We start from the raw sequence: 50,208 nt of genomic DNA, 5'->3' as shown, positions 1-50,208 counted from the left end.
TTCAGTTCAATGCCTGTTACTGTTTTCTATTCTTGCGAATAGGTCGCTCACTCAACGTACTGACGAATGATTCTCCTGCCGGTGCTTGACACACCAGCAGCAAAACCTTCCTTTCATTACTGTGTGAGACTTGATACTTTCGCTGTCCGGCGAACCCCGAAGGATCCACCGCGCGTCGCGCATCAAGCGCCCACACTTATCGACTGTTAATTTTTAAAGATCAAGTCCGCGCCCACCACCCGAAACCGCGCCCACTTCCAACCACCCGGCACCGCTTCGTTGCACGTCGCTGCATCCGCAGCAGAGAAACGAGATTATGAAGACTCTTTTTCGTTTCGTCAACGCTATTTTTCGCTTTCGCTTAAAACCTTGTTGACGCCACGGCCGCTGGTTTCTGCAGCGGCGCTCGTTCGCAAACGAGGAGGCGAATAGTAGGTGAACATCGCCCGTGTGACAAGGGGATGACGCAAATCTTTTTTGACGGCCTATTTCCGGACCGGAGTCGCCACCGCTTCGAGCGGTACCGCGTTAGCCATGGCCGCGTAGCCGGCATCACTCGGGTGAATGTGGTCGCCGCTGTCATAGGCCTTCTGCAGGCGATCAGGCTGCATCCGATCCCGTAGCGCGGCGTCGAAATCGATCACGCCGTCGAAAGCGTGGCTCGTCCGGATCCACTGGTTCACCGCCAGGCGGATCGCTTCCCGCTGCGGCGGCAACGCCGCTGGCGTCAGCGTTGCACCGAATATCCGGATGCCGCGCCGATGCGCCGCCGCAATGACTCGCTGGTAACCGGCAGTCAGGTCGGACGCTGTCACCTGCGTATGTGGAAAATCGCAATCGAGCCCCGCGCGCGGAGGCATCGCAGCGAAATTGATGTCGTTGATGCCGACCAGCAGAATTACGGTTTTCACGCCTGGCCGCTCGAGCACATCGCGGTCAAACCGTTTGACGAGCGCGTCGCCGTAACACGGCGAATCGCTCAAGAGACGGTTTCCGCTGATTCCAAGGTTGACGACAGCCGTCGAATGATCGCCCGCGCGGGCGAACCGGCGCGCCAGTTCATCCGGCCAGCGGCGATTTCCGTTGAGACTGGAGCGCATGCCGTCGGTGATGGAATCTCCGATCGCGGCGATCGCGCCGGAGGTGGGCGAGTCGACGGACAGCCCGGTCAGCCACGCAAACTGGGTGAACCGCTGACGAAAGGCGTCGCCGCTCAAATCGCCAGCATGGTTGCCGGGGACAGAAACGTAATTGACCTGGTTCGACACCCGATGCCACGCAACAAGTCGTTGCGACGGCCCCATAAACGCGCTCACGACATAGGGCAAGCCGCTGGCGACGCTGATCGCGACCGGATCGCTTTCCGCCGCGCCACCCGGCGGTACCGTTACAGCGGTTTTGCCGCCGAACGTCACCCGCGCTTCGCTGGTACTTTGCGCGGCCGCGCCACCCGCCGAGCGTGCGATGCGGAGATCTTCGATCACAAGCGGTGTGGTGCCGTACTCATTGCTGATGTGCAATCGCACAGCATTTCCGGCCAACGTCGGGTAAATGATCTGGCGCACGGTGCGCCCGGCCATATCGGGCGCGCGATACAGCGCCGGGAGGTCGGCCCGTTGGGGAATGGGCTGGAGCGCGGTTGCCCATGCTGTGGTCCAGCTGCTGGCTGTTTCGCCGGCGAGCGCGTTGATGGGAATCGAAAACTGGGAGAGCAGAACAGCGCCGCAAGCGGCGGCGAGCGTACGAAGGCGCATTCGGGTGATCGTTCAGATGGAACAAGGCGTCCATTGTGCATGATCGCGACGTGTTGACGACTTCGGATTCCGCGGTTTGCTGCTTACGGTTTGCGGTTTGCCGGCCACCAGGAAAGATGAGGTGCCTTGATCCTGGTGCATCGCACGCTATTTCCTTGCTACGACCGGCCAGCGAAGCTCCGCTCTCCACCGGACTACCGCACGGCGGCACCCTCGACTGACCGAAAAACCCGGACAAATCATCGCGGCGCCCCACACAGCCCATCCCGCTCACGCTTCCTGCGTCGACATCATGCTCAGTGCCAGTGCTTCGGCCACTTCGATGCCGTCGATGGCGGCCGAATAGATGCCGCCCGCATAACCCGCGCCCTCGCCCGCTGGATACAGGCCTTCGATATTGACGCTCTGATAGTCCTCTTTGCGTCGCACGCGAATCGGCGACGACGTACGCGTCTCGACGCCCGTCAGCACCGCATCGTGCATGGCAAAACCGGCAATCTTTTTGTCGAGCTGCGGCAGCGCCTCGCGAATGGCCTCGATGACGTAATCAGGCAGCGCCGTGCTGAGATCGGTCGGATGCACGCCCGGCTTGTACGACGGCACGACGGAGCCAAGCGACGTCGATGGCCGCCCAGCGATGAAATCGCCGACGAGCTGCCCCGGTGCGCAATAGTTGCTGCCGCCGAGCTCGAATGCGCGCTCTTCCCACTTGCGCTGAAAGGCGATGCCAGCGAGCGGGCCGCCCGGATAATCGTCCGGCGTAATGCCGACGACAATCCCCGCGTTCGCATTGCGTTCCGCGCGCGAATACTGGCTCATCCCGTTCGTGACGACGCGCCCCGGTTCGGAAGTCGCCGCGACCACCGTGCCGCCAGGGCACATGCAGAAGCTGTAAACCGCACGCCCGTTGGCTGCGTGATGGACGACCTTGTAGTCGGCCGCGCCAAGTTCCTTGTGTCCGGCGAATTTGCCGAACCGGCTCCGGTCGATCACGCCTTGCGGATGTTCGATACGGAAACCGAGCGAAAACGGCTTCGCCTCGATATAGACGCCGCGCTCGTGCAGCATCTGGAAGGTATCGCGCGCGCTGTGCCCGACAGCCAGCACGACGTGGTCGCAGCGCAGCGTCTCGCCATTCGACAGCACCAGCGCACGCACCTTGCCCTGATCGATCTCGATGTCGTCGACGCGCGTCTCGAACCGCACCTCGCCGCCGAGTTCATGAATTGACGCGCGCATCTTCTCCACCATGCTGACGAGGCGGAACGTACCGATATGCGGCCGGCTCAGATAAAGGATGTCTTCCGGCGCGCCCGCCTTGACGAACTCGTCGAGCACCTTGCGACCGTAATGCTTCGGATCCTTGATCTGGCTGTACAGTTTGCCGTCGGAAAACGTACCGGCGCCGCCTTCACCGAACTGGACGTTGGATTCCGGATTCAGCACGCTCTTGCGCCACAGCCCGAAGGTATCCTTCGTCCGCTCGCGAACGGCCTTGCCGCGCTCGAGAATGATCGGCCGGAAGCCCATCTGCGCGAGAATCAGCCCGGCGAAAAGCCCGCACGGCCCCATTCCGATGACGACCGGACGCAGCGCCGTGCCACCCGCAGGCGCTTTCGCGACAAAGCGATACGTCATGTCCGGCGTGATGCCGCAGTGCGGCTGGCCGGCGAGGCGCTTCACGGCCGCCGCTTCGTCCTTCACCTCGACGTCGACGATGTACGTCAGCTTGATGTCGGCGCGCTTGCGGGCGTCGTGGGCACGGCGAAAAACCGTGTAACGGACAAGCCCGTCTTTCTTGACGCCAAGATCGGCGAGACGCGCGAGTACGGCGGCGTCGAGCTCGCTTTCGGCGTGATCGAGCGGGAGTTTGATTTCGCTAAGACGTAGCATGGGAACCGGGAATGCAGGAAGCCGCGAAAGCGCGGCCGATCCGCGATTTTACAGGTTATGCTGCTGGACACGGCGAGAACCGGGAGCAACCGGGCCTCCGGGCATCGTGATCGCGAACGCTTTCAATGCTTCCCGCCATGTCCCTACAGGGCCACGAATCCCTTGCGCTCAAGCGCCTGCCGGTGCCATTTATTGCCGTTCACGCCACAGTACGCGGCAAATGCAATCGACAGAGCCAGGCTGGCAAGATCGACGGTCACGTCTGCGAGCCCGATCACGGAGAGCAGCACGTCGACGATCAGCATCAGCAGCGCGACCCGCCACAACCGCCGCATGACCGCCCAGAACGGTCCGAACAGGCACGCTGGCCAGTTGAACCCGGTGCCCACCGCGATCGTCTCGTGCGTCACCGGATGCTGCAGGTAGATTTGCTCCGCCATCTGTCCTTTTTTGTTCCAGGATTAAAAGACGCGGCAATGCGAGCGCCGACGGCCCCGAACCTGCCACACCGCCAATCTCAAAAAAATCATTAACCGACCGGTCGGTTGGTTTATACTGCCGGACATGCCCAACACTGGACGAGAGCGTTAAGACCATGTACACGCAATCCCTCGATATTCCTGGCAACGTCGCGCCGATCGACGCCGCCGCCAGTTCGCCCGAGCAAGCCCGTTTCGACGCCGTCATGGAAGCCGACGGCAAGATCGAAGCACAGGACTGGATGCCCGACGCGTACCGCAAGACGCTCGTGCGACAGATCTCGCAGCACGCGCACTCGGAGGTCGTCGGCATGCTGCCCGAAGGCAACTGGATCACGCGCGCGCCGAGCCTCAAGCGCAAGGCGATCCTGCTCGCCAAGGTGCAGGACGAAGCCGGCCACGGCCTCTATCTATATAGCGCAGCCGAAACGATGGGCGTGTCGCGCGATCAGCTCGTCGACGCACTGCATAGCGGCAAGGCGAAATATTCGAGCATTTTCAACTATCCGACGCCCACATGGGCGGATGTCGGCGTGATTGGCTGGCTGGTCGACGGCGCGGCGATCATGAACCAGATTCCGCTGTGCCGCTGCACGTACGGCCCGTATGCCCGCGCGATGATCCGGATCTGCAAGGAAGAGTCGTTCCATCAGCGGCAGGGTTTCGATGCGTTGCTCTCGATGATGAAGGGCACCGAAGCGCAGCGCGAACTCGTCCAGCAGGCGGTGAACCGCTGGTGGTGGCCGGTGCTGATGATGTTCGGCCCGAGCGACAAGGATTCCATCCACAGCGGTCAGTCGTTCAAATGGGGCATCAAGCGCATTTCGAACGACGATCTGCGTCAGAAATTCGTGGACGCCACGGTCGATCAGGCGAAACTGCTCGGCGTCACGCTGCCGGACGCGGACCTGAAGTGGAACGAGGAACGCAGTCACTACGACTACGGTTCGATCGACTGGGAAGAGTTCTGGCGCGTCGTGAACGGCGATGGTCCGTGCAACAAGGAGCGCCTCGCCACGCGCGTGAAAGCGCACAACGACGGCGCCTGGGTGCGCGAAGCCGCCCTCGCCCACGCCGAAAAGCAGCATCAACGCGGACAGCAGCACGCAGCCTGAGCGGCGGCCGCGCTCGCCGTGGTCACAGCGGTATCGAAAGGACAAGGATTCAGGAGATCGACAATGGACAAGTCAGTAAACAGGGAATGGCCCATCTGGGAAGTGTTCGTGCGCAGCAAGCAGGGCCTCGATCACAAGCATTGCGGCAGCCTGCACGCGTCGGACGCAACGATGGCGCTGCGCATGGCGCGCGACGTGTACACGCGCCGCCAGGAAGGCGTGAGCATCTGGGTGGTGCCGTCGTCGGCGATTACGGCGTCCGCCCCGGAAGACAAGGCGGAGCTGTTCGATCCGGCGGGCGACAAGATCTATCGCCATCCGACGTTCTTCACGCTCCCCGACGAAGTCAACCACATGTAAGCGCCGTCATGTCCACTACGCCCCAACACCTCCAGTACGTGCTGCGCCTCGCGGATACCGCGCTGATCCTGGGTCAGCGCAACGCCGAATGGACCGGCCACGGTCCGATTCTCGAAGAAGATATCGCGCTCTCGAACATGAGCCTCGACCTGATCGGCCAGGCGCGCCTCCTGTACCAGCACGCCGCCGAACTGGAAAAAACGCTCACCGGCAACACCCGCACCGAAGACGATTACGCGTACTTCCGCGCCGAGCGCGAATTCGCGAACTACACGCTCGCCGAACTGCCGCATTACGGCCCGCTCGCCGGCACGGCGCACGCCGACAAGGACTACGCGGTCACGATCGTGCGCAATTTCCTGTTCGCGTCGCTGATGACGCATCTGTGGACGGCGCTCACCGCATCAGCGGACGCGCAGCTTGCCGCGATCGCCGCGAAGTCGATCAAGGAAACGCGCTATCACATGCATCACTCGCGCGAGTGGCTGATCCGCCTGGGCGACGGCACCGATGAATCGCATCGTCGCGCGCAGGATGCACTCGATTATCTGCTGCCGTACACGCGTGAGTTCTTCAGCGCGGACGACGTCGAAACCGCGATCGCCGCCGCGGGCATTGGTCCGAAGACGGCCGGTCTCGAAGCCGCGTGGTTCGAGGACGTCCGCGAAGCGCTCGATGAAGCCACGCTCACGTTGCCCGAGCCGGTGAAGCACATCACGAGCGGCAAGCACGGCGAGCATTCCGAGCATATGGGCTACGTGCTCGCGGAAATGCAGAGCATCGCGCGCCAGCATCCCGGCGCGACCTGGTAATCCCACGCAACCTCGCCGACGAAGCCAACCGGAGCAAGACGATGACCGCGACACTCGCCGCCCGCCCCGACACCACGCTCGATGAAGCGTGGGCCGTGCTCGAAGCCGTCCCCGATCCGGAGATTCCGGTCGTATCGATCCGGGAACTGGGCATTCTGCGCGACGTGCGCCGCACGGCCGACGGCGTGCTCGAAGTCGTCATCACGCCGACCTACTCGGGTTGCCCGGCGATGTCGCAGATCGCCGCGGACGTCGGTCTGGCGCTCGACGCCGCCGGTTTCACGCCGCACCGGATCGCGACCGTGCTGGCGCCGGCGTGGACCACCGACTGGATCACCACCGAAGCGCGCGAAAAACTGCGCGCTTACGGCATCGCGCCGCCGACCGGCAATTGCGCGAGCGATGCAGCCGCGCCGGGCGAAAAAGTCGTCCGCTTCGTGCCCCGTCCGATGGCGGCGCCGGCCTGCCCGCGCTGCGGCTCGGCGCATACCGAACGCCTCGCGCAATTCGGTTCGACCGCCTGCAAGGCGCTCTACCGCTGCATCGATTGCCGCGAACCCTTCGACTATTTCAAACCGTACTGATATGGCTATTCCGCAATTTCATTCGCTGCGCATCCGTGAAGTGCGGCCTGAAACCGCCGACGCGGTCTCGGTCGCCTTCGAGGTCCCCGTCGAGCTGCGCGAGCAGTTCCGCTTCACGCAGGGCCAGTTCGTCACGCTGAAAACCCATATCGACGGCGAGGAAACGCGTCGCTCGTATTCGATCTGCGTTGGCGTGACCGACTACGATCGCGACGGCGAACTGCGCATCGGCATCAAGCGCGTGCGCGGCGGCCGTTTCTCGAACTTCGCGTTCGACACGCTGCAGCCCGGCCATTCGATCGACGTGATGACGCCCGACGGCCGCTTCTTCACGCATCTGAACGCGGATCAGGGGCAGCAATACGTCGCGTTTTCTGGCGGCTCCGGCATCACGCCGGTGCTCGCGATCATCAAGACGACGCTCGAAATCGAGCCGCGCAGCACGTTCACGCTGGTGTACGGCAACCGCAGCGTCGACCAGATCATGTTCGCCGAAGAGCTCGAAGACCTGAAGAACCGCTTCATGAACCGGTTCATCCTGTACCACGTGCTGTCCGACGACCTGCAGGACGTCGAGTTGTTCAACGGCGTGCTCGACCAGCAAAAGTGCGCGGAATTTCTGGAGACACTGCTGCCGGCCAGTTCGATCGACGAAGCGTTCATCTGCGGCCCCGGCCCGATGATGGACGCCGCCGAAGCCGCACTGAAAGCGGCCGGCGTGCCGGCGGGCAACGTGCATGTCGAGCGCTTTGGCTCGCCGCTGCCGCAAGCCGGCGTGCCGCCCGTCGAAATCACGGAGAACACGCCCGCAGCCGATCTCGAAATCGTGCTGGATGGCAAGCGGCGCAAGCTGCGCCTGCCGTATGAGGGCGTGAGCGTGCTCGATGTCGGCCTGCGCGCCGGACTCGCGCTGCCGTACGCGTGCAAGGGCGGGGTTTGCTGCACGTGTCGCGCGAAGGTGCTCGAAGGCGAAGTGAAGATGGAGAAGAACTACACGCTGGAACAGCACGAAATCGACGACGGTTTTGTGCTGACGTGCCAGTGCCACCCCGTCAGCGACCGCGTGGTCGTGAGCTACGACGAGCGGTAAACGACGCGGCGACCGTTATCATCGGCCGCCATGGGCGAACATTGACGCCCGGAACTTTCAGTACTCCCGCGATCCGCTTACACTAGGGGCCGCCCGCAATCGGGACACCGTCCGGATTCGCGGGCGGCCCTTTTTGCCGTCCAGACGCCGATACCTCAAGCTGCCCGCCTCCTGCCGATGAGCACGACCCACTTTACGAACGGCGACGTCGCCGCCGATTCCCTGCGCGACGCCCTGCGCCGGGCCGGCCGGAACGAACGCGTCCTCGCACTGAAAGACGACCTCGCGGTCGGTCCGCTGCGCGGCGTCGACGATGCGCCGGATGTGCGCATGGACTTCTGGCAGCGCGTGTACGGCGACGTCGAGCGCGACTTTCTGGGTGAATTCGACGAACAGGCGGCCATGCTCGCCACCGTGGTCAGCGAGCACTCACATATTGTGGTGTGGCACGCGCAAAGCGCGTCCGATCAGTTGATGTTGCGCCGCGTCTGCTATCACCTGCGCGACGCGCCGCAGCGCCTTAACGAAGTGCGCCTGTCGATTCACGACCTCACCGATCCCGGCGCGTGGGCGCACAGCCGCAAGGATCAGGCGACCTCGGTCGGCATGTTCGCGCCCGACGTGCTCGAAGCGCAGCTTGCCTGCGCGGCGCCGATTTCCGTGCTGCGCATCAGCCGGCTCGCGCTCGAATGGCAGAATGTGAAGCAGGCGAACGGCGAAACGCGACGCTGGCGCGACAACGTGTTCGTGAGCGGCACCTTCGGCGAGCTCGACGCCGTGATCCTCGCGCACACCCACGACGACTGGCAGCCGGCCGCGCGCATCGCCGCGCAACTGATGACGGCCGACGTGGGCTTTCTGGTCAGCGACCGGATCGCGCTGTGGCGCTTCCAGGAACTGGCCGCCGCCGGGCGCATCCAGCTGCGCGGCGACGCCAGCGCCTGGCCGGGCCTCGAACTTTGTCTCACACGGACACCACGTCCTGCTACCCTGTCCACCGCTTCAAGCCGATAGATAACAAACACAAGACCATGGCCCGCACACGAGCCCCAGACCACGACACGCAACGCGACCAGATTCTCGAACTGGCCGCTGGAAAGTTCGCGCAAACGAGTTATCCGAGCACTTCGATGGCCGAGCTTGCCGCGGCATGCGGCACGTCGAAGGCGCGCCTCTACCATTACTACGCGAGCAAGGAAGCCATCCTGTTCGATCTGCTCGACCGCTACACCAAGCGGCTGATGCTGATCATCGCGGAAGTCGAAGGCGCGAGCCAGCGGCGCGGCCTGAGCGAGCGCGAGACATTTGCAGAACTGATCCGGGCGTTTCTCGCCGAATACGAGACGTCGCACAGCCGGCACGTCGCGCTGTTGAACGACGTCAAATATCTGGTCGACGCCCAGCGCGAGATCATCCTGAACCGCCAGCGCGACGTCGTCGCGGCGTTCGCACGACAGTTGTCGCGCGCCTACCCGGAGCGCGCCACGCGCGAAAACCAGACGGCGCTCACGATGATGGTGTTCGGCATGATCAACTGGACGTTTACGTGGCTCAAGCCGGACGGCCGGATGGGTTATCCGGAATTCGCGGAGCAGGTGGTCGCCGTAGTCGACCGCGGCCTGCGGGCAAGCGAATAAATGGCGCGATGCACCATTAAACTTTATGAATTCGCTAAAAGGGGCGATTCATAAGTTGAGTTTGATGGTGCGAATATATTTATATAAAACAATCAGTTATCTATAAATTCCCCTCTATGTAGAGCGACTCTTCGAATTCATATACGGGTTTTCCCTAGTGATGAATTGGCGTTTCCGGTAGAATTCGTTTTGCGGTGCATCATGCCGCCACACGAAAAGGAGAACCGCCATGACCCAGACCACTACACGCGCCAACGAGCCGATCGTGACATCCGATCATCCGCTGTCGGTCGCTGCACGCGCACCGGCTCTGGTTCGGGAACTCACCGTGATGGATCGCGAAAAGCTGCTCGCGCACTTCCTCGCGCTCGACGCAGACGATCGTCTGCTGCGCTTCGGCCAGATCGTGCCCGATCACGTCATCGAAAATTACGTCCGTACAATCGACTTCAAGCGCGACACGGTGTTCGGCGTGTTCGATACCACGCTGCAACTCACCGGCGTCGGTCACCTCGCCTATCTGCCCGCAGAAGGCGACAAGCGAACGGCCGAATTCGGCGTGTCCGTGCTTGAAAGCGCGCGTGGCGAAGGCATTGGCACGAAGCTATTCGAGCGTGCTGCGATTCGCAGCCGCAACACGCACGTCACCATGCTGTACATGCACTGTCTGTCGCGCAATTCGACCATGATGCACATCGCCAGGAAGTCCGGCATGAAGATCGAATACGCGTACGGCGAAGCCGATGCGTATCTCTCGCTCAAGCCAGCCGACCAGTCGAGCATCATCACGGAAATGCTGCAGGAACAGGCCGCCGTCTTCGATTACGCGCTCAAGCGCCAGGCGCGCAACGCGTCGAAGATTTTCGAATCGTTCATGCCGGCTGCCGAAGCCGCATAATCCCGCAGATCAATACAGAAAGGGCGTCCAGCGTGGACGCCCTTTCTGTATGTGGCTCCCCCACTACGCTTCCGGGCACGCACGCGCTCAACGTACCGGCAGCGCTGTCGTCTCCTTGATCTTCTCGAGCGAGAAACTCGTCTTCACGTCGATCACCGATGGATGGTGCAGCAACTGGTCCTGCACGAAACGGGAGAAATGCGCCATGTCCTCAACCTGCACGCGCAGCAGATAGTCCATCTCGCCGGTCATCGCGTGACATGCCACCACTTCCGGCCACGTTTGCACCGCCGCGCGGAACAGGTCGGCGTGCGTGGCGCCAGGCCGCGTCGCCGCCGTGCCCTCGCCACGCGCGCCCACGATCGGGCTGCTGCGCTTTTCCAGCCGTACGTTGACGTACGCCAGCAAATCGAGCCCTAACTTCTGCGCGTCGAGCAGCGCCACATACCCGCGAATCACGCCGCATTCTTCCAGCCGACGAATCCGCCGCAAACACGGACTCGGCGACAGATTCACGCACTCCGCGATCTCCTGGTTCGACAACCGCCCGTTCTCCTGCAGGATCGTGAGAATTCGCCGGTCGATCGCATCCATCTCAAATTCAGCCATTTTCTGCCGCGCTCTCCGCCTGACAAGGCAGTAAATAGCGTCAGCGTAGCCAGACATGATTAACTTCGCAAGTTTTCGCCGGCTTCCGGCCGATACACTGGCTCCCATTCATGGAAAGACGCGCTTCGCCGCGATTCAGGAGACAGAAATGCAGGTTCCAACCTGGGAAAACCCCGTCGGCACCGACGGTTTCGAGTTCATCGAATACACCGCGCCGGATCCGAAAGCGCTCGGCAAGCTGTTCGAGCAGATGGGCTTCACCGCCGTCGCGCGGCATCGTCACAAGGACGTAACGCTGTACCGTCAGGGCGATATCAACTTCATCGTCAACGCCGAGCCGGATTCGTTCGCCCAGCGCTTCGCGCGTCTGCACGGCCCGTCGATCTGCGCGATCGCGTTTCGCGTGCAGGACGCGGCGAAGGCGTATCGCCATGCACTCGAGCTCGGCGCCTGGGGCTTCGACAACAAGACCGGCCCGATGGAGCTGAACATTCCGGCGATCAAGGGCATCGGCGATTCGCTGATCTATTTCGTCGACCGCTGGCGTGGCAAGAATGGCGCCGAGCCGCACAGCATCGGCGATATCAGCATTTACGACGTCGATTTCGTGCCGATCGAAGGCGCGAACCCGAACCCGGCCGGCCACGGCCTGACGTACATCGACCACCTCACGCACAACGTCCATCGTGGCCGCATGCAGGAATGGGCGGAATTCTACGAGCGGCTCTTCAATTTCCGCCAGGTGCGTTACTTCGATATCGAAGGCAAGGTGACGGGCGTCAAATCGAAAGCGATGACGTCGCCGTGCGGCAAGATCCGCATCCCGATCAACGAAGAGGGTTCGGAGACGGCCGGCCAGATCCAGGAATACCTCGACGCCTATCACGGCGAAGGCATTCAGCACATCGCGCTCGGTAGCGCGGATATCTACACGACGGTCGACGGCCTGCGCGCCTCGAATATCGCGCTGCTCGACACGATCGACACGTATTACGAACTGGTCGACCGCCGCGTGCCCTGTCATGGCGAACCGCTCGATGAATTGCGCAAGCGCAAGATCCTGATCGACGGCGCGCCGGACGACCTGCTGCTGCAGATCTTCACCGAAAACCAGATCGGACCGATCTTCTTCGAGATCATCCAGCGCAAGGGCAATCAGGGCTTTGGCGAAGGCAACTTCAAGGCACTGTTCGAATCGATCGAGCTCGACCAGATTCGTCGCGGTGTGGTGCGGGACAAGACGTAGCCACACGCCCTTTCTGCGTCGAGATGCAGAAAGGGCGAGGACCCCGTGATGGATCCTCGCCCTTCCTTGTTGATGCGGCCGCCGTATGGAGGCCACCGCGCGAGTTCAATGTCAGCCGGCCAGCGGGCCGGCAGCGATCGGACCGGTCAGGAACGCCGGTCGGCTTGTGTCGCCTGCGTGACCCGCGGCTGATCCGCGTCACGCGATGCGAGTGCGACATGGATGGTGCGGCCGGCCGCGGTCGCGAGGGTGCTCGCGCTGTTCGAGCGAACCGGTGCGCTCATGGCAAAGAATGCTGCCGAGACCATCATGAAGGTCTGAATGTTACGTGTAATCATGCGTACTCCTTTTTCTGACTGCCTGTCCGTCCTGAGGCTCAACCGTATGCAGAGCGCTGCCAGACTATGAACAGGTGGGCTATTAGACACGCATCGGCCGCCCGGTTCCAGTCAATCGGGCGGCTTTTACAGCCTGTTACAGCACGAGATCAAACGTTACGATCGCGCTCACACAATCGTCACATCTGAATCGCAGGCACGTCCTCATATAGCCATCTGGCCGGGCTGCGGCGGGTTTGTACCAGTGCTACCATCACAAAAAAGCCGTCAATATGGCGACCCTGGCTGAAGCATTCACAAGATGCGAAAAGCGCAGAAGTTTTGGTGATCCCAAACAGGTTGGAGGAGTACACATAATGAATGCCCCGCTAGACGCCGGACAACGAGCCTCGCTCGAAGCCGCGCTATCTTCCGTCACGCTGGACGACAAATACACGCTCGAACGCGGCCGCGCGTACATGAGCGGCATCCAGGCGCTGGTGCGCCTGCCGATGCTGCAGCAGGAACGCGACAAGGCCGCCGGGCTCAACACGGCCGGCTTCATCTCCGGCTATCGCGGCTCTCCTCTTGGCGGACTCGACCTGTCGTTGTGGAAGGCGAAGCAGCATCTCGCCGGACACCGGATCGTGTTCCAGCCGGGCGTCAACGAAGACCTCGCCGCCACCGCCGTGTGGGGCTCGCAGCAGGTCAACCTGTACCCGAGCGCGAAATACGACGGCGTGTTTTCGATGTGGTACGGCAAGGGCCCCGGCGTCGACCGTACCGGCGACGTCTTCAAGCACGCGAACTCGGCCGGATCGTCGAAACACGGCGGCGTTCTCGTTCTCGCCGGCGACGATCACGCGGCGAAATCCTCCACGCTGGCTCACCAGTCCGAACACATCTTCAAGGCGTGCGGCATTCCGGTGCTGTTTCCGTCGAACGTTCAGGAATACCTCGACTTCGGTCTGCACGGCTGGGCCATGAGCCGCTACTCCGGCCTGTGGGTCGCGCTCAAGTGCGTGACCGACGTGGTCGAATCGTCGGCTTCCGTCGACATCGATCCGCACCGCACGCAAATCGTGCTTCCGACCGATTTCACGATGCCCGATGGCGGCCTGAACATCCGCTGGCCCGATCCGCCGCTCGTCCAGGAAGCGCGCCTGCTCGACTACAAGTGGTACGCCGCGCTGGCTTATGTGCGCGCCAACAAACTGGATCGCATCGAGATCGATTCGCCGCAGGCACGCTTCGGCATCATGACCGGCGGCAAGGCGTATCTCGACGTGCGTCAGGCGCTCACCGACCTCGGTCTCGATGACGAAACCTGCGCGCGCATCGGTATTCGTCTGTACAAGGTCGGCTGCGTGTGGCCGCTCGAGGCCCAGGGCGCGCATGCGTTCGCGCGCGGGCTCGAGGAAATTCTCGTGGTGGAGGAAAAGCGGCAGATCCTCGAATACGCGATCAAGGAAGAGCTGTACAACTGGCCGGATGCGCAGCGTCCGCGCGTGTACGGCAAGTTCGACGAAAAGGACGGCGCCGGCGGCGAATGGTCGGTGCCGATGGGCAACTGGCTGCTGCCCGCGCATTACGAGCTGTCGCCCGCCATCATCGCGAAAGCGATCGCCACGCGGCTCGACAAGTTCGACCTGCCGCCGGACGTGCGCGCGCGAATCGCCACGCGCATCGCCGTGATCGAGGCGAAGGAACGCGCGCTGGCGAAGCCGCGCGTCGAGGCGGAACGCAAGCCGTGGTTCTGCTCGGGTTGCCCGCACAACACGTCGACGAACGTGCCGGAAGGCTCGCGCGCGATGGCCGGCATCGGCTGCCACTACATGACGGTGTGGATGGACCGCAGCACCAGCACGTTCAGCCAGATGGGCGGCGAAGGGGTCGCGTGGGTCGGCCAGGCGCCGTTCACGAACGACAAGCACGTGTTCGCCAATCTCGGCGACGGCACGTACTTCCACTCCGGGTTGCTCGCCATTCGCGCGGCGATCGCGTCGAAGACGAACATCACCTACAAGATTCTCTACAACGACGCAGTCGCGATGACCGGCGGCCAGCCGGTCGACGGCGTGCTGACCGTGCCGCAGATCACGCACCAGCTTGCCGCCGAAGGCGCGACGAAGATCGTCATCGTCACCGACGAGCCAGAGAAATACGACAACGCAAAACAGCAGCTCGCGCCCGGCATCGCGATTCATCATCGCGACCAGCTCGACGCCGTGCAACGCGAACTGCGTGAAGTGAGCGGCACGTCGATCCTGATCTACGACCAGACGTGCGCGACGGAAAAGCGTCGCCGCCGCAAACGCGGCACGTATCCCGACCCGGCGAAGCGCGTCGTGATCAACGAAGCCGTGTGCGAAGGCTGCGGCGACTGCTCGGTGAAGTCGAACTGTCTGTCGGTCGAGCCGCTGGAAACGGAGTACGGCACGAAGCGCCAGATCAACCAGTCGACGTGCAACAAGGACTTTTCGTGCCTGAACGGCTTCTGCCCGAGCTTCGTCTCGGTCGAAGGCGGGCAGTTGCGCAAGCCGAAAGCGGCCTCCGGCGTCGGCAGCGATGCCATGCCTCCGGTGCCGGAGCCGGACGTACCCGCCATCGAAAAGCCGTATGGCGTGCTGGTGACGGGCGTCGGCGGCACGGGGGTCGTCACGATCGGCGCGCTGCTCGGCATGGCCGCGCATCTGGAGAACAAGGGCGTCACGGTGCTCGACGTCACGGGGCTTGCGCAGAAAGGCGGCGCGGTGATGAGCCACGTGCAGATCGCGAACCGTCCGGCGGACATCCACGCAACGCGCATCGCGATGGGCGAAGCGAGCCTCGTGATCGGTTGCGACGCGATCGTCACGGCCAGCGACGAATGCCTGTCGCGGATGCAGGCGGGCCAGACGCGGGTCGTGCTGAACAGCGCCGCGACGCCGACCGCCGAGTTCATCAAGAATCCGAACTGGCGTTTCCCGGGTTCGAATACGGAAGCCGACGTACGCGCGGCGGCGGGCGATGACGGCGTCGACGCGGTCGATGCGAACCACTTCGCGCTCGCGCTGCTGGGCGACGCGATCTACACGAACCCGTTCGTGCTGGGTTACGCATGGCAGCGCGGCTGGGTGCCGCTGACGTATCCGTCGCTCAAGCGCGCGATCGAACTGAACGCGGTGCAGGTCGAAAAGAATCTGTCGGCGTTCGAATGGGGCCGCCGCGCGGCGCACGATCTGGCTGGCGTGCGCAAGCTCGTGAAGTCGCAGGCGCGCGGCGAAGCGGGCACGAGCGCGGGTGCAGCGGATGAACCGGCGACGGGCGGCAAGATCATCACGCTGCACACGCCGAAGGCGCTCGACACGCTGATCGACAAACGTGCCGCGTACCTCGCGGCGTATCAGAACGACGCGTACGCCACGCGCTATCGCAGGCGCGTGGCCGACGTTCGCGCGAAAGAGGCGTCGCTCGATACCGGCGACGGTCAGTTCCCGCTGACTGAAGCGGTCGCGAAAAACCTGCACAAGCTGATGGCGTACAAGGACGAATACGAAGTCGCGCGGTTGTATGCCGACCCGGCGTTCGTCGAGAAACTGAAGGCCAGCTTCGAGGGTGACTGGAAGCTCAATCTGTATCTCGCGCCGCCCGCGTTCTCGAAGAAAGACGCGCAGGGGCACCTGATCAAGAAAAAGTACGGCCCGTGGGTGTTCACGGCGATGAACGTGCTCGCGAAGCTGAAGTTCCTGCGCGGCACGGCGCTCGATCCGTTTGGAAAAACGGACGAACGTCGCACGGAGCGCGAGCTGATCGGTGAATACGAGACGCTCGTGCAGGAGCTTTGCGCGGGGCTGACTGCCGGGAACCGCGCGCTGGCTGTCGAACTGGCAAGCCTGCCGGACGACATCCGCGGCTACGGTCACGTGAAGGAGAACAACCTGAAAGGCGTGCGCGTGAAGTGGAACGATCTGCTGGCCCGCTGGCGCTCGCCGGATTCAGGCAGCGCGCAACACGTGGCCTGAGCATGCCGCACGCCATGGCGGGTTACGCGTGACGCCTGGCCTGGTGCGGTGAAGTAAAACGAAAGGCGGTTGTCCCTCACGGGCAACCGCCTTTTTTCGACCGGACTCGCGAGACGCCTCCTCAGGCGCCCCGCGCTCCATCAACACCGCTGTACATCAGCCCGCCTGACGCACCCGCGCATTCGCCGAAGCCACCGCCGTCATGTTGATGATGCGGCGCACCGTCGCGGCCGGGGTCAGGATATGCACCGGTTTTTCCGCGCCGAGCAGGAACGGACCGACCGTCACGCCTTCGCCACCGATCATCTTCAGCAGGTTGTACGTGATGTTCGCCGCTTCCACGTTCGGCATGATCAGCAGGTTCGCCTCGCCCGAGAGCGTCGTGCCCGGGAACGCGGCCTTGCGCACCGCTTCGGACAACGCCGCGTCGCCGTGCATTTCGCCGTCGATTTCGAGCGTCGGCGCGCGTTGCGCGATCAGCTTGCGGGCCGCCGCCATCCGCGCCGACGACGAAGACGGCGCGCTGCCGAAGTTCGAGTTCGACAGCAGCGCGACCTTCGGCGTGATGCCGAATTTCTCGATCTCGCGCGCCGCCAGCATCGTCATGTCGGCGAGTTGCTCCGGCGTCGGCGTTTCGTTCACGTACGTGTCGCAGATGAACAGATTGCGGCCCGGCAGCATCAGCAGGTTCATCGCGGCGAAGTTCTGCACGTTCTCGGCCTTGCCCAGCACCTGTTCGATGAAGTCCAGGTGCGTGTGGTACTGGCCGATCATCCCGCAGATCATGCCGTCCGCCTCGCCAAGACGCACGAGGATCGCGCCGATCAGCGTGTTGAACTTGCGCATCGCCGCCTTCGCGACGTCCGGCGTGATGCCCTCGCGTGCGCCGATCTCGTGATACGCCTGCCAGCATTGCTGGTAGCGCGGATCGTCTTCCGGATCGACGATCTCGACGTCTTCGTTGCACTTCAGCTTCGAGCCCATCTTCTTCAGACGCATCTCGATCACCGAGGGCCGCCCGACGAGAATCGGCTTCGCGATCTTCTCCAGCAGCACGAACTGCGCGGCGCGCAGCACGCGCTCGTCCTCGCCTTCCGCGAACACGATGCGCGCCGGCGCCGACTTCGCCGCCGCGAACACCGGGCGCATCACCATGCCCGTGCGATAGACGGTCGTGCCGAGTTCTTCACGATACGCGTCCATGTCCTTGATCGGACGGGTCGCGACGCCCGAATCCATCGCCGCCTGCGCCACCGCCGGCGCGATCTTGATGATGAGACGCGGATCGAACGGCTTCGGAATCAGATACTCGGGACCGAATTCAAGCGAGTGGCCCTCGTACGCCTTCGCGACTTCGTCGCCCTGGTCGGTTTCCTCGGCCAGTTCGGCGATCGCGCGCACGCACGCGAGCTTCATTTCCTCGGTGATCGTGGTCGCGCCGACATCGAGCGCGCCGCGGAAGATGAACGGAAAGCACAGCACGTTGTTCACCTGGTTCGGATAGTCCGAACGGCCCGTCGCGATGATGCAGTCCGGGCGAACCTTCTTCGCGTCTTCCGGGCGGATTTCCGGATCCGGGTTCGCGAGCGCGAGAATCAGCGGGCGCGTACCCATTTCCATCACCATTTCCGGCTTCAGCACGCCCGCGCTCGAACAGCCAAGGAACACGTCGGCGCCGCGAATCGCGTCGGCGAGCGTGCGGTCTTCGGTATGCGCCGCGTAGCGCTCCTTCGACGGATCCAGATTGCCGCGACCTTCGTAGATCACGCCTTTCGAATCGCAGACCAGGATGTTCTTCTTCGACAGCCCGAGGTTCACGAGCAGATCCAGGCACGCGATCGCCGCCGCGCCCGCGCCCGAACACACGAACTTCACGTCGGCGAGCTGCTTGCCGACCACTTTCAGGCCGTTCAGGATCGCCGCCGAAGCGATTATCGCCGTGCCGTGCTGGTCGTCGTGGAAGACCGGAATCTTCATGCGCTCGCGCAGCTTCTTCTCGATGTAGAAGCACTCCGGCGCCTTGATGTCTTCGAGGTTGATGCCGCCGAGCGTGGGCTCGAGCATCGCGATCGCCTCGACGAGCTTGTCCGGATCGGACTCGTTCAACTCGATATCGAACACGTCGATGCCGGCGAATTTCTTGAAGAGACAGCCCTTGCCTTCCATCACCGGCTTCGCGGCGAGCGGGCCGATGTTGCCGAGACCCAGCACGGCCGTGCCGTTCGTGATCACGCCGACGAGGTTGCCGCGCGATGTGTACTTCTGCGCGTCGAGCGGCTCGTCGAAGATCGCCATGCAGGCCGCGGCGACACCCGGCGAATACGCGAGCGAAAGATCGAGCTGGTTCGACAACGGTTTGGTCGGCGTGACCGAAATCTTGCCGGGCTTCGGATTCTGGTGATACGCGAGAGCGCTTTGCTTAAGTTGTTCGTCCATTTTCTGACCTGCGAGACGTTAGTAATGGGCCCGGCACGTTGCATCGCGGACGGCGCCTGCGCGTATCGAATGGGTGATCGACAGCGACGGTTTTCGCTGGGCGCCGAATGGGCGCGGCGTTAAACCTGGACGTCGGGCAAAGCAATGCGGAACGTTTGGCGGGTCGATCAGTGTACACCCCGCACCCACCATTACGCGTCGGGTTTACTGTCGCCGACAGGACGGGAAACAGAATGGCCGCATGTTGCGGCGCGCCATGACGCACGGTCACGGCCTGCGTGAGCACACCGCTTATTCGAGCAACGCACCGCGTCGCTCTGGAATGAGGAACAACGTCGCGAGAATGTCGAGCAGATAGATCGACGCGAGCAGCGCAAGCGCGGCAGCGAACGAAAACCGCGCCGCCAGCGCGCCGACCGCGACAGGCCCGAAGCCGCCCACCGCGCGCCCGATATTGAAGAGCACGTTCTGCGCCGTGGCGCGCGCTTCGGTCGGATACAGCTCCGAGATCAGCGCGCCATAGCCGCCGATCATGCCGTTCACGAACACGCCCATCACCGCGCCGCCGACGAGCAACGCAAACGGCGTGGACAGATGCGCATACACGAACACCATCAGCACGGCGCCCGCCTGGTAGAACAGAAACGCCGGCTTGCGGCCGAAGCGGTCGGCGGCCATGCCGAAGAGCCAGATGCCCGCGCCCATACCGATCACCGTCGCCGCGGTCCACAAACCCGATTTCGTGAGCGAGTAACCGAACGTCTTCGAGAGATAGCTGGGCAGCCAGATCATGAGCCCGTAGTAGCCGAAGTTCTGCACGGAACAGAGAATCGTGACGCCGATGCTGGTGCGCAGCGTGTAGGCGTCGGCAACGAGCAGCTTCAGCGGCAGCCTGCGACGCTCGCCGCGTGCCGCCCGTTCAGCGTGAAGGCTGAAGAGCGCCGGCTCCTCGACGCGCCTGCGCACGGCAAACGACACGACCGCCGGCAACAAACCGACCGCGAACATGCCGCGCCAGCCGATCACCGGCAGCAGAAGCGGCGTGACGAGCGCCGCGGCCAGCACGCCCAGTTGCCAGCCGAGCCCGACGTACGACGAAACACGCGCCCGTTGCGAAGCCGGCCACGCTTCCGCCACCAGCGTCATGCCGATGCCGAACTCGCCGCCAAGGCCAATGCCCGCGATCGTCCGGTACGCGAGCAGATCGGCATAGCCCTGCGCAAGCGCGCACAGGCCGGTGAAAACGGCAAAGATCAGGATCGTCCACGTCAGCATGCGCACGCGGCCGAACCAGTCGCTGAGCACGCCGAACACGATACCGCCCGCGACTGCCCCGATCAGCGTCCAGGTGACGAGCGACCCGGCCTGCGCCGACGACAGGTGAAGGTCGAGCGCGATCACCGGCAGCATGAAGCCGAGGATCAGCAGATCGAAGCCGTCCATCGCGTAGCCGAGCACCGACGCGACCAGCGCGCGGCCGGCATAGCCACGGCGTCCGTGCGTAACGGAAGCGGAAGCGGAAGCGGACGAAGAGGGAGTGGTGTTCATGGAGCCATTGGAGATGCGCTGGAAAGTCGCGTGAGTGTAAAGGCGCGACTGGGCGCTCACAACCTGGCCAAAAAGCCGGCGTTTCCGGCCGCCGGGCGCCGCGCGGCCCGCCGTCACGGCAAATCCGGCGCGCCGGGGCTCCTCGGAACGGTCCCGATCGGGTAAAATAGCGGGCTACGCGTGTAGCAAACCGGCCGGTCAACTACCCGGTCGCGTGTTTTGCCTGCACTGGGCCATGGGCTGTCCCCGACGCCTTGCCCGCTGCGCCGCAAAACGCCGCATTTGCTACGCCACCGGGCTTCGCGCCCGCCCTCCCCGCTGACACCCAAGGATCCGCCCATGACAGGCTTCGATCGCCAGACGATCTCCGACACGACCGCCAAGATGCTGCTCGAAGTGCAGGCCGTACACTTCAACGCGGAAAAACCGTACATTTTCACGTCCGGCTGGGCGAGCCCGGTCTATATCGACTGCCGCAAGCTGATCTCGTATCCGCGCGTGCGCCGCGGCCTGATGGAAATGGCTGAAGCCACGATCCTGCGCGATGTCGGCTACGAGCAGATCGACGCGGTCGCCGGTGGCGAAACCGCCGGCATCCCGTTCGCGGCATGGCTGTCCGACCGCCTGATGGTGCCGATGCAGTACGTGCGCAAGAAGCCGAAGGGTTTTGGCCGCAACGCGCAGATCGAAGGCCTGCTGACCGAAGGTCAACGCGTGCTGCTGGTCGAAGACCTGACCACCGACAGCCGCAGCAAGATCAACTTCATCAACGCGCTGCGCACGGCCGGCGCGCAGGTGAACCACTGCTTCGTGCTGTTCCACTACAACATCTTCAAGGAAAGCGTGTCGGTGCTGAAAGACATCGACGTCGACCTGCACGCGCTCGCCACGTGGTGGGACGTGCTGCGCGTCGCCAAGCAATCGGGCTACTTCGAAACGAAGACGCTCGACGAAGTCGAGAAATTCCTGCACGCACCGGCTGAATGGTCGGCGGCGCACGGCGGCGCGACGGCTTCGCCGCAGTAAGCGTCATCGGGCCTGGCCGGAGCGGCTTCCGGCTGATGCAAAAAACCGCCTGTTTTTTGGACAGGCGGTTTTTTTATGCGCAACAGATATTGCGCTCACACCCGCATCGCAATTCAGCCGCTCTCGCCCGGCGTGTACGACGACAGGTTCAACAAGCCGTTGCTCTGCGCGTACTGGAACAGCTCCGAATCGCGTTCGAGGCCGAGCTTGCGCATCGCCGTGTTCTTCTGCGTGCTGATGGTCTTGATGCTGCGGTTCAACTGCTCGGAGATTTCCTTGATCGTCATGCCGGACACGAACAGGCGCACCACTTCGAGTTCACGTCGCGACAGGATCACTTCGCTCGTCTTGCCGCCCGCGTTCATGCGCAATGTATCAAGCGACGCGCGCACCGAAGGGCTCATATATTCCATCTTGCGGCTCACGTGCTGCACGGCAAGCCCGATGTGGCTCAGATCGTCGGACTTGTTGACGACCGATTCGACGCCCAGGTCGCTCAGACGCTTGAGCAGCGCGGCGTTCTCGAGCATCGTCAGCACGACGATGCCGAGCGTCGGGAAGTTGCGCCGCAGATAACTGATCAGCGGCAGGCCGTCGCCGTACTGGCCGCCCGGCATGGCGAGATCGGTCACCAGCACGTCGCAGGGAATGGTCTGGAGAATGTGGATGAGTTCGGTGGACTGCTTCGCTCGCGCGACGACCTCGATGCCGGCGAACTTGAGCAATGCGTTCTCGGCACCGAACAGAATGACCGGATGGTCGTCGGCCACCACGACCCTGATGTTCTCCTGCATGCACGCCCTCGACGAAAGCTGGATGACGGTCTCTCTGTCATCTAACGTATTCTGGATTTATTAGTCTTGCTTGCGGTTTTGGCCACATCGCGATTCATCCGAATATAGCCGATTTCCTTGCAGGCCGGCCTGTTCGGGAAAGAGAATCGCCTCAAACCTACACCTCGATGAACCGGAATCGACGCGTGAGCGCAAAATAGGGACAATGATCCTCGTGACGATGGTGACGTCACGGCTCTGATAGCAACCATCTTGCATGGGATCGGAGTGACGCGTTCAAGCGTCAACTCTGGTCGACCGCAACAGCTTGCATGGGACCAGAGTAAGTGCATGGGGCTGGAGTAAGCGCTAAAAGCGCCAACTCAGGCCGACACGCTAACTCTGGTCGACCGCAACAGCTTGCATGGGACCAGAGTAAGCGCATGGGGCCGGAGTAAGCGCTAAAGCGCTAACTCCAGCCGACACGCTAACTCTGGTCGACAGGAGAACCGGTACATGCGTTCGCGTTGCCTCGTGGTATCGCCTGCTGCGCTCCGCTTTCATCTGCCTTCTCTCGTGCTGGCGATATCCAGCCTGGCGCTCTTCGCCGCCCAGGGCCCGCGCGCGCTCGCACAGGGTACGTTCGGGCTTTCGAGCACGAGTTTTCGTGCCGGCGGCTCCGTCGGCGATGCCCAGGTCTTCGATGAGGACGGCTGCAAGGGCGGCAACCGTTCACCGCAACTTTCATGGCACGACGCGCCGGCCGGCACGCGCGGCTTCGCGATCAGCATCGTCGACCCGGATGCGCCCGGCCGCGGCTGGTGGCACTGGGCGGTAGCCGGCATTCCTTCGAGCGTCGACCGGCTGCCGGAAAACGCCAGCGCCTCGGGCTATCTCCAGAAGCTCGGGGCGGTCGAGGCGCGTAACGACTTCGATATCGACGGCTACGGCGGCCCGTGCCCGCCCGCCGGAAAGCCGCATCACTACGTGATCACCGTGTACGCGCTCGACACGTTGAACCTGCGGATCGCACAGGGCCGGCCCGCGCTGATGTTCGAGCACGAAATCGACACCGCGACGCTCGGCTCCGCACGGATGGTGGTGACCTACGGCCGTTAGCGCACGGACGACCGCGTCCCCCGGCAGCGCACTGCGTCCGGACATGATGCAATGCGAAAACCAGCGCCGCCGGGCGTCCACGCTTCGCTCAACCAGCTCCGGAGATTGCTCATGTCGAAAATCGTCATCGTGTATCACAGCGGCTATGGCCATACGAAGAAGGTTGCCGAAGCCGTCCTTGCCGGAACGCTCGACGCCGGCGCCGACGCGAAACTGATCGCCGTGGGCGAAATCGACGAAGCGGCCTGGGCGGAGCTCGAGGCCGCCGACGGCATCATCTTCGGCGCACCGACCTACATGGGCGGTGCATCCGCCGACTTCAAGAAATTCGCCGACGCCAGCTCGAAGCCATGGCTCACGCAGAGCTGGAAGGACAAGATTGCCGCCGGTTTCACGAACTCCGCGACGATGAACGGCGACAAGTTCTCGACGATCCAGTACTTCATCTCGCTCGCGATGCAGCACGGCATGATCTGGGCGGGGATGGGCATCATGCCGTCAAACACGAAGGCGGCGACGCGCAACGACCTGAACTACGTCGGCGGTTACGCGGGGCTGCTGACGCAGTCGCCCGCGGATGCGTCCGCCGAGGAAGCGCCGCCGCAAGGCGATCTCGATACGGCGAAGGCGTTCGGCGCGCGAGTCGCGGCCGTCACGGCGCGCTGGAGCGGCAACCGGCAGGGCTAACCTCCCGGCGGCGACGTGACGACGACGCGTAGCGAAGGCGCGGCAGCGACGCGTGGCGAAGGCCCGGCGTCGCAACGCCACGCATCCGCCGCGTTCTGCCGACGATCTCCTCGCGATCCGCCTGCAACGCACCCCATCTGCCGTTGAACACCGTCATTCTGGCGTCATTTTCGTGGCGCACCGTCTTTTTTCGCCGACGCTTTCGTACGCGCGCCGCCATACGGTCTTAAAATGGCGTTCCGGCGCCGCATGGCGTCCACGCATTCCAGCACCCGCAAGCCAGTGAGATCGAGATGAGCACGAAAGTTTTTGTCGACGGACAGGAAGGCACGACCGGCCTGAAGATTTTTGAATACCTGTCGCAGCGCGCCGACGTGGAAATCCTGCGTATCGAGGAAGCAAAGCGCAAGGACCTCGACGAGCGCCGCCGTCTCATCAACGCATCGGACGTGACGTTCCTGTGTCTGCCGGACGTGGCATCGCGAGAATCCGCTTCGCTGGTTGAAAACGATCACACCGTGCTGATCGACGCGAGCACCGCGTTTCGCACGAGTGCCGACTGGGCGTACGGCTTGCCGGAACTGGCGCGCTCGCAGCGCGAGCGCCTGCGCTCGGCAAAGCGGATCGCCGTGCCGGGCTGCCACGCGTCGGCGTTCGTGCTGGCCATGCGCCCGCTCGTCGAAGCCGGTCTTGTCACGCCGGATTTCGCGGCGCACAGCTATTCGATCACCGGCTACAGCGGCGGCGGCAAGAAAATGATCGCGGATTACGAAGCCGGTGGCGACGCGAAACTGGCGAGCCCGCGCCCGTATGCGCTGGGGCTCACGCACAAGCACCTGCCGGAAATGGCGGCCCACACGGGACTGAAGTCGGTGCCGGTCTTCACGCCGATCGTCGGCAACTTCTATAAAGGTCTAGCGGTGACGACGTACTTCTCGCCGTCGCAACTCGCGCGCAAGGCCGCGCCGCAAGACGTGCAGGCGCTCTTCGCCGAATACTACGCAGGCGAGGCGTTCGTGCGCGTCGCACCGTTCAACGCGGACGAGAATCTGGACAGCGGCTTTTTCGACGTGCAGGCGAACAACGACACCAACCGGGTCGACCTGTTCGTATTCGGCAACGAGGAACGTTTCGTGACGGTGGCGCGCCTCGACAACCTCGGCAAGGGCGCATCGGGTGCCGCGATCCAGTGCATGAACCTCGCGATCGGCACCGGCGAGGAAACCGGCCTTAAACGCTGATTTCTCACATCGCGGGCAGCATTGCCCCGGTTCATGCAAGTAGATTAAAGCCGGCTTTCGAGTCGGCTTTTTTCATTTTCTGGCGCGGATTGCGCATCGCGTGACGATGGCAACGGACGTCTGAAGATCGGAGCCAGACGGATTTTAGATAAAAAAAAGCCCGCCAACTGGGGCGGGCTGAATCCATATCGGAGGAGACATGGAGGAGACAGAGACAACTATAGCAAATCGTTTGGTGCATCGCAACATAAATGCTAGAGGGCGTACTCAGGATTGCGGACACGCAGCACGCCGGTCACGCCGTGCCGGCCCATGCCGTTCCTTCGCATAACTGGCCTGCGACAGCGGTCCAGCGCGTCCAGAAAGGAATGCGTGCATGAAAAACGCCGGGGATCACCCGGCGTTTTTCGATGCGTGGCAAGCGTGACGATGCTGGCTCAGTGCCTGACCAGCGCCATCATCGCGCCGAAGCCGACAAACACGCCGCCGGTCAGCCGGTTAAACGCCCGTGCGACGTTGCGGCTCTTCAGCTTTGCGCCGATGCGCGTGCCAAAACCGGCGTAGACGAGATACCAGCTCACCTCGATCACCGCGAACGTCGCGACGAGCACGCCGAACTGCGGCAGCGTCGGGCGGCTCGCGTCGATGAACTGCGGCAACAGCGCGGCGGCAAACAGGATTGCCTTCGGATTGCTGCTTGCCACGAGAAAACCATTGCGGAACATCGACCACCTGGTACGCGGGAGGTCCGCTTTTACTTCAGGCGCATCGGCATTCGCGACCGCGGCTTCGTCGACGGGCGCGCGCCACGCCTTGATACCAAGCCAGACGAGATACGTCGCGCCGATCAGGCGCAACGCGTTGAACATCATCGGCCAGGCTTCGAGGAACACGCCGAGGCCCGCTGCGGATACCGACAACATCAGCACCAGCGCGGACAGACAACCCGCCATTGTCGCGCCCGAGCGACGCAGGCCGTGCCGCGCGCCATGCGTCATGACAAGCAGCATGTTCGGGCCGGGAATGGCTGAAATGACAAAAACGGTGGCAGCAAACAGCCACCAGATGTGCAGACTCATGACGGACGCCAGGCAGGAAAATCAGAAGGGACGGCCATTATGCCCGCGCACGCGCGCCGCAGCACGGTCGGACATAAACGGGGCACAAGCGAGGCCTTAGTGGGGCACAACCCGCAGCACAACATCAGCCATCCGGACAACAGGCGCAACGCGGCGCTTTCCCAAGACTGGCGTCACCGCCCGGCGCGGCGCGCCGACACCTGACCCAGCACGGCGAAATCCATTTCGCCTTCGCCGTGTGCGACCGCGTCGAGCAGGCTGTCGCGCACGACGCTCGCAATCGGCAAGGCCGTGGAAATCGTGCCGGCGGCGTCCAGTGCAAGCCGCACGTCCTTCAATCCGAGACGCGCCTTGAAGAGCGCCGGTTCGTACCGCTGCTCGGCGATCATCTTTCCGTAACCCTGATAGACCGGCCCTGGGAACGCGCTGCTCGTGATCACGTCGAGGAAATCCTGCATCGCGACGCCGTGACCGGTGAGGAGCGTCGACGCTTCGCCGAGCGTTTCCACGGCCGAGGCCAGCATGAAATTCACCGCCAGCTTCATGACGTTCGCCTGCTGCGGCAGCGAGCCGATGCGCCATGTTTTCTGGCCGATCGCGTCGAACACCGGCTGCACGAGATCGATGGCTTCGGCAGGACCGGCCGCGACAATCGTCAGCTTGCCCGCCGCCGCGACGTCCGGCCGGCCCAGCACCGGTGCCGCGACGTAATTCAGGCCGCGCTCCGCGTGCGCGTGCGCGAGCGATTCGGCGAGCGCGACGGAAATCGTCGCCATGTTGACGTGAATCAGCCCGCGCGGCGCGTTTTCCAGCAGCTGGCTGTCGATGACTTCGCGCAATGCGGCATCGTCGGCGAGCATCGAGAACACGGCGTCGCCCGCAAAGGCTTCGGCCGGTGTGGCCACGACCTGGGCGCCCGCGGCGCTCAACGCCTGCGCGCGCTCCGGCGAGCGGTTCCACACGCGCACGGTGTGCCCGGCTTTCAGAATGTTTGCAACCATCACGGCACCCATCTCACCGAGACCGATAAATCCTATGTCCATGCTGGACCTCCTCCGTCGAACGAAACGGAAGTAGACCACACCCGCGTGACACATGCATCCGCGCGCTGCCGGCGGCCCGGTGCCATACTGGTGAGATGGTTACGGCGACATTCCGGTTCTACGAGGAACTGAACGACTTCATCGCCCGTCCGTTGCGGCGGCGCTCGTTCAGTTGCGCATGCGCGCGCGGCGCCACCGCAAAGCACATGATCGAGGCGATCGGCGTGCCGCACACCGAAGTCGAGCTGATTCTGGTGAACGGAGAGTCGGTGGGTTTCGAGCATCCGCTGGCCGACGGCGACCGCGTCGCCGTCTATCCGAAGTTCGAGGCGTTCGACATCCAGCCGCTCCTGCGCGTGCGCGAACGGCCGCTGCGCGTGATGCGCTTCGTCGCCGATGCGCATCTGGGCGGTCTTGCGCAACTGCTGCGCCTGGCGGGCTTCGACACGCTGTACGACAACCACTATCCCGACGAAGACATCGAAGCCATCGCCTCGCGCGACCACCGTGTCGTGCTCACGCGCGACCGCGAACTGCTGAAGCGGCGCACGATCACACACGGCTGCTACGTGCGCGCGCTGAAGCCGAAAATCCAGCTGCGCGAGATTTTCGACCGGCTCGACCTCGCGGGCAGCGCGCAGCCGTTTCGCCTTTGCCTTGCGTGCAACGCACCGCTGCGGCGCATCGCGAAAGAGGACGTGGCGGGACATGTACCGGAGGGCGTGCTGGAGCGGCACGCGCGCTTCGTGACCTGCGACGTGTGCCGGCGCGTGTTCTGGGAAGGCACGCACTGGCAGCGCATGCGCGCGCTGATGGACAGCCTCGCGGGCGAGCGCGACGGCGCGACCGGCACGTCGCCCGCCGGCGTGGAAAACCCGACGTAGCTCGCGATAAAACGTTCGCGTTGAAGCCGCCGTCGATGGCACATCCCACGCGGTGCGTACAATGCGGGATTGTTCACATTCACTTATTCCGCAGGGGCATCTGGCATGGCAATGAAAAAATTCGACCTTGAGAAGAACAAGGCGCTCAAGCTGGCCAACGATCTGAAGCAATCGAAGGCTGGGCGCTTTGGCAGCGCCGCGACGCAAGCCGCGCCCGATCGTCGCGCGCAGCGCAAACTCGATCAGGAACAGGGGTTGGTGCCGTTCGCGTGCAAGCTGAACGCGGATCTCGTCGCGCAACTGAAGGAACGCGCGGCGACGCATCCCGATGGCATGACGGGCCTGCTGACCGAGGTGCTGCAACGCGGTCTCGCGGCCGAGGCGAAATAAGCGGCCGGACGAACGCTACCGCAGGCTGCCTCGCGACAAGCGCGCCAAACACAACAGGCGCCGCAACCATAAAGAAAGGCCAGGGTGAAAAACCCCTGGCCTTTTCTTTTTCGCCAGCGGAACGGATCCTGAGACCCGGACCGCCCGAACGGGAGACACCTTACTGCGGCGCGCCCTTGTCGGCCGTGCCGGCAGCCGAAGCGGCTTCCGACACCTTGGCGCGCTTGCCGTGCGTCTTCAGTTGCTTGTGCTTGTGCGCCGGCTTCGCCGCGGGGGCAGCCGGTGCGGATGCATCCTGAGCGAAAGCCTGAAACGACACGAGGGCGAACGAGGCTGCGATGAGCGAGGCGATGAGCTTCTTCATAATGTTTTTTTCCCCAAACCTGAGCGACTTGATCAATGTGAACGAGTAAGTACGACACGGTGAAGCGCACCCGGTGACGGCGTCTCCAGACGGCCTCCCCGCGGGGAGTATCACTTAGCGTAGGCGGTTTGTCATCTCATAAAAGCCACGCTGTATTTTCCGGGAGACACGTTTCTTTCTTTCCGCTTTCAACCGCTTTTGCCCGGTGCTGCCGGGGCTTTCAGACCGCCGGGAATTGCCGCTTTTGTCTGAATGATTCGCCACAACCAGGGGCCGCGCCAGAGCGTTCTGTCGAGGCGCGTATCATGTCCGCTCCGCAATCCAGATGCATTTCCGTCGTGAACGCCAACCGTCGCAAACACCTTCGCGCGAACCTGCTGATGCTGGTCGCCGCCCTGATCTGGGGCTCCGCCTTTGTTGCGCAACGGCTCAGCCTCGACGCGATCGGACCGTTCCTCTTCACCGGCCTGCGCTTTCTGCTGGGCGCGACGGTCGTGTTTGCCCTGCTGGTGTATCTGCGGCACGCGCGCCCGGGCGGCGAACCGGTCACGGCAGCGCGACCGGTTTCGCGTGAACTGCTCGCGTCGGGCGCCCTGCTCGGCCTGCTGCTTTCGGTGGCGATCTCGATGCAGCAGATCGGGCTGCAATACACGAAGGTCGCGAACGCCGGGTTTATCAGCTCGCTCTATGTCGTCATCGTGCCGGTGATGGGCGTGCTCGCGCGTCACGAAACGGCAATCGGCACCTGGCTCGGCGCGCTGCTCGCTGCCGTCGGCATGTATTTTCTGAGCGTGAGCGAGCACTTCTCGATTCTCTACGGCGACTGGTATCAGCTTGCCGGCGCATTCGTGATCGCGGCGCAGGTGATGCTCGTCGGACGGTTCGCGCGCCGCCACGATCCACTGATGCTCGCGCTCGTGCAGTTCGTCACCTGCGGCGTCGTGTGCCTTGCGATCGGGCTCGTGTTCGAGCCACTTACGCTCGCCTCGCTCGTGCGTGCCGCGCCGACGATTCTCTACGGTGGCGCGCTGTCGGTCGGCGTCGCGTACACGATTCAGGTGGTCGCGCAGAAGGACGCCGCACCCGCGCATGCCGCCGTGATTTTCAGCATGGAAGGGGTGTTCGCGGCGCTCGCCGGCTGGCTGGTGCTCGGTGAAACGTTATCCGGACGCGCGCTCTCCGGTTGCGTGCTGATGCTCGCCGGGCTGATCGTGTGCCAGGTGATGCCGGCGTGGGAAAGCCGGCGGCAGGCTGCGGCGTCATCGGCGGGACCAGGCTGAGGCGGCCCGGGCGATGACCCTGACGCGCCTTCACACAGGGCGGCGCGCGGTCCGCCATCAATCTGCCAGGCGCCCGCTCAAAAGACCGTTATGCTGCGGGTTATTCCTGCACCCGACAGAACCTACGGAAGAACACACCCATGACATCATCCAGTGACACGCCCAGCATGGCGCTCTTCTGCGATTTCGAGAACGTCGCGCTCGGCGTGCGCGACGCAAACCTCGAAAAGTTCGATATCAAGCTCGTGCTCGAACGTCTGCTGCTGAAGGGCAGCATCGTCGTCAAGAAGGCGTATTGCGACTGGGAACGCTACAAGGGCTTCAAGGCCGCGATGCACGAAGCGAACTTCGAGCTGATCGAGATTCCGCATGTGCGCCAGTCGGGCAAGAACTCCGCTGACATCCGGCTCGTCGTCGATGCGCTCGATCTCTGCTACACGAAATCGCACGTCAATACGTTCGTCATCATCAGCGGCGACTCGGATTTTTCACCGCTGGTTTCCAAGCTGCGCGAAAACGCGAAGCAGGTGATCGGCGTCGGCGTGAAACAGTCGACCTCCGATCTGCTGATCGCCAATTGCGACGAATTCATTTTCTACGACGACCTCGCCCGCGAAAATCAGCGCGCCACCGCAAAGCGCGCGAAAGAAACGCAGCCCGCCCCGAAGCGCTCGCCCGATGAAGAGAAACGCCGCCGCGACGATCTCGAGTCGCGTCGCAGCGAAGCCATCGAAATCGCCGTGCAGACGTTCGATGCGCTCGTGACCGAGCGGGGTGACAGCGGCAAGGTATGGGCGTCGGCGTTAAAGGATGCGATCAAGCGGCGCAAGCCGGACTTCAGCGAGTCTTACTACGGGTTTCGGGCGTTCGGCAATCTGCTTGAAGAAGCGCAGACGCGCGGTCTGTTCGAAGTCGGTCGCGACGAAAAATCGGGCACCTTCGTGTTTCGCGGCAACGGCGGCGCGGTGCGCAGCGAGCCGGCGGCACCGCGTGAAAGCAGGTCGAAACGGGGTGCGCGCAGAAAAGGCGCACAGGAACCGGCCGTGGCTGCGATTGCTGAACTGGAATTGCCCATCGCGCAGGATCTGTTCACCGCGCCGGAAGTGCATGACGTGCCCGCGGTGACGGAATACGCAGAAGCCAGGGCAGAGGATGAGGCAGCGCCGGCGGAACCCGCCGCCGCACGTCGCAAAGGGCGAGGCAGCAGGAAGACGTCTTCGAAGAAAGCCGAAGCGGCCGGTGCCGTGGAAGCGCCGGCCCCGACCGGCACCGCAACGGACCAGCCTGCGCCAGCAGCGGAAGCGCAACCCGTGCAACCGGAAGAGCGCGCGCCGAAAGCAAAGAAGACCGCTCGCAAGACGGCACCGCGCGCTCGTCGTCCGCGCAAGGCTGACGCGGCGACCGAATAAAGGGGAATGGGGAACACACGCGATTGAAACGCGCGCCGGTTCGCCCGGCGCGTCCTGAAGCCTGCAATCTGAAGCCGCTTTAGCGCATCAAGGTGTCAGCGACTGCAAAAGCGGCGCGAGGCCATCGCTCGCCGGCGCTGGCGCGGCTGCCTGGGCTGACGGCGCGGCGGTCTGCGCCATGGACTGGACTGCTGCCCGCGCGACGGCGTCGACCGCCGGGTCCGCAGGAATCTCACGGGTCACAACCGTATCCGGCACCACCGGCGACGTGCGCACGACCGTGTGCAGATAATGCTCGACGAGCGCGAAGAAGCGGTCGTAGAACTTGCCCGACGGGATCGTCTCACTCGAAATCTTCACCATCGCGTCGTTGTTCGAGCGGATCGGCAGCGACAGCGAACCGAGCACGCTCAACCCCACGCTCGCCGACGTATCGCTCTTCTTCAGCGCAAAGCCATTCTGCACGGCGTTCACATACGCGATGCTGGTGTCGCTCGCCTCCTCACCCGGCGTACACACGACGTGAAATTCCACGACGACGTGCGAATCGCCGCTCGGCTGGAAATTCTTCGTGCCGTCGATCGTGTCGCCGCGCGTCATGGTCGTCATGTATCCCTGGCTCAGCAGCGCACGACGCGCCGCTTCGCAGGTATCCGTGCTGCTCGCGTTGAAGTTGCGCGCGTACGGACTCACACCCGTATCGAACAGTTCCTGCTGGAATTTCGGCTGCGGCGATGTCGAGCAGCCTGGAAGCGCAGCGAGCGCGAAGAGCGCAAGCGCGGTGACGGTAGTTCTGGCAAGGACTTCATGCATGGTCGAAAGAAACCGGAGCGACGCGACGTCGAATGGCATGCATTGTAGAGCGCTTTTTGAGATGCGCGCCTGGAACGGGCGGGTAATAATAGTGCCAGCAACATGTACCCTTACCACCCCGATCTTTCGGGCGTTCACCTGCGTGGAGGTTTCGTGATCAAGAAGACGACCATCAAACGAAGTGTTGCCTGTTGCCTCGCCACATTGTGCGCATCGGCGTTCGTGCCGGTAGCGGCCGCTCCGGCTGCGTTCAGGATGACCACACCGATTCCCCCCGAAATCACGACGCCCGACACAGTCGACACGCGCATCGGCCAGTTGAAGTTCTTCGACGGCATCCCGACGCCCGAGACGGCGCAGAAGGTCTACGACAACCTCGACTTCATGCGTGGCGTCGAAGTGTTCCTGAACGGCATTCCGGGCGCGTCGCTGGTCGCGCTCCGGGCTGGCCTGCGTGAAGCGGGCGCAACCGGCAGCACCATCGGTATTTTCGAATCGCTGATGGATTCGAAGTCGCTGTTCCTGACTGCGAATACTGAAACCGTCTACTTCTGGAACTGGATGGACCTGAAGAACGGGCCAGTGGTTGTCGAAACGCCGCCGAACATCCTCGGTGTCGTCGACGACTTCTGGTTCCGTTATGTCACCGACCTCGGCAACGCGGGCCCGGACAAGGGCAAGGGTGGCAAGTACCTGTTCGTGCCGCCGGGCTATACCGGCGCGCTGCCGAAGAGCGGCTACATCATCGTGAAGTCGCCGACGTTCGGCAACCTGCTGTTCGGCCGCGCGTTCATGAAGAACGGCGACCCGAAACCGGGTGTGGAAAGCCTCAAGGCGCATCTGCGTGTCTATCCGCTGTCGCAGGCAGGCTCGCCGCCCAGGACGGCGTTCGTCGACATGTCCGGCAAGGTCATGAATACGGTACACGCCAACACGATCAAGTTCTACGAGGAGATGAACGAGATCGTCCAGGAAGAACCCGCCGGCGTTTACGGTCCTGACATGACCGGCCTCTTCGCGTCAATTGGCATCGTGAAAGGCAAGCCGTTCGCGCCCGATGCACGCATGACGAAGATCCTCACGGATGCCGTCGCGGTCGGCAACGCAACCGCGCGCGCGATCGACTTCGCCAACCGCGACAAGGCCGTGCTGATCTATCCGGATCGCCACTGGAACACGCCGTTCGTCGGCGGCAGCTACCAGTGGCTGAACGACGGCGCACGCAACTTCGACGCGCGCACGATGTTCTTCTATGCCGCGACCGTCGATACGCCCGCGATGGCGATCGCGATGCCCGGCATCGGCTCGCAGTACGCCGCGGCGAATTACGATGCGGCAGGCAAACCGCTCGACGGCGCGAAAAACTACACGCTGCACGTTCCGCCCAACGTGCCGGTGAAGGATTTCTGGTCGGTGGTGCTGTACGACCCGCAAACCCGCTCGATGCTGCAGACCGACCAGCAGTTCCCGAGCCTCTCCAGCGAAAAGGGCCTTGCGAAAAACGCGGACGGCTCCGTTGATCTGTATTTCGGACCGAAAGCGCCGGCGGGCAAGGAAAGCAACTGGATTCAAACCATTCCGGGCAAGAGCTGGTTCACGATTTTCCGGCTGTATGGCCCGCTCGCGCCGTGGTTCGACAAGAGCTGGAAACTCGAAGACATCCAGCAAGTGTCTTGAAGATGCTGCTTCAGACGGCCCGCTGACGCGGCCGTCGCGCTCATCCGCCGCGCGCGGGGCGCAACACGTGGAGCATGCACCGTAGCGTGAATGGCCGTCGCCAGCGACGGCCATTCATTGCGCGCAAGGCCTGTTCAAGCGGTACGCCCTGCCGCGCGCCGCGGCTGCACGAGGGTCACGCTATTCGGACCCCGAGAGCATGACGATGTAAAGAACCGTCGACGCGATGATGACCGCGACGCCCGCCGCGACTTTCACCTTGTTGAATTCGAGCAGGCCATTCACGCAGACCGCAATGCCTGCGACGGCGGTCAGCGTGCCGATCGCTGCAAGCAGCACGCGAAGCTTCGTCCAGACAAGCTTGCGACGTTCCGGACCTGCACCTTCTCTCCAGCGGCTGAGTTTCATGATTGGCCCTTCCCCAAATCCAGGCGGCAACGAAAGCGACGGTTGACGTTGATCGCGTGTCCGAAAAAACGTGTTGCGATATTCCGCCCATTATAAAGTCACGCACCGATTTATCAGCATCACTGATTGTGCTCAAACAGATCCGGGCGATTTACGTCAAGGTACTTAAACGCGAGCGAACGCTTCCATGCCGACGGTTCGAAGCCGCCGGCAACGCGCGGATGCGGCCCTGTCATCCGTTTCGAGACCGGCCGCGTTTGCCAATAACCCTGCACGCAGGTGCGATTATTTTGAGGCGTCTGCGGGCGTTTAAATACGATGCTATGGTGTGCTCCGCAAATGTGGGCGATTTCCACGCCCATTCTGCTTCAGATCCGATATTTCTGACGTGATTGGTCGGCGTGACCGATCCAGTTCAAGTCGTTGTTCAGTAACCCACAAACAAAACCATGCTATTGGAAAAAAATCTGCCGGCTGGCAGTGCCTCGCCGGAGCACGACGATGCGTCGTCGCTGCGCGCCTGGCTTGCCGTCATCGCCGTGGCCATCGGCGCGTTTGCGTTCGTGACAACCGAGTTCCTGCCGGTGGGGCTGTTGCCGCGCGTCGCCAAAGAACTGGGCGTCTTGCCCGGAACGGCCGGCCTGATGGTGACCGTCCCGGGCGTCATCGCCGCCATTTCCGCGCCGGGGCTGATGCTCGTGGCCGGAACCATGGACCGTCGGCGTGTGTTCCTGCTGCTGACGACCTTGCTGCTCGCGTCGAACCTGATCTCCGCGTTCGCGCCCAGTTTCGCGGTCATGCTGCTGGGACGCGCGTTGCTGGGCGCGTCACTCGGCGGCTTCTGGACGCTGGCAACAGCGGCCTCCGGACGCCTCGTCGCGCCGCGCGATTCCGCGCGAGCGATGGCGACGATCCTGACCGGTGTGACGTGCGCCACCGTGATCGGCGTGCCGCTCGGCACGTTTATCGCGAGCTTCGCGTCATGGCGGGCTTCGTTCATGGCGACGGGCGTGCTCGTCGCGATTGCGCTGGTTGCACAGTTCTTTCTGGTGCCGTCCCTGCCCTCGACGACCGCATTGCGCATGAAGGACCTGGTCGGCCTGATGCGCCGGCCACATCCGCGTCGAAGCATGCTGATGGTCGCGCTCGTGTTCGGCGCGCACTTTTCGTCCTACACATACATCACGCCGTTCCTGCTGCGTAACGCGAACCTCTCGATGGCCACCATCACGTGGCTGCTGCTCGGCTTCGGGATGATCGGGTTTGTCTCGAACTTCGCGATTTCAGCGACGGTCGCGCGCAATCTGAAGACATCGGTCGCCGCGATGACCTCGCTCCTGATGTTTGCGCTGCTGTCGCTACCTTTGCTGCAACACGTGTCATATGGCGTCGCCGCCGTCGTGATGGCGTGGGGCGTTGCGTTCGGCGCGCTGCCGCTCTGTTTCAGCGTCTGGATTCAGCGCGCGACGCCGGACGCACCGGAAGCGGGCTCCGCGCTGTTCGTCGGCATCATTCAGGTGGCGATCGCATCCGGTTCGCTGGTTGGCGGCTTGATCGTCGACCACGTCGGCATTCGGGCCGACTTCCTCTTCGGCAGCGGGCTGGCGTTGCTCGGGCTGGCCGCGCTGGCCAGTTTCGGTACGCGAGAAAAAACACGCGAAGCCGATGCGGTCGCGTGCCAGGTGAGTTCGGATTGACGGAAAGCGTGGGAAACGCTTTGCAGGTGTGCGGTTTCCTGCAAGGCGGAATGGCGGGTGAAGCGTCCAGTGTGCCCCCACCGCCAGGAAAGAACGCCCTCAATTCCCCGGAACGGTCGTCACCCTGCGCGCCGTGGCAGTTGCCCCTGCTTCCAGCTCTCGCAGTATTCCGCATTCGGCAGCGGTCCGAGCCTTCGAGCAGCGCTGGCGGAGTTTCGAAAACGCTTCCTTGAGGCGCGTCAGTTCCGCGATACGCAGGTCCAGGGCGGCCATGTGCTGGTCGAGCAGTTCGTTCACCGCGTCGCAATCGCTTTCCGGAGCGTGTCGCTTTTCCAGCAGCAGTCGAATCTCGTCAAGCGACATGTCCAGCGCGCGGCAACGCAGAACGAGCGCCAGTTCGTCCATGTGGGCTGCCGTATATACGCGATAGTTCGAAGCGGTGCGTGCCGGCGCCGGCAATATACCCGCGCGCTCGTAGAACCGGACTGTATCCACCGCGCAGCCAGCTATCCTGGCGAGTTCGCCGATTTTCATGAGTGCTCCTCGCGACATGCTTGACCCTATAGTAACTCGAGGGTTTGTAATGCTGCTTTGGTCCCGCGTGGCGAGGCGAGGTATGGACAGGAAAACATCCGGCAAATTCGATAGCTGTGCCACCGGGAGCGGAACTTCCGCCCACCCGGTGCGCATCGACGCTTTCCGCATCGAGGACATGTGTTGTCCGACCGAGGAAAAGCTCGTTCGCAACGTCCTGGCTCCGTTGCCCGGCGTCGAAAACGTCGAGGTGGACACGCTTGCGCGCACGGTGCGTATCGCACATCGATACGCCAACGCCAGACCCGTCGAAACAGCACTTGCGAAAACCGGCATGCGGGCCACGCGCGAAGTCAGCCCGAACGACCGGAGCATCGTGCTTCATGTCAGCCAAATGGACTGCCCCACCGAGGAAGGCCTGATTCGCAGGAGGCTGGCGAGTGAGCCCGGCGTCGAGCGTGTCGAGTTCGACCTTGTTCAACGACTACTCCGTATAGATGCACACGGACAGGACGCCAGTCACTTCGTCAAAGCGCTGAAGGACGTCGGCTTTGAAGCAGAACTGCGGACAGGCGATGTGCCGCACGAGACGAAGGAGCAAAACTTCTGGCGTTCCCGGGAAACACTTCTGCTGGTTGCGTCCGGGATACTGGCCGTTGCGGCCGAGTTAACGGGGTGGTTCGGTGCGCCCATCGCAGCAGTCGCCGCTCTTTCCGTAGCAGCTGTCGCGTGCGCAGGCCTGGATACGTACAGGAAGGGTTGGATTGCGGTAAAAGCGCGGACGCTGAACATGAACGCGCTGATGGCAATCGCCGCGACCGGCGCCATGCTCATTGGACAGTGGCCCGAAGCGGCAATGGTCATGTTCCTCTTCGCGGTTGCGGAGGAAATCGAAGCGAAGTCACTGGACAAGGCCCGGGACGCAGTTCGGCGACTGATTCAGCTCGCACCGGACAGGGTCGCCATCCGCCAGCCGGATGGCACCTGGCGCGAGATGAACGCAAAGGACGTGTCGGCGGGCGCCATCGCACGGGTCCTGCCGGGCCAGAGCATCGCGCTGGACGGAATCGTCGTCGTCGGAAGCTCGACGGTCAATCAGGCTGCAATTACCGGCGAGAGCATCCCGGTCGAAAAGACAACAGGGGACCCCGTGTTCGCGGGAACGGTGAATGAGGTCGGCGCATTTCAATATCGCGTCACCAGCGTCGCGACGGAAACGACGCTGGCCCGGATTGTCCAGGCAGTCGAACAGGCGCAGTCGAAGCGCGCCAGGACGCAGCGATTCGTCGACGAATTTGCGAAGTGGTATACCCCGGCGGTTTTCATCGCGGCTGTTGCGCTCGGAACGCTGGCGCCGGTCGCGTTCGGCTGGACATGGCATGACGCGATCTATCGTGCGCTCGTTCTGCTTGTCATTGCCTGCCCGTGCGCCCTGGTTATCGCGACTCCAGTGACCATCGTCACGGGACTTACCGCGGCAGCAAGGCACGGAATACTCGTCAAAGGGGGCGTTTATCTTGAGATGGGACACAAGCTGCGCATCCTCGCGCTGGACAAGACCGGCACGGTGACACGTGGCCGCCCCGGGTTGACCGATTTCATCGAGTTGTCGGCCGACCCGGCGGCCTCAGCCAGAGAGGTCGCATTCGCATTGGCCTCGCACTCTGACCACCCGGTATCACGGGCCATCGCGCTGGCTTTGCGCGGAACGCCCGCCATCGAGATAGCCGGATTCGAAGCGCTTCCCGGGCGCGGTACACGCGCAATCGTGGCAGGCACCGAGTATTTCCTCGGCAACGAGCGTCTGGTACAGGAGGTCGGCGCTTCGGTTGAAAACATCCGCGCGCAACTGGGCAAACTGGAACAGTCGGGCAAGACGGCATTGATGCTCACGACGCGTCAGGCAGTGATCGCTGTAATCGGTGTGGCCGACACAATAAAACCGGAAAGCCGAACCGCTATCGCCGGGCTTCAACGCGACGGCGTGCGCGTCGTCATGCTCTCGGGAGATAACGAGGCGACAACGACCGCCGTCGCCCGGCAGGCGGGCATCAAGGAAGCGTGGGGCGGTCAGTTGCCGCAAGACAAGCTGCGATATGTCGAGCGATTCGTAGAAGAGGCCTCATCATCTGATGCCAAAGTCGGGATGGTGGGTGACGGCATCAACGACGCGCCGGCGCTCGCCCGGGCGGATATCGGTTTTGCCATGGGGGCGGCGGGCAGTGACACGGCAATCGAGGTCGCCGACGTCGCGTTGATGGACGATGACCTGCGCAAAATTCCGGCCTTTCTTCAGCTGTCCCGGAGGACCGTGACGATTCTCTGGCAGAACATTGCGCTGGCAACAGGGATCAAGGCCGTCTTCCTCGTGCTGGCGCTCGCGGGTCACGCAACCATGTGGATGGCAGTTTTTGCGGATATGGGGGCGAGTCTCATCGTCGTGTTCAACGGTCTTCGGGTGAGCCGCGGATTCAACGCGAGCGCGGCGATAACAACGCACTCGCGATAGGCGTCAACACGGGACTTGCCCCGGATTTCATTGATATCCCCATGGGGCAGACTTTTCCAGCATGCACATTCACCGGAACATGAATAACATACCTTCGCTATAATCCCAGCCATGAAATTTCTTCGGACATTGCTCCTCCTGTTGCTCTGTGCCGCGCTTCCCATCAGTGGGCTCGCGGCCAGCGGCTTGACTGGAGAATGTCCGATGCAAATGAGCATGGGCTCCGACGATGGCAGTGCGATGTCTTCGGAGATGCCAGGCTGCGAAACCATGAAATCCTCGCAACCGGGAAAAACCAAAGGCTTCTTCTGCAAGGCGACGGCGCAATGCCAGCTTGGGAGTCTGTATCACCCGGTTTCCACCACTGAAATAACCCGTCCCGCCGGGCTGTCCAGCCCCGTTGTATTTCACTACGCACTGTCGCTCACCGTCCGTGAACCGGCCGGACTCTGGCGACCTCCCCGCGCCATCTAATCCCTTTCTGACAGGTTCACCGCATCTGCGGTGAGGTCGTCCTGCGTCCAGGACGTGGATTCCCTTTGGGAGTCCGCCGTTGGGGTTAGAACATGCCTTTAACTATCGGCACGCCGTCATGCCGGCGTGTATCACTGCGCGCGCCTTCATTTTTTGCCGCGCTGATTCTCGCGAGCGTCGCTGTACACGCACAGGAAGCACCCGTCACGCTTGATGCGGCGCTCCAGTCCGCGACCGACCGCTCCGCCACCATGGGGGCTGCGCAGGCATCAGTGCGCGCCACTTCAGAGGCGGCCGTCCGCGCCGGCCAGTTGCCCGATCCGATGCTGAAGGCTGGCGTGGACAACCTGCCGGTGAACGGACCGCAACGGTTCACCATCGGTCAGGACTTCATGACCATGCGTCGTATCGGCATCGAGCAGGAATGGGTATCCGGTGACAAGCGGCGGCTGCGGTCCGCATTGGCGAATGACGTAGTAGACCGCGAGCGGGCCGGTTACCTTGCCCAGCTCGCGAACACGCGTCAGCAAACGGCCACGGCGTGGCTGAACGCGGTCTATGCGAAGAAAGCTGTCTCGCTGCAGCAGGAACTCGTTGGCCATATGACTCACGAGCTGGATGCAACGAAAGCCTCTTATCGGGGGGCGAAAGCGACTGCCGCCGACGTGATGCAGGCCCAGGCGATGCTGGCGCAGACCCAGGACCAGTTGCTCAAAGCCCGGCAGACTTTTCAGACCGCGCTCATCGGCCTGTCCAGATGGACGGCAACGCCCGTTTCCGATGTGACCGGTGACCCGCCGGCGCCACAGTCATACGTATCGTCCCTGCCGCCGGAGGCGCTTCGCGAGGTGCAGCCGTCGCTCATCGCAGCCTCACGGGACATCGCCGTAGCCGATGCCGATACCGCGGTTGCCAACAGCGACCGCAGTCCCAACTGGACGTGGGAGGTTTCCTACCAGCAGCGCGGAGGGCAGTACTCGAACATGGTTTCGGTTGGAGTGAGCATTCCGCTGCCCATCAACCGCAAGAACATCCAGAACCGGGAAGCCGCCGAAAAAGCGGAACTCGGCACCAGGGCGCGCCTGATGTACGAGGACACGCAGCGTCAGGTGGAAGCGGATATCCGCACGCAGGCGGCAACGCTCGCCAGCGGTCGCGAACGTATCGCGAATCTCAGCAATTCCCTGCTGCCCGCCGCGGACCAGCGCGCCCAACTGGCGACCGCGGCCTACAAGGCAGGCACGGGCTCGCTTGCGGACACGTTCGCCGCCAGACGCGCGCAACTCGACGCCCAGCTTCAGGTGCTCGACCTGCAGCGAGACGCATCCCGGACCTGGGCCCAGCTGGAATATCAGGTCGTACCCGCCTCGATGTCCGCTTCGACGCCCGTCAGTCAGTGAAGGAGAACAACATGCAAAAGAAACAACCGGCACGCGTGGCCCTGATGACGTTTGCCGCTGCGGCGTTGCTGGGTATCGGCTATGTGGCCGGCACGCACCGTTCGACGATGAGTGGCGAGAGCGCGCTTGCAGCGACACCCTCCAGCGACAGAATCGACCCGAAGACTGGCCGGAAGGTACTGTACTGGCACGACCCGATGGTGCCGAACCAGCATTTCGACAAGCCGGGCAAATCGCCTTTCATGAACATGCAGCTAGAGCCGGTCTATGCCGACGAAGAAGGCTCCAGCGGTATCAGGATTGACCCGGGTCTTCAGCAGAACCTGGGCATTCGCTACGCCACTGTGCGCCGGCAGGAAACCACGGAAGGATTCGACGCGGTAGGCACTACGCAGTTCGATGAGTCGAAAGCGGATGTCGTCCAGTCGCGGGTGACCGGCTACATCGACCATCTTTACGCCAGCGCCCCAATGCAGCGCGTCGCGAAAGGCGCGCCGATTGCGTCCCTGTTCGTTCCGGACTGGCTTGCGCCACAGGAAGAGTACCTGGCGCTGAAACGTGGCGGCATGGATGACGGCATGCTTGCGGCGTCACGTGCGCGCATGCGGGCGATGTCGATTCCGGACGGCGTGATTGCAAGTCTCGACCGCACAGGCAAGGCGCAGACACACATCACGCTATCCGCACCGGAAACCGGCGTGCTGACCGAACTGAACGTTCGCGACGGTGCGATGGTGTCACCCGGGCAGACGCTCGCGAAAGTCTCCGGACTCAACAGGTTGTGGCTCGTGGTCGAGGTGCCCGAAGCGCTGGCGCTTCAGGTTCAACCAGGCATGAGCGTGGACGCCGTGTTTGCCGGCGACCCGGCGCAACATTTCACGGGACACATCCGCGAAATCCTGCCGGGCATCAGCACGAGCAGTCGCACGCTTCAGGCACGCCTCGAAATCGATAACGCGGACCTCAGGCTGACGCCAGGGATGTTGATGCGGGCGCGCGTCGGCGCCGCAAAAAAGGTATCGCGATTGCTCGTGCCCTCGGAAGCCGTCATCACGACGGGCAAGCGGTCGGTGGTCATCGTCAGGCATTCAGACGGCAGGTTACAACCTGTCGCGGTCACCGTTGGCAACGATGCCGGCGACGATACCGAGGTGAGCAGCGGCCTGACCGAAGGCCAGCAGGTCGTCGCATCCGGCCAGTTCCTGATTGACTCGGAAGCGAATCTGAAATCCGTTCTGCCAAAGCTCGAAGCAACCGCACCGACTGGTGCGAGCGCACCGGCTGCAGCACCTGCCGCAGCCGCACCGCAGACCTACGACACCACAGGTAAGGTCGAACAGGTGACGGCCGGAGACATCACGTTTTCACATCAACCCGTTCCCGCTCTGGGCTGGGGTGCGATGACGATGGCATTCGGCAAACCGTCGCCGACGGCGTTTCCGGATGTGAAGCCTGGCCAGACTGTTCATTTCGTCTTCAGACAGTCGGATGAGGGCTACCAGTTGACCAGCGTCGAGCCAGTCGGAGGCGCCAAATGATCGCGCGTCTTATCAGGTGGTCTATCCACAACCGCTTCCTGGTGCTGCTCGCGACCGCGCTCGTTACGGCGTGGGGCGTCTACTCGGTCACGCAAACGCCGCTCGATGCGCTGCCCGACCTGTCCGATACGCAGGTCATCATCAAGGCGTCGTATCCGGGCAAGGCGCCGCAGGTCGTCGAGGACCAGGTCACCTATCCGCTCACGACGACGCTGCTTGGCGTGCCCGGTGCGAAAACCATCCGCGCGTATTCCTCGTTCGGCGATGCGTTCGTCTACGTGCTGTTCGACGACAAAACCGACCAGTACTGGGCACGTTCACGCGTGCTCGAATATCTGAATCAGGTACAGAGCCGCCTGCCGCAGGGCGCGACTGTATCGCTTGGACCGGATGCAACCGGCGTGGGTTGGGTGTACGAATATGCGCTCGTCGACAAAACCGGGCAACACGACCTTGGGCAACTGCGTGCATTGAACGACTGGTTCCTGAAATTCGAACTGAAGTCAGTGCCCGATGTGTCCGAAGTCGCGAGCATCGGCGGCATGGTGCGCCAGTATCAGGTTGTGCTCGACCCGGACAAACTCCGCGCCTACGGCATCACGCAGGCGGCGGTGGCCGACGCGCTCGGCAAGGCGAACCAGGAATCGGGTGGGTCGGTGGTTGAAATGGCCGAGTCGGAGTACATGGTCCGTTCGTCAGGCTACCTGCACACACTCGACGACTTTCGCAACGTCGTATTGCGAACGAACGATGCAGGTACGCCGGTTCTGCTCGGCGACGTGGCCCGGATTCAAATCGGACCCGAGATGCGACGTGGCATTGCTGAGCTGAATGGACAGGGAGAAGTGGCGGGCGGCGTCATCGTCATGCGCTCCGGCAAGAACGCGCTGACAACCATCGATGCGGTGAAGGCAAAACTGGCCAGCCTGAAACGTTCACTGCCAGCCGGCGTCGAGGTCGTGACGACCTACGACCGCTCCCAGCTCATCGAGCGCGCGGTGGACAACCTCAAGGACAAGCTCATCGAGGAGTTCGTCATCGTTGGGCTCGTCTGCGCGGTGTTCCTGTTCCACCTGCGCAGTGCGTTCGTCGCGATTCTGTCGCTACCACTCGGCGTGCTGGCCGCCTTCATCGTCATGCGCTATCAGGGCGTGAATGCGAACCTGATGTCGCTGGGCGGCATCGCCATTGCCATCGGCGCAATGATTGACGCGGCCATCGTGATGATTGAAAACGCTCACAAGCATCTCGAAGCGTACGACCATGAGCATCCGGGCGAACAAATCACGACGGCGCAGCGCTGGGAGCTCATCGCGACATCTGCAGCGGAGGTGGGGCCCACGCTGTTCTTCTCGCTGCTCATCATCACGCTGTCGTTTATCCCGGTGTTCTCGCTCGAGGGGCAGGAGGGGAAGCTGTTCTCTCCGCTGGCCTTCACCAAGACCTACACGATTGCCGCTGCCGCCGGGTTGTCAGTCACGCTTGTGCCAGTGCTGATGGGCTATCTGATTCGAGGTCGCATCCCTCATGAGAACTCGAACCCAATCAACCGCGTCCTGATTCGACTGTACCGACCCTTGCTGGAAGCGACGCTGCGGCGGCCGTGGGTTGCGATTGGTCTGGCGGTGGTTGCGCTGGCCGCTTCGGTGATCCCGCTGTCCCGGCTCGGCGGCGAATTCATGCCGCCGCTCGATGAAGGCGACCTGCTGTATATGCCGACAGCGCTTCCGGGAATTTCGGCCGAAAAAGCAGCTGAACTGCTACAGCAGACCGACCGGCTCATCAAGACGGTTCCCGAGGTAGAGACTGTCTTCGGCAAATCCGGCCGGGCCGACACCGCTACGGACCCGGCACCGCTCGAGATGTTCGAGACCACGATTCAGTTCAAGCCACGCAGCCAGTGGAGACCGGGCATGACGCCGGAGAAGCTGGTCGACGAACTGGACCGGACGGTCAAGGTGCCAGGGCTGTCGAACGTGTGGGTACCGCCCATTCGCAATCGCCTGGACATGCTGTCCACCGGCATCAAGACGCCGGTCGGCATCAAGATTTCGGGCGGCGACCTCTCGCAAATCGACCGGATTGCGGCGCAGGTCGAAACAGCGGTCAGGGATGTGCCCGGCGTCACGTCTGCACTGGCTGAGCGCCTGAACGGCGGCCGGTACATCGATATCGACATCGACCGCCTGGCGGCTGCACGTTACGGGCTTTCCGTCGGCGATATCCAGTCTGTCATTTCCTCGGCCGTGGGCGGGGAGAACGTGGGCGAGGTCATTGCCGGTCGCGAGCGGTTCCCCATCAACATCCGCTATCCGCGTGAAATCAGGGATTCGCTCGAGAAGCTGCGTCAGTTGCCGGTCGTCACGGACCGTGGTGCGCAAATCCAGCTCGGCGATGTCGCGCACATCACGATTGCCGATGGCCCGCCGATGATTCGCAGCGAGAATGCCCGACTCTCTGGTTACGTCTACGTCGATATCCGCAATACGGACCTGCAGTCAGCGGTCGAGGCCATGCAGCGCGCTGTTGCAGAGAAAGTGACGCTTCCGCCGGGCTATTCGATTGCATGGTCCGGCCAGTTCGAATATCTGGAGCGTGCGGCCGCCAAGCTGCGTACGGTCATTCCCGTGACACTCGTCGTTATCTTCGTGCTGCTCTTCCTCACGTTCAACTCCGCGGCAGATGCACTGCTGCTGATGTCGACGGTGCCGTTTGCCCTGGTCGGTGGCTTCTGGCTCATCTGGATACTAGGTCACGCGGTGTCTGTCGCAACCGCAGTCGGATTTATCGCACTCGCGGGTGTTGCGGCCGAGTTCGGTGTCGTGATGCTGCTCTACCTGAAGGGTGCGCTCAATCGCCGGCTGGAGGAAGGTGAACCGCTAACCGAGGCGCTTCTGCTCGATGCGATTCGTGAAGGCGCCGTGTTGCGCGTGCGACCGAAAGCGATGACGGTTGCTGTCGTGCTGGCGGGTCTCATCCCCATCATGGTCGGACACGGCGCCGGTTCGGAAGTCATGCAGCGCATTGCGGCGCCGATGGTCGGTGGCATGGTCACGGCACCCATTCTTTCGATGTTCGTTATCCCTGCAGCCTGGTTCCTGCTGCAACGCCGCCGCGCGCGAATGCTGGGCCATGCGCGGCTCCCACACGCAGTACCTTCCGGCATGAAAGTGCCATCTACTCAAACTGGAGAAACTCAATGAAGAAGTTGATTGTTGCGTCTGTTGCTCTTGCAGCTATCGTTGCTGCGCCCGCGTTCGCTGGGGATGACATGGCCGGCATGGAGATGTCCAGGCCGTCGGTTTCGAAGACGTCATCGAACACCGCCCTCACCGAAGCAGAGGTCAGGAAGGTGGACGCGGCGACTGGCATGGTCACACTGAAGCACGGCGCGCTGGAGAACGTCGGAATGCCGCCGATGACGATGGCGTTCAAGGCGAAGGACGCCGCGATGGTCAAGCAGGTTCACGAGGGCGACAGGGTCAAGGTCCGGGTCGAAAACGTTAACGGTACCCTGACCATCGTGAAACTGGAAAAGCAGTCGTGATGGGACGCTGACACGGCACTCGCAGGCTCGCCGTGTGACAGCGGGCCTGCGGTCGCATCCTGTAAGTAGAGGCATTGCAATGCGAATGACCTTATCCAACCTGCGGCGGCGAATTTTCCGTCAGACAGATGCGGCGACGCGCGCGTTGCTATTTTCGCCGCCACTGGACTGATCGCTGTGCCCGGTATCGCCGGCATGGCGGTCATGCACGTAAGCACGATATAGCTTACGCGTAGGGCAAACCACTGACTCAGTCCTGCAACAGTATGTAATCCCTCCCATGACACTGTGGTTCGGCAAGCTGGCTTGCGTCGCCTGGCGTTTGTCGGGGAACATCGGCCAAACCTGAGTCGTGCGTCGGTCGGCACGCCTTGTGCGTGCTCGCCCGGGAGCGTCTCGTCATTCGTGTTGCGTTGCCGCATCCGCGAGTCGCGATGGCGCGATGGCGCGAATCATGGAAACGACAACAATGGCATCGGAAAATGACCTTGAGCACTGGCGTCGCGACGCGTTGAGGATTGAGGACGCAGTCGCCCAGGCTGTCATTGGACAGGCAGAAACCATACGTCTCATCACCGTTGCCCTCTTTGCCCGGGGACATGTCCTTCTTGAAGGCGGCGTGGGGGTCGGAAAAACGACCTTGCTGCGCGCGTTCGCACGCGTAACGGGTGGCGATTTCGAACGCGTCGAGGGCACCATCGACCTGATGCCAGGCGACCTCGTCTATCACACGTTTGTCGACGCTGATGGCAAGCCGAGAATTGACCCTGGGCCGCTACTGCGCCATGGCGAACGGCTCACCACGTTCTTCTTTAACGAAATAAACCGCTCTCGCCCTCAAGTCCAGTCGCTCCTCCTTCGAGCGATGGCCGAGCGAACGGTATCCGCTTTCGGCCGCGAATACCGCTTTCCGCACATGACGGTGTTCGCGGACAGAAACAGAGTCGAAAAGGAAGAGACCTTCGAACTTGCTTCCGCAGCACGTGACCGCTTCCTGTTCGAATTGAACATGCCCACACCGGTCCTTCCGGCGGTTCGTCGCGCGCTGGTTTTCGATCCGATGTTTCACGATGCCGAAACGCTTATCGAAAGGATTCCGTCGGCAATAGTGGACCCAACCCGGTTGAATGCGATTGGGACCGAGATTCAGCGAAGTGTGACGGTGAGTCCGAGCATCGAAAGCTATCTGTTGAACATTTGGGAAGCGACCGAGGCGCCTCAGCGCTTCGGCATCGAAATCGACGGGGTCGACATGGAGCGACTCGTTCTCGTGGGTGCGAGCCCCCGTGGCATGAGTGCGCTGGCGCGCGCAGTCCGTGTAATTGCATGGCTTGATGGACGTCTGCACGTAGTGCCTGAAGACGTTCACGCCGTGCTTTTGCCGGCATTGGGTCACCGGATTTTCTTCACGCCAGTCTACGAATTGCGCAGACATGAACTCGCTGAGGAATTGACCACGATGATTGTGCGGAAGATCGCCGTACCCTGACATCATGAAACCGCTAGTCGAATTCCATTATCGAATGCCGGGTCGCGCAAGCGGATTTCGGCCCGGCTCGCATCCAGGTACAAGCTTCGGCGTCGGCCAGGAGTTCGCGCTACACGCGCGTCTGTTCGACCATCCTGACCCACGGCGGCTGGATTTGCGCGCAAGCCAGCGTGCCGTGCCGCCACAGTGGCTGGTGCGACTCAACCTGCAGCGTGTAGCCGTGCCCGTCTACATTGCGGTCGATGTGTCAGCGTCCATGCTCTTCGGAGCGACGCGACCGAAGCTTCATCTCGCCGCGGATTTCGTCGAAGCATTGGGTTACAGCGCGTTTCGCGCGGGCGACCAGTTGGGGATGCTGGCGTTTGACGCCGACGAACGGGACGACCTCTTCGTTCCAGCGCGACAGGGTCGTGGCGTCGGCGACGAGATGTCGGCGACGCTCCGTCGACTTTCCGGCACCGCCGGAAAGTCGGGAGGGATTGAGGGCCTGGAGCGGGCGTTATCCAGGCTGGCGGGGCGTCGCAGCCTGGTCTTTCTCGTTTCCGATTTTCATTGGCCGCTCGGCCGGCTGGCTGCGGTTCTCGACACGCTGGTTAGTGCGCGCGTGGTGCCGATGGTCGTGTGGGACCGTTCGGAAATCGAGCCACCGGGTGTCGGCTCGATGCTGGTGGTCAGCGACGTTGAGTCAGGCAAAGGCCGAACGTTGTGGCTTCGCCGGAGACTGGTTCAACAATGGCGCGATAACGTCGCAAGCCGGCGCCGCGAACTGGCTGAACTCTTCGGCAAGTGCGGTATCAGTCCTTTCTACGTTGAAGGCACGTTCGATGCCGAATCGGTGTCGCGCTATTTTCTGGAAACTGTCGCATGAGGCCGCGCATGATTCGCGGGCGTTCGATGGCAGTTCGTCCGAACGGTGGTGCGATCGCCTTGCTGGTTGCTGCCATAACCCTTGCCTGTTCAGGCTCTGTCTGCGCGGGAGATCTGGTGACAGCAACCGTGGAGCAACCGCGAGCATTCGGTCACGTGCTGGGCGACGTGCTGAGTCAACGGGTTCTGCTGGAAATCGACGGCCACGACGCGGGAGAAGTCACACCTCCGTCGAACGGCCGCATCGATGTCTGGTTCGAGCGCCGTAAGCCTTACGTGGAAACGGACCGGGACGGTCGTCGCTGGATGGTCATCGACTATCAGCTAATCAACGCGCCTGAAACGCTAACGGAAATCAGATTGCCCCCGATCAGACTGACGTCGAAGTCGGGCAAGTTGCTGCAGGTCACCGAGTGGCCAGTCAGCGTGGGGCCGTTGACACCGCGCGCCGCTTTCGACGCGGGCGACTTGCGGACGCTCAGGCCAGACCGGCTGGTCCCGTCTGCACCGATGGCGCCGATCAAACGTCGCCTGCTTTCCGTGCTTGCTCTTTTGACGGCGACGCTGGTGGCCTGGGTCGGCTGGTGGTTCTGGCGTAACCGTCGCGACGCACACCGGCTGCCATTCGCCCTCGCATGGCAGAAAATACAGAACCTGAAGACACCCGACGTCGATTCGAACGCTGATGCCTGGCTCTGCGTGCATCGCGCGCTGGATGAAACTGCAGGCCAGGTTGTGCATGCTGGCGCGCTGACCACTCTGTTCACCCCTGCGCCTTATCTCGAGCCGTTGCGACCGGAACTCGAGACCTTCTACGCCAGGTCGCGGGAACGCTTTTTCGGTAATGACGTGGGCCGCGAGCGCTTTGCGTTGCGTGATTTCTGCCGCGCGCTTTATCGCGCCGAAAGGCGACGGCGATGACCCTGTCAGTTGATTTTGTCAGGCCCTGGCTACTGCTGATGCTGCCCGTGGCGTTGTTGCCGCTGATTCCCAGGCGGAGTGAGGCGCTTGGCTATTCATTTGTTGACTGGCTCCCCGTTGATTCCGTCGGCACAGCCTTCGACTATCTCCGGCGCGGTTGCGCAGTACTGGCGATTCTGGCTGTCGTCCTGGGCCTGGCCGGCCCTGGGCGCTCTCATCTGCAGGTCATGCGCGTCAGCACGGGCGCCCAAATCGTG

At 62.9% G+C, this 50,208-nt stretch carries 45 protein-coding genes (1 of these 45 running past the window's edge); 30 read left to right on the top strand and 15 right to left on the bottom strand.

Features of this window, described 5'->3' with window-relative positions; translation table 11 throughout:
• Positions 1-485 precede the first annotated feature (485 nt).
• The 3 genes from BLV45_RS17905 to BLV45_RS17895 all read right to left on the bottom strand — a co-directional run bounded on the left by BLV45_RS17905 (position 486) and on the right by BLV45_RS17895 (position 4,087).
• Entirely contained in the window at positions 486-1,754 is a 1,269-nt protein-coding gene (locus BLV45_RS17905) for an SGNH/GDSL hydrolase family protein (RefSeq protein WP_090535277.1), read from the bottom strand.
• 270 nt (positions 1,755-2,024) lie between these two features.
• Complete coding sequence (locus tag BLV45_RS17900) at positions 2,025-3,647, bottom strand: NAD(P)/FAD-dependent oxidoreductase (protein ID WP_090535276.1); 1,623 nt, start codon at positions 3,645-3,647, stop codon at positions 2,025-2,027.
• Positions 3,648-3,790: 143 nt separating this feature from the next.
• Positions 3,791-4,087 carry a DUF2628 domain-containing protein gene (locus tag BLV45_RS17895; protein ID WP_090535275.1) on the bottom strand — a complete coding sequence of 99 codons (297 nt, stop codon included), beginning with the start codon at positions 4,085-4,087 and terminating at the stop codon, positions 3,791-3,793.
• 155 nt (positions 4,088-4,242) lie between these two features.
• Here BLV45_RS17895 and paaA point away from each other — a divergent pair, with 155 nt between their 5' ends.
• From paaA to BLV45_RS17855, 8 genes are all read left to right on the top strand, one after another.
• Positions 4,243-5,241, top strand: coding sequence for a 1,2-phenylacetyl-CoA epoxidase subunit PaaA (paaA, locus tag BLV45_RS17890; RefSeq protein WP_090535274.1), 999 nt, complete (start codon positions 4,243-4,245; stop codon positions 5,239-5,241).
• Between the two features lie 63 nt (positions 5,242-5,304).
• Positions 5,305-5,601, top strand: a complete 297-nt coding sequence (gene paaB / locus BLV45_RS17885; protein ID WP_090535273.1) for a 1,2-phenylacetyl-CoA epoxidase subunit PaaB — start codon at positions 5,305-5,307, stop codon at positions 5,599-5,601.
• Positions 5,602-5,609: 8 nt separating this feature from the next.
• Positions 5,610-6,413 (top strand): 1,2-phenylacetyl-CoA epoxidase subunit PaaC, encoded by an 804-nt coding sequence (gene paaC, locus BLV45_RS17880; RefSeq protein ID WP_090535272.1) that lies wholly within the window; start codon positions 5,610-5,612, stop codon positions 6,411-6,413.
• Positions 6,414-6,454: 41 nt separating this feature from the next.
• The gene (paaD, locus tag BLV45_RS17875; protein WP_090535271.1) at positions 6,455-6,997 is read left to right on the top strand and encodes a 1,2-phenylacetyl-CoA epoxidase subunit PaaD; all 543 of its coding nucleotides are present in this window, start codon (positions 6,455-6,457) and stop codon (positions 6,995-6,997) included.
• A gap of 1 nt (position 6,998) precedes the next feature.
• Positions 6,999-8,087 carry a 1,2-phenylacetyl-CoA epoxidase subunit PaaE gene (paaE, locus tag BLV45_RS17870; protein ID WP_090535270.1) on the top strand — a complete coding sequence of 363 codons (1,089 nt, stop codon included), beginning with the start codon at positions 6,999-7,001 and terminating at the stop codon, positions 8,085-8,087.
• 177 nt (positions 8,088-8,264) lie between these two features.
• Positions 8,265-9,101, top strand: a complete 837-nt coding sequence (locus BLV45_RS17865) for a DUF1835 domain-containing protein (protein WP_090535269.1) — start codon at positions 8,265-8,267, stop codon at positions 9,099-9,101.
• Between the two features lie 17 nt (positions 9,102-9,118).
• The gene (locus BLV45_RS17860) at positions 9,119-9,724 is read left to right on the top strand and encodes a TetR/AcrR family transcriptional regulator (protein ID WP_090535268.1); all 606 of its coding nucleotides are present in this window, start codon (positions 9,119-9,121) and stop codon (positions 9,722-9,724) included.
• A 229-nt stretch (positions 9,725-9,953) separates the two neighbouring features.
• Positions 9,954-10,622, top strand: coding sequence for a GNAT family N-acetyltransferase (locus BLV45_RS17855; RefSeq protein ID WP_090535267.1), 669 nt, complete (start codon positions 9,954-9,956; stop codon positions 10,620-10,622).
• An 87-nt stretch (positions 10,623-10,709) separates the two neighbouring features.
• Here BLV45_RS17855 and BLV45_RS17850 read toward each other — a convergent pair whose 3' ends face one another.
• The gene (locus BLV45_RS17850; RefSeq protein ID WP_090535266.1) at positions 10,710-11,231 is read right to left on the bottom strand and encodes an Lrp/AsnC family transcriptional regulator; all 522 of its coding nucleotides are present in this window, start codon (positions 11,229-11,231) and stop codon (positions 10,710-10,712) included.
• A gap of 148 nt (positions 11,232-11,379) precedes the next feature.
• Between BLV45_RS17850 and hppD the strand changes: the two genes are divergently transcribed.
• Complete coding sequence (hppD, locus tag BLV45_RS17845) at positions 11,380-12,477, top strand: 4-hydroxyphenylpyruvate dioxygenase (RefSeq protein WP_090535265.1); 1,098 nt, start codon at positions 11,380-11,382, stop codon at positions 12,475-12,477.
• Positions 12,478-12,623: 146 nt separating this feature from the next.
• Here the strand turns inward: hppD and BLV45_RS17840 are convergent, their stop codons facing one another.
• Positions 12,624-12,815, bottom strand: a complete 192-nt coding sequence (locus BLV45_RS17840; RefSeq protein WP_090535264.1) for a hypothetical protein — start codon at positions 12,813-12,815, stop codon at positions 12,624-12,626.
• 356 nt (positions 12,816-13,171) lie between these two features.
• Between BLV45_RS17840 and BLV45_RS17835 the strand changes: the two genes are divergently transcribed.
• Positions 13,172-16,798, top strand: a complete 3,627-nt coding sequence (locus BLV45_RS17835; protein ID WP_090535263.1) for an indolepyruvate ferredoxin oxidoreductase family protein — start codon at positions 13,172-13,174, stop codon at positions 16,796-16,798.
• A 156-nt stretch (positions 16,799-16,954) separates the two neighbouring features.
• On the opposite strand, the gene BLV45_RS17830 is transcribed toward BLV45_RS17835, so the two are convergent.
• Together BLV45_RS17830 and BLV45_RS17825 are read right to left on the bottom strand one after the other, a co-directional pair.
• A complete protein-coding gene (locus BLV45_RS17830; protein WP_090535262.1) occupies positions 16,955-19,234 on the bottom strand; it encodes an NADP-dependent malic enzyme in 2,280 nt (759 codons plus the stop codon).
• Positions 19,235-19,525: 291 nt separating this feature from the next.
• Positions 19,526-20,782 (bottom strand): MFS transporter, encoded by a 1,257-nt coding sequence (locus BLV45_RS17825; protein WP_090535261.1) that lies wholly within the window; start codon positions 20,780-20,782, stop codon positions 19,526-19,528.
• A gap of 339 nt (positions 20,783-21,121) precedes the next feature.
• Between BLV45_RS17825 and BLV45_RS17820 the strand changes: the two genes are divergently transcribed.
• Positions 21,122-21,808, top strand: coding sequence for an orotate phosphoribosyltransferase (locus BLV45_RS17820; protein ID WP_090535260.1), 687 nt, complete (start codon positions 21,122-21,124; stop codon positions 21,806-21,808).
• Positions 21,809-21,921: 113 nt separating this feature from the next.
• Here BLV45_RS17820 and BLV45_RS17815 read toward each other — a convergent pair whose 3' ends face one another.
• On the bottom strand, positions 21,922-22,602 hold the full coding sequence (locus tag BLV45_RS17815; RefSeq protein ID WP_090535259.1) for a response regulator: 681 nt from the start codon (positions 22,600-22,602) through the stop codon (positions 21,922-21,924).
• 495 nt (positions 22,603-23,097) lie between these two features.
• On the opposite strand from BLV45_RS17815, the gene BLV45_RS17810 reads away from it, so the two are divergent.
• The 3 genes from BLV45_RS17810 (at position 23,098) to argC (ending at position 25,628) form a co-directional block, all read left to right on the top strand.
• Positions 23,098-23,700: a YbhB/YbcL family Raf kinase inhibitor-like protein gene (locus BLV45_RS17810; protein WP_090535258.1), complete on the top strand. Its 603-nt coding sequence runs from the start codon at positions 23,098-23,100 to the stop codon at positions 23,698-23,700.
• Positions 23,701-23,811: 111 nt separating this feature from the next.
• Positions 23,812-24,387, top strand: a complete 576-nt coding sequence (locus BLV45_RS17805) for a flavodoxin family protein (protein ID WP_090535257.1) — start codon at positions 23,812-23,814, stop codon at positions 24,385-24,387.
• Between the two features lie 293 nt (positions 24,388-24,680).
• Positions 24,681-25,628 carry an N-acetyl-gamma-glutamyl-phosphate reductase gene (gene argC / locus BLV45_RS17795; RefSeq protein WP_090535255.1) on the top strand — a complete coding sequence of 316 codons (948 nt, stop codon included), beginning with the start codon at positions 24,681-24,683 and terminating at the stop codon, positions 25,626-25,628.
• 437 nt (positions 25,629-26,065) lie between these two features.
• Here the strand turns inward: argC and BLV45_RS17790 are convergent, their stop codons facing one another.
• Positions 26,066-26,707, bottom strand: coding sequence for a LysE family translocator (locus tag BLV45_RS17790; protein WP_090535254.1), 642 nt, complete (start codon positions 26,705-26,707; stop codon positions 26,066-26,068).
• A gap of 173 nt (positions 26,708-26,880) precedes the next feature.
• Positions 26,881-27,804: an NAD(P)-dependent oxidoreductase gene (locus tag BLV45_RS17785; RefSeq protein ID WP_090535253.1), complete on the bottom strand. Its 924-nt coding sequence runs from the start codon at positions 27,802-27,804 to the stop codon at positions 26,881-26,883.
• Between the two features lie 41 nt (positions 27,805-27,845).
• On the opposite strand from BLV45_RS17785, the gene BLV45_RS17780 reads away from it, so the two are divergent.
• Together BLV45_RS17780 and BLV45_RS17775 are read left to right on the top strand one after the other, a co-directional pair.
• Complete coding sequence (locus BLV45_RS17780; RefSeq protein WP_090535252.1) at positions 27,846-28,634, top strand: Mut7-C RNAse domain-containing protein; 789 nt, start codon at positions 27,846-27,848, stop codon at positions 28,632-28,634.
• Between the two features lie 105 nt (positions 28,635-28,739).
• The gene (locus BLV45_RS17775; protein ID WP_090535251.1) at positions 28,740-29,024 is read left to right on the top strand and encodes a hypothetical protein; all 285 of its coding nucleotides are present in this window, start codon (positions 28,740-28,742) and stop codon (positions 29,022-29,024) included.
• Positions 29,025-29,184: 160 nt separating this feature from the next.
• Here BLV45_RS17775 and BLV45_RS17770 read toward each other — a convergent pair whose 3' ends face one another.
• Positions 29,185-29,388 (bottom strand): hypothetical protein, encoded by a 204-nt coding sequence (locus BLV45_RS17770; protein WP_090535250.1) that lies wholly within the window; start codon positions 29,386-29,388, stop codon positions 29,185-29,187.
• Between the two features lie 305 nt (positions 29,389-29,693).
• On the opposite strand from BLV45_RS17770, the gene BLV45_RS17765 reads away from it, so the two are divergent.
• A complete protein-coding gene (locus tag BLV45_RS17765; protein ID WP_407671032.1) occupies positions 29,694-30,668 on the top strand; it encodes a DMT family transporter in 975 nt (324 codons plus the stop codon).
• A 140-nt stretch (positions 30,669-30,808) separates the two neighbouring features.
• Positions 30,809-32,077, top strand: coding sequence for an NYN domain-containing protein (locus BLV45_RS17760; RefSeq protein ID WP_090535249.1), 1,269 nt, complete (start codon positions 30,809-30,811; stop codon positions 32,075-32,077).
• A gap of 87 nt (positions 32,078-32,164) precedes the next feature.
• Here the strand turns inward: BLV45_RS17760 and BLV45_RS17755 are convergent, their stop codons facing one another.
• Positions 32,165-32,890 (bottom strand): DUF2242 domain-containing protein, encoded by a 726-nt coding sequence (locus BLV45_RS17755; RefSeq protein ID WP_090535313.1) that lies wholly within the window; start codon positions 32,888-32,890, stop codon positions 32,165-32,167.
• Positions 32,891-32,992: 102 nt separating this feature from the next.
• Between BLV45_RS17755 and BLV45_RS17750 the strand changes: the two genes are divergently transcribed.
• The gene (locus BLV45_RS17750; protein WP_090535248.1) at positions 32,993-34,567 is read left to right on the top strand and encodes a DUF1254 domain-containing protein; all 1,575 of its coding nucleotides are present in this window, start codon (positions 32,993-32,995) and stop codon (positions 34,565-34,567) included.
• A gap of 180 nt (positions 34,568-34,747) precedes the next feature.
• Here BLV45_RS17750 and BLV45_RS17745 read toward each other — a convergent pair whose 3' ends face one another.
• The gene (locus BLV45_RS17745) at positions 34,748-34,975 is read right to left on the bottom strand and encodes a DUF2964 family protein (protein ID WP_090535247.1); all 228 of its coding nucleotides are present in this window, start codon (positions 34,973-34,975) and stop codon (positions 34,748-34,750) included.
• A 119-nt stretch (positions 34,976-35,094) separates the two neighbouring features.
• Positions 35,095-35,331 carry a hypothetical protein gene (locus BLV45_RS27170; RefSeq protein ID WP_143130443.1) on the bottom strand — a complete coding sequence of 79 codons (237 nt, stop codon included), beginning with the start codon at positions 35,329-35,331 and terminating at the stop codon, positions 35,095-35,097.
• 93 nt (positions 35,332-35,424) lie between these two features.
• On the opposite strand from BLV45_RS27170, the gene BLV45_RS17740 reads away from it, so the two are divergent.
• Positions 35,425-36,672, top strand: a complete 1,248-nt coding sequence (locus tag BLV45_RS17740) for an MFS transporter (protein WP_090535246.1) — start codon at positions 35,425-35,427, stop codon at positions 36,670-36,672.
• A 99-nt stretch (positions 36,673-36,771) separates the two neighbouring features.
• Here BLV45_RS17740 and cadR read toward each other — a convergent pair whose 3' ends face one another.
• Positions 36,772-37,206, bottom strand: a complete 435-nt coding sequence (gene cadR / locus BLV45_RS17735) for a Cd(II)/Pb(II)-responsive transcriptional regulator (RefSeq protein ID WP_090535245.1) — start codon at positions 37,204-37,206, stop codon at positions 36,772-36,774.
• An 82-nt stretch (positions 37,207-37,288) separates the two neighbouring features.
• Between cadR and BLV45_RS17730 the strand changes: the two genes are divergently transcribed.
• From BLV45_RS17730 to BLV45_RS17685, 10 genes are all read left to right on the top strand, one after another.
• Complete coding sequence (locus BLV45_RS17730) at positions 37,289-39,715, top strand: cation-translocating P-type ATPase (RefSeq protein WP_090535312.1); 2,427 nt, start codon at positions 37,289-37,291, stop codon at positions 39,713-39,715.
• Between the two features lie 111 nt (positions 39,716-39,826).
• Entirely contained in the window at positions 39,827-40,189 is a 363-nt protein-coding gene (locus BLV45_RS17725) for a hypothetical protein (RefSeq protein ID WP_090535244.1), read from the top strand.
• 92 nt (positions 40,190-40,281) lie between these two features.
• The gene (locus BLV45_RS17720; RefSeq protein ID WP_090535243.1) at positions 40,282-41,589 is read left to right on the top strand and encodes a TolC family protein; all 1,308 of its coding nucleotides are present in this window, start codon (positions 40,282-40,284) and stop codon (positions 41,587-41,589) included.
• An 11-nt stretch (positions 41,590-41,600) separates the two neighbouring features.
• Entirely contained in the window at positions 41,601-43,127 is a 1,527-nt protein-coding gene (locus BLV45_RS17715; RefSeq protein WP_090535242.1) for an efflux RND transporter periplasmic adaptor subunit, read from the top strand.
• Positions 43,124-46,330: an efflux RND transporter permease subunit gene (locus BLV45_RS17710; RefSeq protein WP_090535241.1), complete on the top strand. Its 3,207-nt coding sequence runs from the start codon at positions 43,124-43,126 to the stop codon at positions 46,328-46,330. Before BLV45_RS17715 ends, BLV45_RS17710 begins: the two co-directional genes overlap by 4 nt.
• Positions 46,327-46,674, top strand: coding sequence for a copper-binding protein (locus BLV45_RS17705; protein ID WP_090535240.1), 348 nt, complete (start codon positions 46,327-46,329; stop codon positions 46,672-46,674). Before BLV45_RS17710 ends, BLV45_RS17705 begins: the two co-directional genes overlap by 4 nt.
• A 469-nt stretch (positions 46,675-47,143) precedes the next feature.
• Positions 47,144-48,163, top strand: coding sequence for an AAA family ATPase (locus BLV45_RS17700; RefSeq protein WP_090535239.1), 1,020 nt, complete (start codon positions 47,144-47,146; stop codon positions 48,161-48,163).
• A 4-nt stretch (positions 48,164-48,167) separates the two neighbouring features.
• A complete protein-coding gene (locus BLV45_RS17695; protein ID WP_090535238.1) occupies positions 48,168-49,031 on the top strand; it encodes a DUF58 domain-containing protein in 864 nt (287 codons plus the stop codon).
• Positions 49,032-49,057: 26 nt separating this feature from the next.
• Entirely contained in the window at positions 49,058-49,951 is an 894-nt protein-coding gene (locus BLV45_RS17690) for a calcium incorporation protein MxaA (RefSeq protein WP_245753352.1), read from the top strand.
• A protein-coding gene (locus tag BLV45_RS17685) for a vWA domain-containing protein (protein WP_090535236.1) crosses the window boundary here: on the top strand, positions 49,948-50,208 show its beginning. 732 nt of this gene lie beyond the right edge of the window; the window shows 261 of its 993 coding nt (coding positions 1-261); its start codon is at positions 49,948-49,950; its stop codon lies beyond the right edge, outside the window. The genes BLV45_RS17690 and BLV45_RS17685 overlap by 4 nt, the downstream gene beginning before the upstream one ends.

The organism is Paraburkholderia sartisoli (assembly GCF_900107685.1).
Lineage (GTDB): Bacteria > Pseudomonadota > Gammaproteobacteria > Burkholderiales > Burkholderiaceae > Paraburkholderia > Paraburkholderia sartisoli.
Note: the sequence above shows the minus strand (reverse complement) of the source record. Positions and strands in the feature narration are given on the sequence as shown.

Bases quoted from the DNA above. Each gene is read 5' to 3' on its own strand.
- BLV45_RS17905 (WP_090535277.1), bottom strand. From the start codon at position 1,754: ATGCGCCTTCGTACGCTCGCCGCCGCTTGCGGCGCTGTTCTGCTCTCC.
- BLV45_RS17900 (WP_090535276.1), bottom strand. From the start codon at position 3,647: ATGCTACGTCTTAGCGAAATCAAACTCCCGCTCGATCACGCCGAAAGC.
- BLV45_RS17895 (WP_090535275.1), bottom strand. From the start codon at position 4,087: ATGGCGGAGCAAATCTACCTGCAGCATCCGGTGACGCACGAGACGATC.
- paaA (WP_090535274.1), top strand. From the start codon at position 4,243: ATGTACACGCAATCCCTCGATATTCCTGGCAACGTCGCGCCGATCGAC.
- paaB (WP_090535273.1), top strand. From the start codon at position 5,305: ATGGACAAGTCAGTAAACAGGGAATGGCCCATCTGGGAAGTGTTCGTG.
- paaC (WP_090535272.1), top strand. From the start codon at position 5,610: ATGTCCACTACGCCCCAACACCTCCAGTACGTGCTGCGCCTCGCGGAT.
- paaD (WP_090535271.1), top strand. From the start codon at position 6,455: ATGACCGCGACACTCGCCGCCCGCCCCGACACCACGCTCGATGAAGCG.
- paaE (WP_090535270.1), top strand. From the start codon at position 6,999: ATGGCTATTCCGCAATTTCATTCGCTGCGCATCCGTGAAGTGCGGCCT.
- BLV45_RS17865 (WP_090535269.1), top strand. From the start codon at position 8,265: ATGAGCACGACCCACTTTACGAACGGCGACGTCGCCGCCGATTCCCTG.
- BLV45_RS17860 (WP_090535268.1), top strand. From the start codon at position 9,119: ATGGCCCGCACACGAGCCCCAGACCACGACACGCAACGCGACCAGATT.
- BLV45_RS17855 (WP_090535267.1), top strand. From the start codon at position 9,954: ATGACCCAGACCACTACACGCGCCAACGAGCCGATCGTGACATCCGAT.
- BLV45_RS17850 (WP_090535266.1), bottom strand. From the start codon at position 11,231: ATGGCTGAATTTGAGATGGATGCGATCGACCGGCGAATTCTCACGATC.
- hppD (WP_090535265.1), top strand. From the start codon at position 11,380: ATGCAGGTTCCAACCTGGGAAAACCCCGTCGGCACCGACGGTTTCGAG.
- BLV45_RS17840 (WP_090535264.1), bottom strand. From the start codon at position 12,815: ATGATTACACGTAACATTCAGACCTTCATGATGGTCTCGGCAGCATTC.
- BLV45_RS17835 (WP_090535263.1), top strand. From the start codon at position 13,172: ATGAATGCCCCGCTAGACGCCGGACAACGAGCCTCGCTCGAAGCCGCG.
- BLV45_RS17830 (WP_090535262.1), bottom strand. From the start codon at position 19,234: ATGGACGAACAACTTAAGCAAAGCGCTCTCGCGTATCACCAGAATCCG.
- BLV45_RS17825 (WP_090535261.1), bottom strand. From the start codon at position 20,782: ATGAACACCACTCCCTCTTCGTCCGCTTCCGCTTCCGCTTCCGTTACG.
- BLV45_RS17820 (WP_090535260.1), top strand. From the start codon at position 21,122: ATGACAGGCTTCGATCGCCAGACGATCTCCGACACGACCGCCAAGATG.
- BLV45_RS17815 (WP_090535259.1), bottom strand. From the start codon at position 22,602: ATGCAGGAGAACATCAGGGTCGTGGTGGCCGACGACCATCCGGTCATT.
- BLV45_RS17810 (WP_090535258.1), top strand. From the start codon at position 23,098: ATGCGTTCGCGTTGCCTCGTGGTATCGCCTGCTGCGCTCCGCTTTCAT.
- BLV45_RS17805 (WP_090535257.1), top strand. From the start codon at position 23,812: ATGTCGAAAATCGTCATCGTGTATCACAGCGGCTATGGCCATACGAAG.
- argC (WP_090535255.1), top strand. From the start codon at position 24,681: ATGAGCACGAAAGTTTTTGTCGACGGACAGGAAGGCACGACCGGCCTG.
- BLV45_RS17790 (WP_090535254.1), bottom strand. From the start codon at position 26,707: ATGAGTCTGCACATCTGGTGGCTGTTTGCTGCCACCGTTTTTGTCATT.
- BLV45_RS17785 (WP_090535253.1), bottom strand. From the start codon at position 27,804: ATGTGTCACGCGGGTGTGGTCTACTTCCGTTTCGTTCGACGGAGGAGG.
- BLV45_RS17780 (WP_090535252.1), top strand. From the start codon at position 27,846: ATGGTTACGGCGACATTCCGGTTCTACGAGGAACTGAACGACTTCATC.
- BLV45_RS17775 (WP_090535251.1), top strand. From the start codon at position 28,740: ATGGCAATGAAAAAATTCGACCTTGAGAAGAACAAGGCGCTCAAGCTG.
- BLV45_RS17770 (WP_090535250.1), bottom strand. From the start codon at position 29,388: ATGAAGAAGCTCATCGCCTCGCTCATCGCAGCCTCGTTCGCCCTCGTG.
- BLV45_RS17765 (WP_407671032.1), top strand. From the start codon at position 29,694: ATGTCCGCTCCGCAATCCAGATGCATTTCCGTCGTGAACGCCAACCGT.
- BLV45_RS17760 (WP_090535249.1), top strand. From the start codon at position 30,809: ATGACATCATCCAGTGACACGCCCAGCATGGCGCTCTTCTGCGATTTC.
- BLV45_RS17755 (WP_090535313.1), bottom strand. From the start codon at position 32,890: ATGCATGAAGTCCTTGCCAGAACTACCGTCACCGCGCTTGCGCTCTTC.
- BLV45_RS17750 (WP_090535248.1), top strand. From the start codon at position 32,993: ATGTACCCTTACCACCCCGATCTTTCGGGCGTTCACCTGCGTGGAGGT.
- BLV45_RS17745 (WP_090535247.1), bottom strand. From the start codon at position 34,975: ATGAAACTCAGCCGCTGGAGAGAAGGTGCAGGTCCGGAACGTCGCAAG.
- BLV45_RS17740 (WP_090535246.1), top strand. From the start codon at position 35,425: ATGCTATTGGAAAAAAATCTGCCGGCTGGCAGTGCCTCGCCGGAGCAC.
- cadR (WP_090535245.1), bottom strand. From the start codon at position 37,206: ATGAAAATCGGCGAACTCGCCAGGATAGCTGGCTGCGCGGTGGATACA.
- BLV45_RS17730 (WP_090535312.1), top strand. From the start codon at position 37,289: ATGGACAGGAAAACATCCGGCAAATTCGATAGCTGTGCCACCGGGAGC.
- BLV45_RS17725 (WP_090535244.1), top strand. From the start codon at position 39,827: ATGAAATTTCTTCGGACATTGCTCCTCCTGTTGCTCTGTGCCGCGCTT.
- BLV45_RS17720 (WP_090535243.1), top strand. From the start codon at position 40,282: ATGCCTTTAACTATCGGCACGCCGTCATGCCGGCGTGTATCACTGCGC.
- BLV45_RS17715 (WP_090535242.1), top strand. From the start codon at position 41,601: ATGCAAAAGAAACAACCGGCACGCGTGGCCCTGATGACGTTTGCCGCT.
- BLV45_RS17710 (WP_090535241.1), top strand. From the start codon at position 43,124: ATGATCGCGCGTCTTATCAGGTGGTCTATCCACAACCGCTTCCTGGTG.
- BLV45_RS17705 (WP_090535240.1), top strand. From the start codon at position 46,327: ATGAAGAAGTTGATTGTTGCGTCTGTTGCTCTTGCAGCTATCGTTGCT.
- BLV45_RS17700 (WP_090535239.1), top strand. From the start codon at position 47,144: ATGGCATCGGAAAATGACCTTGAGCACTGGCGTCGCGACGCGTTGAGG.
- BLV45_RS17695 (WP_090535238.1), top strand. From the start codon at position 48,168: ATGAAACCGCTAGTCGAATTCCATTATCGAATGCCGGGTCGCGCAAGC.
- BLV45_RS17690 (WP_245753352.1), top strand. From the start codon at position 49,058: ATGGCAGTTCGTCCGAACGGTGGTGCGATCGCCTTGCTGGTTGCTGCC.